The organism is Marinobacter zhejiangensis, assembly GCF_900114775.1.
GTDB classification, from domain to species: Bacteria; Pseudomonadota; Gammaproteobacteria; order Pseudomonadales; family Oleiphilaceae; genus Marinobacter; species Marinobacter zhejiangensis.
This window is the reverse complement of the sequence record NZ_FOUE01000001.1, coordinates 342,654-400,324: the sequence shown is the minus strand read 5'-3', so window position 1 is coordinate 400,324 and position 57,671 is coordinate 342,654. Positions and strand designations below refer to the sequence as shown.

General features: G+C 59.0%; 49 protein-coding genes (2 of these 49 cut by a window edge). 30 read left to right on the top strand and 19 right to left on the bottom strand.

Annotated elements, in window-relative coordinates; all coding sequences use genetic code 11:
- The 6 genes from BMZ67_RS01770 to BMZ67_RS01745 form a co-directional block, all read left to right on the top strand.
- On the top strand, positions 1-3,194 hold the 3' portion of the coding sequence (locus BMZ67_RS01770; protein ID WP_092020198.1) for a hypothetical protein. The gene continues 496 nt to the left of window position 1, outside the view; 3,194 of the gene's 3,690 nt are visible here — the last part of the coding sequence; its start codon lies off the left edge, out of view; the stop codon is at positions 3,192-3,194.
- Between the two features lie 10 nt (positions 3,195-3,204).
- Entirely contained in the window at positions 3,205-4,215 is a 1,011-nt protein-coding gene (locus tag BMZ67_RS01765) for a hypothetical protein (RefSeq protein ID WP_092020197.1), read from the top strand.
- Positions 4,216-4,229: 14 nt separating this feature from the next.
- Positions 4,230-5,297 (top strand): hypothetical protein, encoded by a 1,068-nt coding sequence (locus tag BMZ67_RS01760; RefSeq protein WP_092020196.1) that lies wholly within the window; start codon positions 4,230-4,232, stop codon positions 5,295-5,297.
- Positions 5,298-5,389: 92 nt separating this feature from the next.
- Positions 5,390-5,932: a hypothetical protein gene (locus BMZ67_RS01755; protein ID WP_139214315.1), complete on the top strand. Its 543-nt coding sequence runs from the start codon at positions 5,390-5,392 to the stop codon at positions 5,930-5,932.
- Positions 5,933-5,994: 62 nt separating this feature from the next.
- Positions 5,995-6,465 (top strand): hypothetical protein, encoded by a 471-nt coding sequence (locus BMZ67_RS01750; RefSeq protein WP_175481811.1) that lies wholly within the window; start codon positions 5,995-5,997, stop codon positions 6,463-6,465.
- Positions 6,466-6,545: 80 nt separating this feature from the next.
- On the top strand, positions 6,546-8,183 hold the full coding sequence (locus BMZ67_RS01745; protein ID WP_139214314.1) for a hypothetical protein: 1,638 nt from the start codon (positions 6,546-6,548) through the stop codon (positions 8,181-8,183).
- A gap of 63 nt (positions 8,184-8,246) precedes the next feature.
- Here BMZ67_RS01745 and BMZ67_RS01740 read toward each other — a convergent pair whose 3' ends face one another.
- The 3 genes from BMZ67_RS01740 to BMZ67_RS01730 all read right to left on the bottom strand — a co-directional run bounded on the left by BMZ67_RS01740 (position 8,247) and on the right by BMZ67_RS01730 (position 10,635).
- Positions 8,247-8,987: a hypothetical protein gene (locus BMZ67_RS01740; RefSeq protein WP_092020192.1), complete on the bottom strand. Its 741-nt coding sequence runs from the start codon at positions 8,985-8,987 to the stop codon at positions 8,247-8,249.
- A 3-nt stretch (positions 8,988-8,990) separates the two neighbouring features.
- Entirely contained in the window at positions 8,991-9,440 is a 450-nt protein-coding gene (locus BMZ67_RS18450) for a hypothetical protein (RefSeq protein WP_139214313.1), read from the bottom strand.
- Between the two features lie 472 nt (positions 9,441-9,912).
- Complete coding sequence (locus BMZ67_RS01730) at positions 9,913-10,635, bottom strand: DUF1190 domain-containing protein (RefSeq protein WP_092020190.1); 723 nt, start codon at positions 10,633-10,635, stop codon at positions 9,913-9,915.
- Between the two features lie 162 nt (positions 10,636-10,797).
- On the opposite strand from BMZ67_RS01730, the gene BMZ67_RS01725 reads away from it, so the two are divergent.
- Both BMZ67_RS01725 and BMZ67_RS01720 read left to right on the top strand, forming a co-directional pair.
- Positions 10,798-11,961 carry a glutathionylspermidine synthase family protein gene (locus BMZ67_RS01725; RefSeq protein ID WP_092020189.1) on the top strand — a complete coding sequence of 388 codons (1,164 nt, stop codon included), beginning with the start codon at positions 10,798-10,800 and terminating at the stop codon, positions 11,959-11,961.
- Between the two features lie 154 nt (positions 11,962-12,115).
- Entirely contained in the window at positions 12,116-14,788 is a 2,673-nt protein-coding gene (locus BMZ67_RS01720; protein ID WP_092020188.1) for a mechanosensitive ion channel domain-containing protein, read from the top strand.
- Positions 14,789-14,792: 4 nt separating this feature from the next.
- Here the strand turns inward: BMZ67_RS01720 and BMZ67_RS01715 are convergent, their stop codons facing one another.
- From BMZ67_RS01715 to BMZ67_RS01705, 3 genes are all read right to left on the bottom strand, one after another.
- The gene (locus BMZ67_RS01715) at positions 14,793-15,134 is read right to left on the bottom strand and encodes a hypothetical protein (protein ID WP_092020187.1); all 342 of its coding nucleotides are present in this window, start codon (positions 15,132-15,134) and stop codon (positions 14,793-14,795) included.
- A gap of 83 nt (positions 15,135-15,217) precedes the next feature.
- Positions 15,218-15,913 carry a PspA/IM30 family protein gene (locus tag BMZ67_RS01710; RefSeq protein ID WP_092020186.1) on the bottom strand — a complete coding sequence of 232 codons (696 nt, stop codon included), beginning with the start codon at positions 15,911-15,913 and terminating at the stop codon, positions 15,218-15,220.
- Positions 15,914-15,928: 15 nt separating this feature from the next.
- Positions 15,929-16,333 carry a YjfI family protein gene (locus BMZ67_RS01705; RefSeq protein ID WP_092020185.1) on the bottom strand — a complete coding sequence of 135 codons (405 nt, stop codon included), beginning with the start codon at positions 16,331-16,333 and terminating at the stop codon, positions 15,929-15,931.
- A 275-nt stretch (positions 16,334-16,608) separates the two neighbouring features.
- On the opposite strand from BMZ67_RS01705, the gene BMZ67_RS01700 reads away from it, so the two are divergent.
- The 5 genes from BMZ67_RS01700 to BMZ67_RS01680 all read left to right on the top strand — a co-directional run bounded on the left by BMZ67_RS01700 (position 16,609) and on the right by BMZ67_RS01680 (position 25,854).
- Complete coding sequence (locus BMZ67_RS01700) at positions 16,609-17,238, top strand: hypothetical protein (protein WP_092020184.1); 630 nt, start codon at positions 16,609-16,611, stop codon at positions 17,236-17,238.
- Between the two features lie 29 nt (positions 17,239-17,267).
- The gene (locus BMZ67_RS01695) at positions 17,268-19,205 is read left to right on the top strand and encodes a flotillin family protein (protein WP_092020183.1); all 1,938 of its coding nucleotides are present in this window, start codon (positions 17,268-17,270) and stop codon (positions 19,203-19,205) included.
- Between the two features lie 100 nt (positions 19,206-19,305).
- Positions 19,306-24,549 carry a DNA repair ATPase gene (locus BMZ67_RS01690; RefSeq protein ID WP_092020182.1) on the top strand — a complete coding sequence of 1,748 codons (5,244 nt, stop codon included), beginning with the start codon at positions 19,306-19,308 and terminating at the stop codon, positions 24,547-24,549.
- Positions 24,550-24,670: 121 nt separating this feature from the next.
- Positions 24,671-25,582, top strand: a complete 912-nt coding sequence (locus tag BMZ67_RS01685) for an esterase/lipase family protein (RefSeq protein ID WP_245749839.1) — start codon at positions 24,671-24,673, stop codon at positions 25,580-25,582.
- A complete protein-coding gene (locus tag BMZ67_RS01680; RefSeq protein WP_092020180.1) occupies positions 25,579-25,854 on the top strand; it encodes a hypothetical protein in 276 nt (91 codons plus the stop codon). Before BMZ67_RS01685 ends, BMZ67_RS01680 begins: the two co-directional genes overlap by 4 nt.
- A gap of 34 nt (positions 25,855-25,888) precedes the next feature.
- Here the strand turns inward: BMZ67_RS01680 and BMZ67_RS01675 are convergent, their stop codons facing one another.
- Positions 25,889-26,140 (bottom strand): YkoF family thiamine/hydroxymethylpyrimidine-binding protein, encoded by a 252-nt coding sequence (locus BMZ67_RS01675; protein ID WP_092020179.1) that lies wholly within the window; start codon positions 26,138-26,140, stop codon positions 25,889-25,891.
- Between the two features lie 199 nt (positions 26,141-26,339).
- Here BMZ67_RS01675 and BMZ67_RS01670 point away from each other — a divergent pair, with 199 nt between their 5' ends.
- Positions 26,340-28,715 (top strand): hypothetical protein, encoded by a 2,376-nt coding sequence (locus BMZ67_RS01670; protein ID WP_092020178.1) that lies wholly within the window; start codon positions 26,340-26,342, stop codon positions 28,713-28,715.
- Between the two features lie 49 nt (positions 28,716-28,764).
- Here the strand turns inward: BMZ67_RS01670 and cysK are convergent, their stop codons facing one another.
- From cysK to BMZ67_RS01650, 4 genes are all read right to left on the bottom strand, one after another.
- Positions 28,765-29,736 carry a cysteine synthase A gene (cysK, locus tag BMZ67_RS01665; protein ID WP_092020177.1) on the bottom strand — a complete coding sequence of 324 codons (972 nt, stop codon included), beginning with the start codon at positions 29,734-29,736 and terminating at the stop codon, positions 28,765-28,767.
- A gap of 112 nt (positions 29,737-29,848) precedes the next feature.
- Positions 29,849-30,280, bottom strand: a complete 432-nt coding sequence (gene trxC / locus BMZ67_RS01660; protein WP_092020176.1) for a thioredoxin TrxC — start codon at positions 30,278-30,280, stop codon at positions 29,849-29,851.
- 72 nt (positions 30,281-30,352) lie between these two features.
- A complete protein-coding gene (locus tag BMZ67_RS01655; RefSeq protein ID WP_092020175.1) occupies positions 30,353-30,808 on the bottom strand; it encodes a DUF4124 domain-containing protein in 456 nt (151 codons plus the stop codon).
- Positions 30,809-30,850: 42 nt separating this feature from the next.
- Entirely contained in the window at positions 30,851-31,291 is a 441-nt protein-coding gene (locus BMZ67_RS01650; RefSeq protein WP_092020174.1) for a methylglyoxal synthase, read from the bottom strand.
- An 81-nt stretch (positions 31,292-31,372) separates the two neighbouring features.
- Here BMZ67_RS01650 and BMZ67_RS01645 point away from each other — a divergent pair, with 81 nt between their 5' ends.
- Entirely contained in the window at positions 31,373-32,155 is a 783-nt protein-coding gene (locus BMZ67_RS01645) for an ATP-binding protein (protein WP_092020173.1), read from the top strand.
- Between the two features lie 14 nt (positions 32,156-32,169).
- Here BMZ67_RS01645 and BMZ67_RS01640 read toward each other — a convergent pair whose 3' ends face one another.
- The 3 genes from BMZ67_RS01640 to pdsR all read right to left on the bottom strand — a co-directional run bounded on the left by BMZ67_RS01640 (position 32,170) and on the right by pdsR (position 36,342).
- A complete protein-coding gene (locus BMZ67_RS01640) occupies positions 32,170-33,480 on the bottom strand; it encodes a DUF3422 family protein (protein ID WP_092020172.1) in 1,311 nt (436 codons plus the stop codon).
- A 174-nt stretch (positions 33,481-33,654) separates the two neighbouring features.
- Positions 33,655-35,637, bottom strand: a complete 1,983-nt coding sequence (locus tag BMZ67_RS01635; protein ID WP_092020171.1) for an ATP-binding protein — start codon at positions 35,635-35,637, stop codon at positions 33,655-33,657.
- Between the two features lie 3 nt (positions 35,638-35,640).
- Positions 35,641-36,342 (bottom strand): proteobacterial dedicated sortase system response regulator, encoded by a 702-nt coding sequence (gene pdsR, locus BMZ67_RS01630; RefSeq protein WP_092020170.1) that lies wholly within the window; start codon positions 36,340-36,342, stop codon positions 35,641-35,643.
- A gap of 199 nt (positions 36,343-36,541) precedes the next feature.
- Here pdsR and BMZ67_RS01625 point away from each other — a divergent pair, with 199 nt between their 5' ends.
- From BMZ67_RS01625 to BMZ67_RS01605, 5 genes are read left to right on the top strand one after another with little or no spacing between them, the layout of a single operon-like run.
- Entirely contained in the window at positions 36,542-38,725 is a 2,184-nt protein-coding gene (locus tag BMZ67_RS01625) for a marine proteobacterial sortase target protein (RefSeq protein ID WP_092020169.1), read from the top strand.
- A complete protein-coding gene (locus BMZ67_RS01620; RefSeq protein WP_092020168.1) occupies positions 38,722-39,303 on the top strand; it encodes a class GN sortase in 582 nt (193 codons plus the stop codon). The genes BMZ67_RS01625 and BMZ67_RS01620 overlap by 4 nt, the downstream gene beginning before the upstream one ends.
- Positions 39,304-39,353: 50 nt before the next feature.
- On the top strand, positions 39,354-40,061 hold the full coding sequence (locus tag BMZ67_RS01615; protein WP_092020167.1) for a lysophospholipid acyltransferase family protein: 708 nt from the start codon (positions 39,354-39,356) through the stop codon (positions 40,059-40,061).
- Between the two features lie 31 nt (positions 40,062-40,092).
- A complete protein-coding gene (locus BMZ67_RS01610) occupies positions 40,093-40,338 on the top strand; it encodes a GlsB/YeaQ/YmgE family stress response membrane protein (protein WP_245749838.1) in 246 nt (81 codons plus the stop codon).
- 2 nt (positions 40,339-40,340) lie between these two features.
- Positions 40,341-40,742 (top strand): MAPEG family protein, encoded by a 402-nt coding sequence (locus tag BMZ67_RS01605; RefSeq protein ID WP_092020166.1) that lies wholly within the window; start codon positions 40,341-40,343, stop codon positions 40,740-40,742.
- A 60-nt stretch (positions 40,743-40,802) separates the two neighbouring features.
- Here BMZ67_RS01605 and BMZ67_RS01600 read toward each other — a convergent pair whose 3' ends face one another.
- A complete protein-coding gene (locus BMZ67_RS01600; protein ID WP_245749837.1) occupies positions 40,803-41,480 on the bottom strand; it encodes an OmpA family protein in 678 nt (225 codons plus the stop codon).
- A 141-nt stretch (positions 41,481-41,621) separates the two neighbouring features.
- On the opposite strand from BMZ67_RS01600, the gene BMZ67_RS01595 reads away from it, so the two are divergent.
- Positions 41,622-43,076: a rhomboid family intramembrane serine protease gene (locus BMZ67_RS01595; RefSeq protein WP_092020165.1), complete on the top strand. Its 1,455-nt coding sequence runs from the start codon at positions 41,622-41,624 to the stop codon at positions 43,074-43,076.
- 26 nt (positions 43,077-43,102) lie between these two features.
- Here the strand turns inward: BMZ67_RS01595 and BMZ67_RS01590 are convergent, their stop codons facing one another.
- Complete coding sequence (locus tag BMZ67_RS01590) at positions 43,103-44,557, bottom strand: tetratricopeptide repeat protein (RefSeq protein WP_092020885.1); 1,455 nt, start codon at positions 44,555-44,557, stop codon at positions 43,103-43,105.
- Positions 44,558-44,896: 339 nt separating this feature from the next.
- Between BMZ67_RS01590 and BMZ67_RS01585 the strand changes: the two genes are divergently transcribed.
- From BMZ67_RS01585 to BMZ67_RS01560, 6 genes are all read left to right on the top strand, one after another.
- Entirely contained in the window at positions 44,897-46,591 is a 1,695-nt protein-coding gene (locus BMZ67_RS01585; RefSeq protein WP_092020164.1) for a diguanylate cyclase, read from the top strand.
- Entirely contained in the window at positions 46,588-47,745 is a 1,158-nt protein-coding gene (locus tag BMZ67_RS01580; protein ID WP_092020163.1) for a response regulator, read from the top strand. Before BMZ67_RS01585 ends, BMZ67_RS01580 begins: the two co-directional genes overlap by 4 nt.
- Positions 47,746-47,761: 16 nt before the next feature.
- Positions 47,762-50,389, top strand: a complete 2,628-nt coding sequence (locus tag BMZ67_RS01575) for a GAF domain-containing protein (protein ID WP_092020162.1) — start codon at positions 47,762-47,764, stop codon at positions 50,387-50,389.
- A gap of 25 nt (positions 50,390-50,414) precedes the next feature.
- Positions 50,415-50,780, top strand: coding sequence for a response regulator (locus BMZ67_RS01570; protein WP_092020884.1), 366 nt, complete (start codon positions 50,415-50,417; stop codon positions 50,778-50,780).
- 74 nt (positions 50,781-50,854) lie between these two features.
- Complete coding sequence (locus BMZ67_RS01565) at positions 50,855-51,181, top strand: DUF2288 domain-containing protein (RefSeq protein WP_092020161.1); 327 nt, start codon at positions 50,855-50,857, stop codon at positions 51,179-51,181.
- Between the two features lie 55 nt (positions 51,182-51,236).
- A complete protein-coding gene (locus BMZ67_RS01560) occupies positions 51,237-52,145 on the top strand; it encodes a LysO family transporter (protein ID WP_092020160.1) in 909 nt (302 codons plus the stop codon).
- A gap of 49 nt (positions 52,146-52,194) precedes the next feature.
- Here the strand turns inward: BMZ67_RS01560 and BMZ67_RS01555 are convergent, their stop codons facing one another.
- A complete protein-coding gene (locus BMZ67_RS01555) occupies positions 52,195-53,004 on the bottom strand; it encodes a TatD family hydrolase (protein WP_092020159.1) in 810 nt (269 codons plus the stop codon).
- 103 nt (positions 53,005-53,107) lie between these two features.
- Between BMZ67_RS01555 and BMZ67_RS01550 the strand changes: the two genes are divergently transcribed.
- The 3 genes from BMZ67_RS01550 to BMZ67_RS01540 all read left to right on the top strand — a co-directional run bounded on the left by BMZ67_RS01550 (position 53,108) and on the right by BMZ67_RS01540 (position 56,580).
- Entirely contained in the window at positions 53,108-53,929 is an 822-nt protein-coding gene (locus tag BMZ67_RS01550) for a polyphosphate kinase 2 family protein (protein WP_092020158.1), read from the top strand.
- A 152-nt stretch (positions 53,930-54,081) separates the two neighbouring features.
- On the top strand, positions 54,082-55,353 hold the full coding sequence (locus BMZ67_RS01545; RefSeq protein WP_092020157.1) for a D-amino acid dehydrogenase: 1,272 nt from the start codon (positions 54,082-54,084) through the stop codon (positions 55,351-55,353).
- Positions 55,354-55,368: 15 nt separating this feature from the next.
- Positions 55,369-56,580 carry a methyltransferase gene (locus tag BMZ67_RS01540; protein ID WP_092020156.1) on the top strand — a complete coding sequence of 404 codons (1,212 nt, stop codon included), beginning with the start codon at positions 55,369-55,371 and terminating at the stop codon, positions 56,578-56,580.
- Position 56,581: 1 nt separating this feature from the next.
- Here the strand turns inward: BMZ67_RS01540 and BMZ67_RS01535 are convergent, their stop codons facing one another.
- Together BMZ67_RS01535 and BMZ67_RS01530 are read right to left on the bottom strand one after the other, a co-directional pair.
- Positions 56,582-57,088, bottom strand: a complete 507-nt coding sequence (locus BMZ67_RS01535) for a DUF4124 domain-containing protein (RefSeq protein ID WP_092020155.1) — start codon at positions 57,086-57,088, stop codon at positions 56,582-56,584.
- A gap of 80 nt (positions 57,089-57,168) precedes the next feature.
- Positions 57,169-57,671: the 3' portion of an OmpA family protein gene (locus BMZ67_RS01530; RefSeq protein WP_092020154.1), read on the bottom strand. It continues 697 nt past the right edge of the window; 503 of the gene's 1,200 nt are visible here — the last part of the coding sequence; its start codon lies off the right edge, out of view; its stop codon occupies positions 57,169-57,171.

The following is a 57,671-nucleotide window of genomic DNA, read 5'->3' as shown; positions in this document are numbered from 1 at the left end:
ACAACGCCCATTCGGGCCTGAGCAGGCGCGAGGCAGCCGGGGTGGTGGTGGATACGCTTTGGGTGCCGGCGCGCTTTGAGGAAATTGCGGGCACAAAATGGACCATTGATGATGTCGAACTTGCTTGGTCAGAGCAACAGTGGAGTTGGGAATATATAGAGTCCCTCGAGTCCGGTAGGGACGTGATCAAACTACCGGATGAGTTCCGGGCTTTAACCGGAATTCCGGCTTATGGCAAGGATAGAGAGCTTGAGAATGAAGCACTTGAAAAACGCGGTGGTCGATGCGAAGACCTTTCCAGGCTAAAGAGCTATCGCTTTCCGGAGCGGTTTGGAGCTGATTCGCTGGGCAACAGCGATTGGATTCCAGCGGCTAAACTATCGCCATCACGTCAACGAAACCTGGCTCAGGAGTTCGATGCGTCCGATCCGTTCTTGGTGACACAAGCGCTGGATGGTAACGGTCTTCAGTCCGACGGTGACTGCATCCTGCACAGCTTGAAGACAGAGCTGGAACGCCTGGAAGGGCATGTGTGCAAAGCGAATGAAGTAGCGGATTTCGTGCAGGGTCTATTCACCTTGATCGACGATACCTTGGGTAAGGAGTGGACAGATCGCACCGGCGGGAGCAATCAGTCAAACATATTCTCGTCGGATAGGACGGATAATGCCGAGCAAGCCCGGCGGACGCTTTTGGATACCGTTTACAAACGTTTGCGGCCCGCGCCCGAAGACAGTGACCAGTTGGCCCCGATTCGGGAACGAGCTATTGCTGCTGTTCCCCTGCGTGATGACCTATATGAACTTGCCTGGCTGACCAATCAGTCCAGCATGCAGTTGCACCTTATGTCCGCGATCGTGGACTCGACTCAGGAACACCCACACTTCAAAAGTGCAATGCTACTGCATGCGTCACTGTTCGATAAGAAATCTTGGGAGCGTGGGCCGTTCGACGACTACTGCAGTGATGTGAATATGGAGTTGCTCGACCAAGCCCTTCGAAAGGGAGACCGGGAAGCCTGTCGCAGGGCGTACTATGAACTGCAGGAACGGAGAGTCCGGTTGTTACAATCAGGCGCCTTCTACTCCTTCAATGACCTGTTTTCACTTAACGACGTTGACTACCTGACGGCATTCGCGACGTTGAATCTCGTCATGACAAACCTGGATGCGTCGGCATTCACGTTCGACTCGCTTGCTGGAAAAGCCACCAGGGAATACGAGGCCTATAGAGATCAGATTGGAAGTAGGTTCATCACCGGGCTTGCCGAGAGCAAGGTCGGGCTCTGTAAGTATCTGAAGAATGATGATTGCCCAATCCCCTTGGACAGGGAGCTGACAGAGCCCCTTCCTGAGGTAGCCAATGATGGCTCCGGCAAGCTACGCCCTGCTCTTTTATATCATCTGTCCCATTCGTCGCTAGAAGCCTCGGAGATTCCTGAGGCCCTAAGGACACAGTACGAGGTGAGCAAGGAGGAAAAACAGTACATCGTCAGAAATATCGCGCGCCTGGGTGACTCCGAACTGATGCAGTGGACCCAGGCATCCTATACAACGCTTGGACAGTTGGTGGCTGACGTTATTAGCGAACTCTACGATACGTTTCAACGTGTCGTGCTTCAGTCGCTGACTTCCGGGGACTTGATGAAGTCTGCCCATCTACTGGAAATGCCTGCCAGCTTGATCAAAGTGGGTAACCCCTTCATGCACGACTTGGTATTCAGGCCCCGTGGTTTGGCTACAGCGATAGCAAGTTCAGACCTGGAAATACTAGGGATGCGGTTTGGTACCCAGAGTACAGGAATCGCCCGCTTTGCCGACGAAACCATTGATACGGCGTTACGGTCGACCGGTAGCGGAAGTGTCAGTCAGCTTTCTAGCATGCAAACGGACTTCAGCCTGATCCGGCGCTCCAATATGCGACTGGTGGCAAATGCTGCGCCTCTTTCTGGCCCCGTTCCAGAGATTCCGCCTGGGAAGTTCGAGGCGGAATTGTTCTTGGTGAAGTCGGGAAGTCCTGCTGCAAAACTGTCCCGCGGATTTAGAGCAAAGGCGTCAGGAGCCTTGATGCGCTATGCACCGCCAGGAATGTTGGCATTGTTTACTTGGAATACGGTGGGTGCAATTGAGGCCCTGAAAGATGCCGACAAAAATAACTTTGGGCAAGCAGTTAAGTCACTGACAAATCTCACATATGGTGTCAGCAATCTGATGTATTGGCTTGGCCATATTACCGAAGCCTATAATCTTCAGCAGAAAACGAAATTAGCTTGGCTTACCGATGTGATTCTGGACGTAGAAAAGATAGGTAACCCTGCGACCAAAAGCTTGGTGAGGGCTGTGCTCGCAGAACGGTGGATCTCCTTGGCGAAAATCGCAGGCCGGTTCGGTGCGCTTCTGGAAGTGGTGCTGGCCGTCTGGAACGGCATCGACCGGCTCAGGGCCAGCGATCATGATGCAGCGGCAGGGTACTTTGTGGCCGCGACCGGATTTCTAGTGTTCACGTTTTCCCAGGTGGTCACACCGTGGTTAGGCCTAGCTGCATCCATGGCACCGGTGGTGGCTTTCATTGCTGTACTCGTGGCTTTGGGTGGGCTGTTTTGGGCAGTATTTGCGACGGACGATGACCTTGAGACCTGGATCAAGAATGGTCCATTTGGTTCGCCGGAACCTGCGGCGGAATACCTGCACCTGCACGACAACCCAGGCGATGCGTTCCAGTTCCTGGTGGGTGCTCTGTTCCCGGTCAAGGGTTTGAACCGCGACCTGTCCCACTTTGAGGCGGCAGGTTTGCTTTCCGAGGAAGAAAAGGCCTGGATGAGCAGTAACAACCGGCAGGATGGTCATGTGCTGGCTGTGGACTCTGCCGCTTTCATCCTTATGGGAAACCCCCAAGAACAATTCAGGGCACATTTCTGGCACCATCCACACCGAACCCGCAACAGCAAAGCGAAAATAGATCCAGACTATGTCTATTACGATGCCAAGAATTTTTCCCTTCGTTTCCACTTTCCTAAGAGGCAGGCGGTCATGATGGGACGCAGATCCATTGGTTTCAGGAGCTACACAGGCTATGTCCAAATGGTGCTGAATAACGGTGGTCTTCTGCCCGTGACAGAATTAGATGAACCATTGAAAGAGAGGGCGCCGGAGCCAGAATTCCGGGGGAATGCGGTAAGGTGGTTGGAAATCTAAGGATAGGAAAATGACAAATTTATACAGTATCGACGCCTACCGCTCTAGCCATATACCCACCCTGCCGCCAGGGGGACACCCCAAGATGGACCGAGCCTTCCAGCGTTTGCCTTGGGGGCACTACCAGAGCCCGGTTGTACCTAACACCATGAAGGCCCAATTGGCTTATGCATGTTTGTTCAAGGAAGAGCAGGATGCCGAGGACGGCTTTCCGTGGGGAGAAGCCGTTTTCACTATCAGTCGGGGCTTCTTTATTCGGTTACAGAGCGCATTGTATATGCTGTACCTTATGGCTGCTCTAGGTCTTGCGATATCAGCTTTTGGAGTGTTGATTTTAGTTTTCGCGATACTATCTGATAACCCTTCCTTAAAGGATTTTATAAATCTAATTGACGCGTTGAAGTGGTTCTACGCTGTTCTCTTTGGTTGTTTCTTTGGTGGCAAGTATGGTCGCCTTTTCCTAGCCTCCCTCAATGAAAAACGCCTACGTTCCGACCCAACCGGCCTCTACCGTCGGGAAGGCCTGGTCCGAATCAAACTGAAACACGGCATGTTCGAAGCCCCATTCATTGAGTTCGATGCCTACCGCATACACACCCCATCTGGTCGTGGGGGGCGTTATTACAACCTATTGTTGCAGCACCGCTACAGCAACACCCAGTTGTGGATGAAGGGGCTGGTGACCGATGCCATGAATCCTAAGGATATCAATGCCTATTGGAGCATGATCCAACAGTACATGGATGTAAGCGGCCCTCTGCCGGACGTTCCCATTTTTGAACCTTTTCGACAGCGCGACCCGGTTACTGAGGCTGCGGATCGTGAAAGCGGTCGGGATCCGTTTTTCTGGCGCAACATGAGCAACGATCAATGGCGCGGCGAGTACGAAAGCGATTACCAGCAGCGGCTGCAGCATGCTGACTTCAACGAGCACAGCTACCATTCCTGTATCCTGGATGCCCACATTCAGGGTCGTGGTTTGCCGTTACCCGATGGGCCTCAAGGGGCCATGTTAGCGTGACTAAGTAGGCTTTCATGGTCATCCCTATCAATAATTCATTTACATTGGCTACCACCTCCGGCGGCTACTATGGCCCCACAGCCTATCGCCCGGACTCAATTCCAAGCCAGCAAGACCAACGCGGGGATGCCAACCGGTCAACACTTGGCCGGGCAGGCAGTATTCGATTGCCCTGGGGGAATGCCCAGGATGTGGTCCCGGCATCAATCCTGTCGAGGGTCCCCCCCAAGAGCTTGCGGCGCATTGAGAGAAATGGTGACCCTCTAGCGGGGGTCGGCTACCAGGGGCAATTGGATCATGAGTGTATTCGCCATGCTCGCATGGCGTTCCGTTTTAATGCTGTTAGTTTCATGGAGATTGCTGGAAAGGTGGGGTTTTGGCTGTTGTTACCATTTGTGATTCTAACTTACCTATTTGAGCTCACAATGGTCAGCAGTCAACAGTCTTGGCTAGAGATTTTTATAAGTTATTTTGACTTCGCGCTTCTCATTCTTGGAATACCCGTACTTTGTTGGTTTTTGGCAACCCTAACCTTCAGACTCTTCCCCAAGTGGCTCCTGAAAACCGGCAGGGGGCCTGAATGGGAGATCAATCGCCGCACCGGCCTGGTCACCGTCTGGACATACCCAAAAAAGGTTCCCTTTCGAAAACAAGGTAACCCCACCATCACGCAGGCGCCGTTTTACGAGTTTGATGCCTGGGTGAACGCCCGGGCAGATCGTCATGGGGTGTTGAATTCGCTGGTGATGTACCACCGTTACCAGAAACTGATGGTCCCCGTTGGCGACCTTCTGGGGAATCAGAGCCTGCCCCAGCCGTGCTATGCCCACTGGGACTTCCTACAGAACTACATGGACATCACCAAGCCCCTGCCAGACCTCCCCGTATTTGAGGAATACCGCCATCTGGATCCTCTGACCGCCGAGCACGATGGCAAGGTGGCGCGACCGGAACGCTACTGGCGAGACATGGACGACCAGACCTTCAAGGGCAAGGTTGAGGCAATGCGGCTGGCGGTGAACAGGATCGATACCGAAAGCCGTCCGAATCTGATGGCGGAGAAACTTCGGTACGCGGTGTGACTCTCGAAAGGGTACGCAGGATTAGCTCTTGCGTATGGAAACTAAGGGACAGGTCTGGTGTTTTAAGTTGGATGAGTGGCAAGGCGATTGGGATGGAAGTGAATAAAACCGATGTACTTTCCGACAGTGCTGGCGATATCAGGGAAAGAGTATACGGAAAAGATAAGGTGTTTGTGTCCGGCTTGGGAGTGATGTTTTTCGGAACGATGGTACTTATGTTCTTTTTCGTCACCGATAGTGGGTCCTATCTTTCTAGGTTGGCTTTTCTTTCTCCCATCGCGCTGGCTTTATTTGGGTGTTGGTTTCTGGTTTATAGAAACTCAAAAAATACGATTGAAATATCACGCGATTTTTTGCGAATTGATGACTGTGTTTTCCCGGAGATTCCATGGTCCGACATCATAGGGTTAAGGGTTACCGACACCTACAGTCCGCAGCTCGGGAGAATGATAAGTCTCGTTATATACTTGCGAAGCTGCGAAAAGTACGCTCTGAAGAATAAACGGTGGGGTATTTCCCGACGTAATTCGGATGGAGGTGTCGTTGCAACGAATCTTTATAGTTATGCGGCAGACCATGAGGAAATAGTTCGTGATCTGAATGAAGCCATTGAGCGTAGGAGGGCGGCGGTTTAGAGGGTTGTTTATTTTTAAGTTCATGGGTTGTAAGTATCAAATTATTTAGATTGTTATCCTTCATGGAATTGAAAGGAAAAGGACTCAAGGGAATGGAATCTCCTGAAAAACAAAAGCTCACCATCGCTGAATTGCCTTATCTCATTGAGGATTTTCAGCTCATTAAAAAACTGGAATCCCGCGAACAGCTCAGTAATTTTCTCTCGATGATTGGCATCGGCATTGCTGTGATCGGGGGCCTGATCCTGATCTTCGGACCGAACTCCGTCATGGTGAGCAGGAGCGGGCCGACATTCTTCGAAATGTTGCTTCTGGTCCCTGGGCCGATAATCTCCGTCGGTGTTCTTCTGTTGTTTATCAGTAGCCATGTGGCCCATCCGGTCTTGAGCGAAATAGAGGCGTTTATCACCCAAAACTTTGAGCTGATTGATAACGATGGCTTGCCGTCCAACCAGGGCATTATTCGAGGCAAAATCGAGCCTGAGGGGCATCTGAGGCTTGTATTTGTGCCCGCGTCAGAGCTTACAGGGTAACAACCGAAGCAAAGCCCATAGCACCCTAGACGGAGCTAAACGGGATTCAATAGGAAGTCAGGAATAGCAGGACGCAGGAAATGGAAACGGCGAAGGAATTGCCTACGAAAGAAATAGCCACCCCGGGGATGCTTAAGCAAGCCATAAAAAAAGCTGACCGGAGAACGCTGCTGACAACCTGGCCGGAACAGCCGTTCTATGGCCTTTTCGTCAAGGATGAGCAGGGTGTTGAAAAAGCGGTACTGGCGACGCTGGAAACGGCGATCGTGATGCCTATTGTCCGCAATGAGAGCGACGCTATGGAGCTGCTCTCACAGGTGAGCAGTGAAGCTGCGTCTTCAGCTCCATACGTGCGGCAGGCTCCTTTGCGGCAACTGGCCAGGGTTGCTGCCACCAACCAATGCATGATGGCCTGGTGGGAGGAGCCGGTCATATTTGAAGCTTCAACCCTGCACTTGCTGGGGTTTAACTCGCTGGCGCGGGGAGCCGATGGTAAAGACTACCTGTACCAGGTTGAACGGTATTCGCTGGAGGGGGCTGTTCCGGAAGGTGCCTCTGAGTGTGCTCTGCAGTACTGGGTGGTGACGCCCGAGGTGAGCGTCGGCGGGTCAGACCAAAGGCAGTCGCGCTTTGTGTATGACGACCGTTTTGACTGGCAAGCCAACCCCTGGCTGCCAGAGTTGCCGGAAGCGGCGGTTCCCCGATCTTCGTTGACGGAAAATGAAAGGGAAGTATATGACCGGTGGAGCCAGCCCCTGCTAGAGCCAGCACCCCTTCAATCGTCGCCGGAGACCAGCGCGGCACTGGGTGAAGGCACACCCTCACGCCCGATTTTACCGGAGGACTACCTGGCAGGCTTCCGGCACATTGCGGTGCTGGTTGAACAGGTTTTCTTTCCTGACCCGAACGCCCTGAAGCTTGAGGTTCGGGCCAAAACTGTCGAGCCGGACCCTGCCGAAGACCCGGATGATGAGAGGGAGTCGGTGGACTACCTGGAATACCGGATCCTCTTGACTGAAGGCGGGACATCGATCCGGCTTTATTCAGAGAGCCTGAGCTTGAAGGCGTTGGATCAGATGGCATACCACCTGCCCCGTAGTGCGGGAATTCACCCTCTTTCAGCGGATCTTCGAGCATTGTTGATTCGTTATGTCAGCTGGGACATCTTTCAGGCCAGTCGCCGTGTGGAAGAGTCGGTCTACCTGATTCAATCCCGGTTAAGAAACCTGTTTTCGACATTGCCGGATAATGCAGAGGAGCTTTTCTTCTGCAATCCGGAAGACGCCCGCTTTCCGTTTCTCGCCAGCTTCCGTTGTGGGGATCTGGACGTGCCTGTCATGGTGTTGGGGATGCAGGGTGATAACTATGTGTGCAATCCGCTGAAGGACCTGGAAGTGCCAGAAGCCCAGGTTCCAGCGCTCATGCCAGAGCGTTCCGATCTGGTGGCCGGAGGCTGCATGAATCTCTGGGACTTGTCAGGCTCACTTCTGATTCCAGGGGCGCTCGTCGAGTTTCCTGAGGTGTTATACAAGGGCGGACGTGTATCGCCGCTCAAACTCATCAGTAAAGCCCGCACCGCGTTTAGCCTGCTGGGGCAGATTTCACAGAAGGAGGATGCCCCAAAGCCCAAGGAGGAGCCGAGTTTTGCGAAGTTGTTTGCAGGGATCGTGGTGGGCACGGTTGTGTTGGCAATGGCAGCGATGCTGCTAAGTACCTGATTTGACAGCATGCCAAGGTGAGCGGCCATAATGGCCGTTCACCGGCTTGATAGAGCCTTGGCTCTATAGCGTCAGGGTTTTCTGCTCCCGGAAGAGGCGATGATCTCGTCGCTCGACTAACCAGCTCACCGCTTGGGCGACAAGCCAGGCGGCAAATAGGTAGACCTGGAGAAGCAGAAAAAGCCCGAACACACCCGAAGCCAGATAGAAGGCAAGGAGGGGAATGTTGACGAAGGCAAACAGCACCACCAGTGAGCCGTCCCGGGCTTTTTTCTGAACATAATCCACCAGGCCCAGAATCCGCCATTCGGGAATGTGGCTTAGATCATCAGGCGCAATTTCGGAAACGCTCCGGGCACTGGCTTCCAGGTGCCAGCCCGAGTCCAGCGGTTCCTTCAGCACCAGCGATGTAAGGCCCTCCTGTTCATGAAGCTCAAGTATTAGCGGCGTACTTTGGCTGGTGTTCAAATGGGTAATCGTGCGCTGGCCGATGTCCAGAGCGTAGAAGTGGTGACCGGCGCCCGATGACAGGGTAATGGCTGTCAGCGCCAGCCAAAGTACACCCCAGACAGCCATGACCAGTTCCAGATTGTTTTCACCCCAAGGGGTCCAGGTGAACGGCAGGATAGCGCCGTAGCAGACGGCGGCTATCACCGGAAACCAAATCACCAGAGTGGTGGTGCCGGCGCTGTTGCTGCCTACCAGAATGACCTGGTCATTAGAACCCGGGTTGCCCGGCACTCGTTTCAGTTTGTAGAGCTCTTTGGTTGAACCCTGCGTTGCTTGAGCTGCCGTGGCGGTCATGGGCTATAGATTCCTTTCCAAAGGTATAAAAACAATGTCCTGGTGCTCGTCGGAGCTGAGCACCTGTACGCCAGGGAGTTGCCCGTCAGGTGCTGGGTCAGACAGGGCAATGGCGTGTGGCCCATCACTGGATTCCAGGACATGGACCATAAACATCGGAGGGCCGGGGGGGCTGATGGTGCTCCAGGAGCGAGGTTGTGCGTCGATAGCCCGGATCAACCCCTGAGCGAAGGCTGGAACAGCGTCTGGCTCGTTCAGTTTTTCCAGTAACGCGCCCGTGCCGGCCAGTGAGCCTCGTTGGAGCAAGAGTTCGCCATTGCGTCGGAGGCCAACGACGCCGTCTGGCCAAGGTAGTTGTTTCCATTCCTCCAGTGTTTCTCGTGTTTCTGCCGTCAGCTCAGGAGCGGTATGCCAGAACGATCGCAACTCGTCAGCCTCCATTTCTGATAGCATCGCAACCGCTCGTTGATATGGCCCAACCAGGTCACCCGAATGCCATATATCCCTATAGATCTCGCGTTGGTAAGCGTAGGGGTTGGTTGGCGGTTTATCCGAAACATAGGTCGCAATGATTTGACCTGTTCCCCAGTTACCATCGACATAGGGCCAGGATGTGACCATCCGAATGGTGATGAAACCCCGTGCTGAGAGGGCGGGAGTGCTGCAGCGAACGAGGAATCGTGGTATCGGCGTTTGCCGCGAGGGAATTGGGGGCTCACATCGTTCGCTTTTAAACCCCACCTGGTCATAAGGCGTTGGGTCACTTTTGTTGGGCAGGTACCAGCTCAGGGACTCGGGCGTTTCGCTGTGGCGCAGCTGCAGGTCCTCTGCAAGCATTTCCCACGATGTGTCTGCGGTGGCAAACCCAGGAAGCAGGAGGCACAGGAGCAGGAGGCAACGTGTGATGTGGACATGAGTCACGGGATCAACTCCTTGCGGCTTGCATCGTGCGCCGGGCTGTTGCCCCGAACCCGCCTCGCCGGGTGTTGCCAGTGAATGTCTGGCCCGACCCGGAGGCGAGTTGGGTACGGGCCAGGGTTACCGGTGTGTTGAGGCTGCGCGGCCCCAGGTACTGGCCGCCTGGCGTGACATAGTGCCAGAGGAAAACGGAGTGCCCGTAGTAGGGGCGGTCGCTGTTCTCTTGCAATGTGTTTTCTGAGACGCCGTATACGGGTTGTAGCTGGTCATCATCAAGTGATGAGGGAGCGGGCGTTTCACCGGAATAGGTGTCACTGACGACGGACTGATCCACCAGGAATGAAGAAAACTCGGGGCGATAATGGCCATCACCCGTAGCCTCGCAACCGATGACCGATTGCTGGCTGCACCAGCCATTCTCGCAGGCCTGATCGTTGATGACGTGGGCGAAATCGGCTTCGCACTGGTCTCGCGATTCGTACTTCGGAGCGAGCGCCGGGTGTCGTGCCTGGGCTTCAGCACTGAGGGAATCGCAATACCCGGGCGTCGCCGTTAATGCGCTCTCGCAGGCGCGGGCGTCACGAAAAATGCGAACATCGGTGTGCAGCGGGTCAAGGCCCAATACAACAAACGGCGTTGCCCCCATAAGCACAAGAGTGGCCTTCTGGGAGCGTTTTTGGCGATGGGTTCTGCTTTTTAGGGCAGTGCTTAACCCTTCCTGGGCTGTCATGGAGTATCCTTCTCCTGATTGCACTTCGGGCGAAAATCTATAGCAACGAGTCAGGCAGGTCAAACGGCCGGGACCAGTTAACAGTTACGAAGTTCTCAGTTTTGATACACTCGCGCCCGTATTGCTACACGGACGAGTGATTAGTCGGGAGAAGGATGCTCCATGCAACGTCTACAGGTTCAGCCGCGCCCTGATTGGTGTTCCCAGGCAGAGGCTTTTGGATTTCGTTTTCATACCCTGAATGGCGAGCCCTACTGGGATGAATCTGCCTGCTATCAGTTCACGCTTCGTGAGATTGAAGAGGATATTGGAGCGCCGACCGAGCTTCTGCATGCCATGTGTCTGGAGTTGGTTGGCGAAGTGGTGACCAGCGAACGCCTGATGACGCGGTTAGCCATTCCCCAAAAAGCGTGGGACCTGATTGCCGAAAGCTGGAAGTTCTCTGAACCGTCCCTCTATGGCCGTATGGACTTTTCCTACGATGGACAAGGGCCCGCCAAGTTCTACGAATACAATGCTGACACCCCCACCTCGTTGTATGAAACCGGTTTTTTCCAGTGGCTGTGGTTGGAGCAGCAAATTGAACGGGGGCAATTGCCTTCGGGGGCAGACCAATTCAACCGTCTGCAGGAGGCCTTGGTTGAACGTCTTGGCACTATAGGACGGGCAGGTCAGGCCCTCCACTTGGCGTGCTGCCGGGATCACCCGGAAGATCTCGGAACCATTGAGTACTTGGCAGACTGCGCCAAGCAGGCGGGGCTGGCACCCGTTTCCATGTATATGGATGACATTGGCCTGGCTCCGACGGGATGCTTTACGGATCTTCGGGAACGGTCAATCGATCAGCTGTTCAAATTGTACCCATGGGAATGGATGTGGCAGGAAGACTTCTCTGACCACATCACCAAAAGTGCGGTCCAGTACATCGAACCTCCATGGAAGCTGATTCTTTCCAATAAAGGGATTCTGCCCCTGTTGTGGGAACGTTATCCCGATCACCCTAATCTGTTGCCGGCCTGGTTTGCGGACGATGCTGGCCTTGCGGAAAGGCCAGCACGCTGGGTGCGCAAGCCCTTCTTCTCCCGTGAAGGCGCGAATGTTTCAGTGGAAACCGCCGCTGGTGTCGAGATGACTGTCGAGGGCCCTTATGGCGACGGCGCGACCATCATACAGGGCTGGTATCCGCCACCGAGGTTCCAAGGGCACTATTGTCTGATCGGTAGTTGGGTGGTCGGTAACGAAGCGGCCGGAATGGGGATCCGTGAAGACAACACCGTCATCACCCGTGACACCTCTCGCTTTTTGCCGCACGTTATTGTGGATTGAGAGGTAAAGCCCGGCGGGGCTCGTTTGCCATGCTCTCTACGAGTCTTGTACCGGTCTTCACGGATTCTGAAAGCCGACACGACGCTTGATCGTCATCGCCAGATAAGGTCTGATAATCCATACTCTTTTGACGTTATTTCAGGCGCGTAGGCAGATGAGCAGAAGGCAGGGTCGTGGGCATGATCGAGGGTGCAGTTTCTCTGTGGGAGGGCGGTTCACCTGGTTGGTTTGGGCGTTCCTGCTGCTAAGTCTGCCTGCGTGGGCGCAGGTGCAGGTGAACGCTCTGGATGAAGAACCGCAGGAGCAAACTCCAGTGGTTCAGGCGCCAATCATAGAGGCGCCGACGGAGTCGGAGACGCCAGCACCGCTGCCGATTGAGGTGCCTTCGGAATCTGACTCTGGAATCCGGCAGGAAATTGAGTCGCTGCAGGGTGCCCTGAACGAACGCCGGGCAGCACTCCAGCAGACCAGGGAACGCCAGGCCTTTGCGCAATCCCTGTTAACCCGCCTGGACGATGAGTTTGCAAGCCTCGAGCAGCGGCTGGAGTCTGCTGGCCTGGGGCTGTCGGAGAATTACGCCAACCTGCTGCGCCGGCGGCTGGACCGTCTGGGTCAGCAGCACCTTGCCAAGAATTTGGTGCCCGCCATTAAGGAACAGCTGGAGGCCGCCCGGGTCGAGCAGTTCCAGCTTGAAGAGTTTGGCGCGGTACTTGATCCGGATGAACCGGTCAGCGACCACTTGATTGACCAGCGCATTCAGGTGTTGAACCGGTTGCGAACCCTGGTCAATGATCATATCGAAGCACTGACCGAGTATTTCCACACCATTACCACGCTGGAACAGCGCCTGGAAGCCTATCAGGAGCTGGTTCGCCGTCGCTTATTCTGGCTGCCGAGTATGGAGCCGGTGGGGCTGGATCTGTTTACCGGGTTGTTCCAGGCCGCCAAGGCCATCTTCGAGCCGGCAGGACTTGTTGAGCTAGTCAAAGGGGTTCCCCAGTCGGTCAAGGCCCGGCTGCCATGGTTCGTTCTTCTAGCCCTGCTGTTGCTGGGGCTGGCGTATACGCGCCGGCGTGTGAAAAAGCGCCTGTGGGAGGACAGTCGCCTCATCGGCAAAGTTGGTCAGGACCGGGTTGGCCTGACGGTGTCGGCCCTGTTGTGCTCCGTCACACTGGCGTTGCCGGGTGCGATCCTGCTGTTACTGGCTGCGCTGGCTGTCGCGGAAGGGGGGCAGCTGGGGCGGGGGCTGGCCAATGGCTTGGTGGACGCGGCGGTGTTGTTGTTTCTGCTGGGGGTGATGTCGCAGATCGCACGGCCAGGGGGCGTGGCTGAGCAGCATTTCAAGTGGCGGCCAGCGTTGCTGGCGGCCATCCGCCGGGGTATTCCCCAGTTATTGGTTGTCTTGCTGCCGGTATCCGCGCTGCTGCCGATTAGCCAGGGTGCGGCCTTTGCGGAGTATGAGGACAGTTTCGGGCGGGTTGCTTTTACCCTGGCGTCCTTGGCATTGGCTCTGTTTGTTCATCGCCTGGCGGCGGCGCACCGGACCGGAACTCCGGCCCGACGTGATTCCAAGGGTTTGAAATTTGTCCACATAATCGCCGTCGCAACGCCGTTGTTGCTGGCGCTGGGGTCGTTGGCGGGTTACCACTACACCGCCTTGCAGCTGGAAGGTGTGCTGTTTATCAGCGTGTGCTGGTTGGTGTTCCTGACGTTGTTGCGGTACGTGGGGTTGCGCGGGCTGGCGGTGCGTGAGCGGCGCCTGAAACTGGAGCGTCTGCGGGCACAACGGGCGAAGGAGCAGGAAAAGGAGGCATTGCTAGAGGCCTCCGGTACGTCGGGAGAAGGGCGTCCGATCAGTCTCGATTTGCCAGAAATGGACCTGCACGACATCAGTGCCCAGAGTCAGGCCTTGATGGCGATTGTGGCGCTGGCGGTGGCGATTGGCGGGCTCTGGATTCTGTGGGCTCCGATCGTTCCTGCCTTGCACCTGTTTGATGAAATCGCCTTGTGGAGCGTCAGCAGTGGTGACACCACCATGACCGTTACCCTGGCAGACCTGGGGCTATCTGCATTGGTGGCGTTCATTACGGTCTATGCCACCCGCAACTTGCCAGGCACATTGGAGGTTATGGTGCTCAGCCGGATGCAGTTGGCGCCGGGAACTGGTTATGCCATCACCACGGTGGTCACTTACCTGATCGTTATCGTGGGAGTCATTGCCTCGCTCAATATTCTTGGGGCGGAGTGGTCGAAGCTGCAATGGTTGGTCGCCGCGCTGGGTGTCGGTCTGGGCTTTGGCCTGCAGGAGATCGTTGCCAACTTCGTGTCGGGCATCATCCTGCTGTTCGAGCGGCCAATCCGGGTCGGAGATACGGTCACCATCGGCGGAATCACCGGTACGGTGTCCCGTATCCGCATTCGGGCCACCACGCTGGTGGACTGGGACCGCAAAGAGCAGATCATCCCCAACAAGACCTTTGTCACCCAGGATCTAACCAACTGGACGTTGACGGACTCGATTACCCGGGTAATCGTGCGGGTTGGGGTAGCGTACGGCTCCGATGTTGATCAGGTGCGGGAGCTGCTGATGGGGGTGGCGACGAGTAACGAACGGGTGGTTGCGGAGCCTGCACCCTCGGTATTTTGTGTGGGGTTGGGCGACAGCAGCATCAACTTTGAGGTCCGGGTATTCGTCCACAGCATGCTCGATATCATGCCGTTATCCCACGAAATCCATGCCACTATCACCCGGGAGCTGGCAAAGGCCGGGATCGAGATTCCGTTCCCGCAACGGGATATCCATATCCGTACCGACGCCGGGAAGTAAGCAATTACGAACCTGGAGTGTCCTGGTCTGCCAGGAATGCTGTGGCAAACTGCCCGAGTTCTTCGGCGACGCGCTGGCGGATGGCGGCACGGTCGCTGGCGGGCAGCTGGTAGCGGGCGGCCAGTTGTTCGAAGTCTTCCTCGTGCAGGGTGACGGTGAGCCGTGGACGGATGCGCTTCCTGCGGTAGGGCAGGTTCAGCACTTTGCGCACCATTGAGGACGTGTTCAGGTCTTGCATGGCAGCGGCAACACGAAAGGCGCGCTGGATGTCGCTGGACAGGTCAAACGCCAGCTGAACCGCTTGTAGCGCTTCAACTTCCTTGGACCATTCTTTCTTGTCGCTCATCTGGGATCTACTTATATAAAGGCCCGAAGGCACGGCGAGTGCCTTCGGGCTGAGGTCAGGTCATCACGGGTGCCTGGGGGGGATCAGGACGGCTGGTCGCCCCTCAGACGGGCGAGGACGTCGTTGACTGAATCCTGCTCGGCATCAATGCCCGCGGCTTTCAGTTTTTCATCCAGGTCCTGTCCGGTGAGTTCCTTCTCCAGCTGCGCACGGGCGCCCTGACGGTCTTCCTCACGGGCCTGACGCTCGCGGATGCGCTCCAGGGTTTCCCGGGCGGTGCTCAGCGACGACTGGTTGCTGTTGATGTTGGTGTCGATCTGGGCGGTGGTGCGCAGCACCCGCTCGTTGGTTTTGACCACCTGCAGTTCGCGGCGGTATTCGGCCAGCTGCTTTTCGGCTTTCTGAACCCGCTCTTTAAGCCCGCGGGTACGTTCCTCAAGCTGGACGCGGGCCTGGGTCAGTTCGACCTTGCGCCGTTCGTGGCCAACAATGCGTTCGGCCACTTCCCGGGCCAGCTCTTCCTGACCGGCGGCCAGCGCTTTACGGGCGTCCTGCTCACGGCTTTCCGCGCTATCGGACTCAGTCTTGATCTGGCGGTTCAGGGAGGCGACTTCGGCCATCAGCGCTGCCAGCTCATTTTTGGCCTGTTTCAGTTCGTGCTCGGAGTCACGAAGTTCCTGTTCAAGGATGCGGCTGCCCTGGCTGTCGACCACAGCTTCACCCAGCTCATTTACGCTGCCCCGCATGGCGGTCATTAGCTTTTTCAGTACGGCTTTCATGTCATCGTCCCCTGATTATTCCAGAAAGTCTTCAAACGTCTGTAACAAGTCGATCGCATTGTCTGCGAGGGTGACCAGTTCCTGCATCACCTCGGTCTGGCTGGAGGTGGGGCTGAGGGATCCGTAGACCACGTAGTGGTTTTCAACTTTGCCCAGGGCACTCAGTGGCATCGGTACGCTGATGCGGAGCATGCTCTCGTGAAGCTCGGGCAGAGCCGAGGTGCGGATTTCGCTCTCCTCGAAAAGATAAACCAGGCACAGAATTTGGGACTCGGTTACCGTAAGGTAGACGGGCGTTTCATCTGCCCCGGAGACCGCGATCTGAAGGACCGGATCGTCTCCGGCGACTGGCATGACATTAAATGTCCTGCCCGCGTGTGTAGCATCTCCCAGTGCAAGGATGAGGGATTGAGTGTCCACAATAAGCTCCTTTTCTAGTGGCTCGGCTGCACCGGTGCCTTGGTGGCCCAGACGTAAACAGGGTCGGCGCCGATTGCAGTGAGTTGACATGTTATGTCATGGGTTCCAGTCTATACCGTAAAACAAAGAGTTTGCAAACTGTCCGTTTGCTGGGGTATAAGACAAAGGCTCGTGACAGAATATGTCAGAAAAATGCAGTGGGTACGAAACTCCCTTCATCTGTCACGGGAGGTTTGATAAAACAGCGTAGTTCAAACCGTGGAAAAGGACTGTTCATGGAAGCATTTCTTGCGATTACCTTCTCATTTCCGACTGTCATCTTCACGGTGTTGCTGGCCGTCGCGGTTATTTATTGGCTGATTTCCCTGTTGGGGCTGGTTGATCTCGACGGTGATGCCGACATGGACATCGACTCGTCTGCTGATGTTGGCGGGTTAATGGTTACCCTGGGTTTGCAGGGCGTACCGTTACCATTGGTTCTGACACTGCTGTTCCTATCCAGCTGGTTACTGGCCTATTTTGCGGACTTGCTGTTCGGCGCCATGTTTGGTGGTGGCTGGGGCCATGTGATGTTTGGTCTGCTGGTGATTCCGGCAGCGTTGTTTGTGGGGCTGCTGGTGACCTCTGTCCTAGTGCGGCCGTTGCGTCCACTGTTCCGCCGAGCCTACAAGCGCCCGATGCAAAAACAGGTGATTGGCACGGCCTGCGTGGTGCTGGCCTTCAATGAAAGCTCCGGCAAAGGTCGGGCGGAAGCCCATCGTGACGGCGCTCACCTGATTCTCCAGATTCGCAGTGATGCACCACTGGCACGTCGTGACCGCGTGGTGCTGGTGGAGTATCTGTCCGATCAACAGGCTTACTGGGTGATCCCGGAAGCCGACTTTCTTTCCGGCTCTGCCGGTTAATTTGCTCAACAACGCAGGAGACACACTAAATGGATTTGTCGTGGATTATGCCGGGCGTGATTGCCGTTGGCGTGCTGGTGATTTCGGTACTGGCCCTACTGTCATTGTTCAAAGCGTTCTACCGTAAGGTGGATCAGGGCCAGGCCCTGATCGTCAACGACATGTCGGTAACGCCGAAAGTCTATTTTACGGGTGCCATGGTCATGCCGGTGATCCACCGTGCGGAGACCATGAAAATTTCCGTGATCACCCTGGAGTTGAACCGCGCGGGTAAAGACGGTCTGATCTGTAAAGACAACCTGCGTGCAGACATTACCGTTGCCTTTTACCTGCGGGTTAACGAAACCGCTGAAGACGTGCTGCGGGTGGCCAAGTCGGTAGGCGTGGGTCGTGCCTCGGATCGGGAGGCGGTCAACGAACTGTTCAATGCCAAATTCAGTGAAGCGCTGAAGACCGTCGGCAAGAAGCTGGATTTCATGCAGCTGTTCGAGGAGCGCCAGCGTTTTCGCGATGCCATCGTTGAGACCATTGGTGAGGACCTGAACGGTTACATCCTGGAAGACGTGGCGATTGATTACCTGGAACAGACGCCGAAGAGCTCCCTGGACCCCAATAACATCCTCGACTCGGAAGGTATCCGTCGGATCACCGAGATCACCGCTCTGCACAATGTAGAGACCAACCGCCTGGAGCGTGACCAGGAGCTGGAAATCCAGCGTAAGAACGTCTCCGCTCGGGAGGCCGCTCTGGAACTGGAACGTACCGAGGCCGATGCCGAGGCCCGTCAGCGTCGTGAGATCGAAACCCTGCAGGCCCGTGAGGCTTCTGAAACCGAGCAGGTTCGTCAGCAGGAGCGTGCCAAGGCGGAAGCGGCCCGCATCAAGACCGATGAGGAAGTGGAAATCGCCGAAGAGAACCGGCTGCGTCAGGTGGAAATGGCCACCAAGGCCCGCGAACGTGCCATCCAGATTGAGGATGTCCGCATTCAGCAGGCTCGCGAGCTGGAAGATGTGAACCGTCAGCGTGCGGTGGAAGTTGAGCGCATCGGTATGGAAAAAGCGCTGGAAGGGGAGCGCAAGGAAATTGCGGTGATCACCAGCGAGCGCATTGCGGTTGAACGCGGTGTTGCCGAAGAAGAAGAGAACATCAAAGACGTGCGTAACCGCTCCGAGGCTGACCGTCTCAAGGTTCAGACCGTGATCTCTGCCGAGGCAGAAGCGGAAGAGCGCAAGCTCAAGGAAGTGAAAGCGGCGGAAGCGGCGTATGAGCGCGCCAAGCTGGAGTCTGACGAGGTCGTGGTTCGGGCCCAGGCGCAACTGGATTCGGCTGAGAAGAAAGCCGCGGCCGATGAAAAACTGGCCCGTGGTCAGCAGGCCCTGGCGGCCTCGAGTGGCCTGGCCCAGGCCCAGGTGAAGGAAGCTCAGGCAACGGCCCAGCGTGCCGAAGGGCTGGTGGCCGCCGAGGTCAAGACCGCCAATGCCAAGGCCGACGAAGAAGCCGGCATGGCGGAAGTTCGGGTACTCGAGCAGCGGCTTGAAACCGAAGCCATGGGTGAAGAGAAACTCGGCCAGGCCAAGGCCCAGGCTCGCGAAGCCATGGCCAAGGCGGAAGCCAGCGGCCTGGTGGAAAAACTCAAGGCCTACGACAACATGTCCGAGGAAGCCCGTCACTTCGAGCAGTTCCGCATGAACCTGGAAGTGCACGAGAAGGAAACCATGGCCACCATCGATGCCCAGCGCATCGGTATGCTGGAGAACGGCAAGGTCATGGCCGCGGCGCTGAAGGATGCCAAGTTCGAGCTGATTGGTGGCGATGGCGACATCTTCGAGAAGTTCGCCAAGGGACTGGGTTACGGCAAGACTGTTCAGGGCGTGCTGGACAAGTCGCCTGCCCTGCAGGCCGCACTGGCGGGCATCACCGACCGTGCCTTCAAGGGCCAGTCGACGGGTTCCACCGAAAACGCCTGATGACCCATGCCGGGAACCGGTGGCGACTGCCCGTCGCCGGTTCCGGTATAGCTGAATGCCCCTCCCGTTATTTTCGTGATTTGTTGCCAGGATGAACCCCATGTCGAAGGACCGCAGTCAACTCGAAAGCATCGTCAAGGAAGGCACTGCCTTTGAAACCATCCAGCGTCGCCTGAAAGATCAGGGGCAGCAGCTCCGCGCGGATGTCGATACCCTGAACAGCGCCCGCTCCGAGGTCTTCGGCGGCGCCGGCATGGGCGTGTTGGGACGAGGTCGGGTACGAACCGAAAACAATGCCATCGCCCGTGACGTCGTGCGCATTGGTAACCAGCTGCTGTTTGGCTTCAACCTGCAGTTGGGCTTGCGTAAGGCTCTGGCCATTGAGGATGTCTTCAGCCTTTACCACCTCAAGGACTCTGAGGAGGGCTTCGAGGTCGGGGAGGCATCGGTCGCAGACAGTTTCCTGGCGGATGAGCGTTTCCGCACCGATTTCCGTGAACTCCAGCAGTACTACAGCCATGCCACCCTGGCTCAGCTGGTGGTGCTCAATGGCATGTTGCTGATGGCCTTCCGTATTGGCGAGAAGCTTAGTGATCAGCGGGTGTTTCGTTGGGAGCTGACGGCCGCTGGTACAGTCAGTCGCTACATCGACAATCGCGGTGAGCGTGATCTGGTGTTCCCAGACCGCTTCAGTTTTGAGTGGCGCTCCGCTGGACGGGACGCCCAGGTGCAGGGGCGGGCGCCGCACCTGAACATTGCCGATACTCTGTTTATCGACAACCTCCGTGGCGACATCACCTTCAAGATTGAGAACAACACCAACACCGGCGAGGGTATCTACTCCGACCCGGTGACGTCGGATTCCCAGTCCCTGGACGATGCCACCTTTGAGTACGCTGACCTCAAGGATGTGATCCTGGTTCGCATCCTGCCCTATGGCGAGGATCATTGGCGCTATTACCTCTACAACCGAAGCACCCGTCAGGTGGAGCGTATTGATGCCCTGGGCGGCTCGGTAGTGACGCTGCCGGAAAACCACGGCCTGATTTTCCCCTCTGGTTATTACCTCACCAGCGGAGAACTGAAAACCTTCGAGGTGCCGGATACGGACCTTCGCTTCAAGCGCATGATCCGTTCGCCCAACGGCGAGGACGTGCTATTTGTGTTCTATGGCGAAGCCGGTGGTGAGGTGGTGCTGTACCGCTACAACCTGATCCGCAAGCAGGCAGACACCCCCATGGTGGGGCATGGTTTCGCGCTGTTCGAGAATGGCCACCTGGCCATCTTCAACGCTGATCGGGAGCCGACGCTGGTTCATCCGCTGCAGGTGTGGAATACCCCGTTTATGTCGGAGAGCTTCCACGCCCGTGACAGTGTCAGGAACGACTCGCTGCTCGGCCGGATCGGCAACCCGGAATTGGTGCGGGGTATTGCCGAGCTCAACACCATTGTGGCGCTGGTCGAGCGGGCCGAAGTGTCCGAGCAGCATTTCACCACACTGATCCGCACCACCGACCGGGTACTGGACCAGTTCTACTGGATTGGTGAGGTCGGCGGTGAGGAAGTGCCCGACTGTGCCCTGACCGAGCGCCTGTCGGAGGTGCGTAAGACCGCCGAGCTGATGCTGGATGAGTATGAAAAGGTCCAGAGTATCCGTGCCCAGACGGCGACGGCGGTGCAGGATACCGCCCGGCAGCAGGCGACCCTGCTGCGGGACCTCAAGCCCGACAGCTGGAAAACGCCCGACGTTTTCGTGGCCCACCTGAAAAAGCTGCGGGATCACCGCGGCCGGGTACGGACCCTGAGGGATCGCCGCTACATCGATGAAGCCCAGATTGGTGAGCTGGAAGCGGAGCTGGACCAGGCTGAGGCCCGGCTCAGTGACCGTACGTTCAAATTCCTGGCCACCCCCGCGGCCCTGGACGGCTATCGTCAGACCCTGGCGCAACTGGCCACACGCTGCGAAGAGGCCGACAACCGCGAAGCGTTGGCCAAGTGCGTGGATGAGTATCGGGAACTGACGGCTGGCCTGGATATGATTCAGGGCATGCTGGCGTCGTTGTCTGGCGATAACGCCAGCCTGGAAACCCAGATCACCGAGAACATTTCCGGTATCTACGCCACCATCAACCAGCAGCGCTCGGAAGCGGAGATTCGCCTGAAGGCCCGCGGCAGCGAAGAAGCCAAGGCCCAGTTTGCCGCCCGTATGCGCCTGTTTGAGCAGAGCCTTGCCAACGGCGTGGGTGCGCTGACGGAGCCTGGCGCCTGCGACGGGCTGATGACCCGGATGCTGGATCAGCTGCAGGAACTGGAGAGCCAGTTCGGCGAGTACGACGAGTTCCTGACCGCTATCCTGGAGCAGCGCGAGACCGCCCACGAGAGCATAGAGGCGCGCCGCCAGCAGCTGCAGGACCAGCGCCAGCGCAGGATCAACACCCTGACCGACGCCGCCAACCGCATTCTCAAGAACGTTAATCGGCGCACCGAGCGCTTCGAAAGCCAGGAGGAGCTGCACGCCTTCTTTGCCTCCGATGCCATGGTGGCCAAGGTCCGCAGTATGGCCGAGGAGCTGCGGGAGCTGGGTGCTAACATGGAGGCGGACGACTGTGAAGGTCGCCTGCGTTCCCAGCGGGATGCCGCCTTGCGCAGTGTCCGTGACCGTGCCGATATTTACGAGGATGGTGGCCAGGTGATTCGCCTGGGGCCTCGTCACCGCTTTTCGGTCAATCACCAGGAAGTGGACCTGACGCTGGTACCCCGGGACGGCAAAGTCATGCTGCACCTGACCGGAACCCAGTTCTACGAAGCCATCGAGGAGCCCGAACTGGAGGCCCTGCGATCCTATTGGGAGCTCAGCCAGCCGTCCGAGTCGGACCAGGTGTATCGCGGTGAATATCTGGCTTACCTGGTGATGGATGAACTGGCCAAGGCTGGAAGCACCCCGGTTAACGTCGCGGACCGGGACGAGCTGATCGATTACATCCGTCGTTTCGCTTCCCCCCGCTATCGGGAAGGGTACGAAAAAGGCATTCACGACCACGATGCGGCGCTGATTGTCGGTACCCTGTGGCCGGCCACCCAGAGTGCCGGACTGCTGCGTTTCAGCCCCCAGGCCAGGGCTTTGGCCATGCTGTTCTGGGCCCGCCACGCCCAGGACGAGTCCAAGGCCCGGACCTTGCGTTCCCGTTGCCTGTCGGCCGGCATCCTCAGCCGGATGATGCATTCACGGGAATTGCTGAGCGCGCTGACGGCGGAGATTGAGCCGGCGCTTCAGGCCTTCGTCAGTGAACACCAGCTGCCGGGGGGCGACAGCACGGTGCGTAATGCGGCCGATTACCTGGTGCTGCAATTGGCGGAAGAGCACGGCGGTTTTGAAACCACCCAGTATGCCTCGGCGTTGGTGGAGGGCTTTGTCGCCGAGATGAAGCGTGAGGGCCACTATAGCCAGTACGAGGAAGCGTTGGTGGTGGTCAGTGACCAGCCTGGTGCCCGCTGGCGGATTACCGGCCATTGGCTGGAAGCCTGGGCCAGCAAGGCCGGACGGGAGCAGGATCGTCACTACCTGCCGGAGGCCATTGCCATCCTTAATGCCGGTGAACGCATCACCACTCATCCCCGCAATGTTGAATTGGCGTTTACCGTGGAGGGCCTGCTGGGCCAGCACCCACGTATCGAGGAGCGGGCGTTCCGGCTGCAGCTTGATGAATTCAATCAGCGCCTGCGCTATCACCAGGAGCAGGTCATCCCGGCCTGGGCCCGGCTCCAGGAAGTTCGCCAGCAGGTTCTGGCGACATGGCGAGATCGCCTGCGTCTGGAGGAGTTCCGGCCGAAGCCGCTGTCGTCCTTCGTTCGCAACAAGCTGATCAGCGAAAGCTACCTGCCACTGATTGGTGACAACCTGGCCAAGCAGATGGGCACGGTGGGTGAAAACCGCCGCACCGACCTGATGGGCCTGCTGATGATGATCTCGCCGCCGGGCTACGGTAAGACGACGCTGATGGAGTATGTCGCCAGCCGCCTGGGTCTAATCTTCATGAAGATCAACTGCCCGAGCCTGGGCCACGATGTCGCTTCGCTGGATCCGGAGAAGGCTCCCCATTCCACCGCCGAGGCCGAGCTGATCAAGCTCAACCTGGCGCTGGAAATGGGCAACAACGTGATGCTGTACCTCGATGATATCCAGCACACCCACCCGGAGTTCCTGCAGAAGTTCATCTCCCTGTGTGACGGCAGCCGCCGCATTGAAGGGGTTTGGCGAGGGCGCACCAAGACCTACGACATGCGTGGCAAACGTTTCTGCGTGGTGATGGCCGGTAACCCCTATACCGAGAGCGGTGATGTCTTCAAGGTGCCGGATATGCTGGCCAACCGTGCCGACATTTACAACCTGGGGGACGTGCTCAGCGGGATGGAGTCGGTGTTTGAGCTGTCCTATGTTGAGAACAGTCTCAGTTCCAATGCCGTCCTGGCCCCCCTCGCCACCCGGGGCATGGATGATTTCTACCGCTTTGCCGACATTGCCGCTGGCCGCGACGTGGCCAGCTCGGAGTTTGATCACGACTACAGTGGCGCCGAGCGGGAAGAGATCGTTGAACTGTTGCGGAAAATGTTCCGGGTCCGCGAGGTCGTACTCAAGGTCAACCAGGCCTACATTGCTTCCAGCGCGCAGGCCGAGGCCTATCGCACCGAGCCGCCTTTCAAACTTCAGGGCAGTTACCGCAACATGAACAAGCTGGCGGAGAAGCTGTCGCCGGTGATGACCGATGCCGAGCTTGATGCCCTGATCGATGACCACTACCTGGGTGAAGCCCAGCTGCTGACCCACGGTGCCGAGGAAAACCTGCTCAAGCTTAAGCAGATGCGGGGCACCCTCAGCGAGGACGAAGGCCAGCGCTGGCAGTCCATCTGTGACGAATTCCGCCGTCGCCAGCAGGCCGGTGGGGATGAAGAAACCGGCATCAAAGTCGTACGCCAGCTGGGCCTGATTGTTGAGGCATTGACTCGGCTCCAGGCGTTGATGCCGGAGGTATCAACAGGGCCGGACGAGCATTCTGAATCGTCGTCACACGCCGACTCCCTGGCGCTGATGGGTGAGCTGGCAACGTCGTTCCGCGATGGTTTCAAGGACATCCGCCTTGAGCCTTCGGTGACCGTCAATGTGGCCAGTCCTGCCGGTCTTGGCGAAGCCTTGCAGGCGTTTGCGGATATCTTTGAGCAGTCGCTGATGCCGCTGGTGGAAACCATGGAAGGCAAGCTGGGGCTCGATCTCAAGACCCATAACGAGATGAGCCGTGTGCTACGGGTGGTTGACGACCTGCGGGAACGGTTGGGTCAACCGACCTGACCGGGACATTCCCGAGGCATCATTGATTGTTCTGCCGCTCGGTAGTTGGCGTTAGGCCAATCGATCTAGCCCCGCTCCGGTTACACTGACTTCTGCCTCAATTGCTGTGCAGGAGTCTCCCTTGAGCTGGCAACAACATACCTCGGCCATTGTTAGCGGTTTTATCGGCGACTGGCTGGAAAATCAGGGCAACCCCTTGGCGGTGCCGATGACCTTCCTGAGTCAGGGGCTGTCGGTACCGGAGGCGCACCCTGCGGTGGCCGTCACCAAACCCCACTCGACCGTCATTGTGCTGGTCCATGGGCTAATGGAGCTGGAGTCGGTTTGGCAGTTCACCGGACAGCCGGATGCCAACTACGGCACTGAAGTGGCCGATGCCCTGGCAGATGGCGCGTCAACCCTGTGCCTTCGCTACAACACTGGACGCCCCATCTATTGCAATGGCCAGGCCTTGGCAGGCCGGATGGAGCGGTTGCTGGGCAACTGGCCGGTGCCGGTGGAGCGACTGATCCTGGTTGGTCACAGTATGGGTGGGCTGGTGATCCGCAGTGCCTGCCACTATGGTGTGTTGGAGAAGCACCAATGGGTATCGTCGTTGCAGGACTGTGTCTACATAGGTTCTCCCCACGACGGCTCCTGGCTGGCCAAGGGCGCGCAGGCTGGTGCGCGGATATTGAATGCGCTGCCAAGAGATTACCTGCGGGTTGCCGGTGAGGTGATTGACCTGCGCAGTGATGGCATCCGCAACCTGACTCGGGGGGACATTCTGGCTGGGGAAGGGGAGCTGGCGGGTTTGGTGCCGGACGTCCGTCATTATGTGGTGTGTGGCTTGCTGGCACGCCAGCGCAATCCGATCAACGCCCTGTTTGGCGATGCCCTGGTCCATGAAGCCAGCGCTCGGGGCGACGCCCAGGGTAGAGAAAGCGAGGGTGGTTGGGCTTTGACCGCCTCCGCAACGTTTGAAGGTGTGGATCATCTCCGGCTGGCCCATCATGGGGCCGTTGCCGAACAACTGGTGGAGTGGTTGGCATGACTGAAAAGACACAGACAGCGCAAGACTGGTGGCTGGGTGTGGGTCACCTGGTGACTCATGGGGTGGCTGAAGGTGCTATCAAGGTGCAACGGGTTCACCTGTCCATTGCCGATGAAACCTTTAATGTCCTGGCCCGGATACCGGTCACCCGGCCAGTGAGTGAGCCGGTCAGGGCGCTGCACCATGGCATTTCCCGCCTGTGCTACGGTACCGCTGCCCAGCTTGCAGGCGCTGCGGCCAAGGTGACTCAGCAGGCGTTGCCCAAGGACTGACATCGCTCTACCGTCCTCTGGCTGGTGCCGCCCTTCAGCTTCTGGGGCGGCGATCCCCTTCCAGAAAGTTCGCCACGAACACCGCCTTGCCATAACGCTCGAAAGACCACTTCAGGGTGTCCGAAAGCACCCGCATGACCTCATCAAACTCGCCGAACACCTGGGTACTCATCCGGTTCGGGTAGACCTCCAGACCAGACGCCTGCAAATGGGCAATCACCTCCTTGATCGGTGGCTTGTAGTCGTCGGTTAGCGGGTAGTAGCTGAGTTGTACAGACAGATACATGGTGTGCCTCCAGGAATATAGGACCGTCGTTTCCATGATGGCCCACAAGTGGGTGGGGTCAACCGGTTTGAAACCATAGCCACCTGATTTCCGAAACCAGTCACTCAACCAGTGAAAACGAGACTGTGTACGCTGAAGTAAAGGCTGGGCTCCCTATAATGGGCGCGCTTTTTAAAATACATGTCCATGGAGGGACATAATGATGAACCGCTATCATTTCGCTAGCGTGGTTTGGCTTATTGCTGTTCTCGTCGGCCTTACAGGCTGTGCCCAGAAGCCGCTGCAGGTTGAGCCCAGCCTGGGAGATCAACGTTTATATACGATTCAGCGGCACAGTGAGTTGGAGACAACGAACCTTTTCGGTCGCCCAACTCGTATTCCAGCCTTGCTGACCATGCAGCTGCAAGCGGAGGTTTCTGGCACCGGGCCTGAGGGGGTTACGCTAACCACCTCAAGCATGGCCAGCCGACTGGAAGTGCGGCAAAGGTTGGTCTTTGATTCGGAGCGCACCGATGGCGAGTTAGCCGCGGTTGAGGCTCTGGCGCGGGCGCTCATGACTGGTACGGTTGAGCAGGTGTCCCCTGGCGGGGAGGTCGTGGGCTTTTCCATGGTGGATGAGCCCGCCTGGCAGCAGTTAAGGGAATCGAGGCGGGAGCCGGAGTGGTTGCTGGAAGAGTTCCAGCGTGGAATGAGTCTGTTTGCGGTTTTTAAACCACAGCTGCCTGAGCAGGCATTGGACGTCGGGGCCACCTGGATCTCTGAGGAAACCCGTTTCGGCGGTGCTGTTTTTCCTGCCTTGGAGTACCGAGTTACTCAGGTGCTGGAAGAATCTGTCATCCTCGAATTCACCGGTGTGCCGGGTACTGCCGGTGACGGCAGCCAGGGCTATCTGGAGCTGGAAATTGGCACCGGTTGGCCACGCCGTGCACAAGCCCGTCTCACGATGCTGGTAGAGTCCAAGGGCGAGACAGTCCCAATGACCAGCAGGGTCGCACTGCAGCAGAGTGGGCTGCGTCCGGCCCTCAATCTGGCCGTGACCGACGACTTTCTCCATCGTCTAAAACTGGCAATGGCGCCCATGCCCATCGATATGACCAGTGATCGTGCACGGGGGGTCCTGCCGCCACCAGAGCAGTTTGCAATCGACGATCTGGTCGAGCAGTTCGATCGCTCCCTGTTATGGTTTGACGAACGGAATGACGCCGGCGCACGGGGCTTGAATGCGGACGTGCGATCATCGGCAGACAGGTATGTTGATTACACCGTAGATGCGGTCAGGGCTAAATCTGGCCCTGGTGCTTCTGAGGTCAGTACACTGCAGGTTAATCCGGATTTTGACTTTGCCCTTTTGGCTGGTAGCACTCGTCCATACCCTGTGGTTCGGGTTCCCTTTGTACTTTCTGCGATGACTCCGGAGCTGGCCGCCGATATCCAGGCATTCGAACTGGATGTGACGCTGGCCGTGCCAGGGAATCTGGTCACGGTTTCACTCAAGCCGGATACCCCAATCGTAAGGGTAGAGGAAACGGACCTCGACGTTGTCGTCGAGGAGTGGTCTGCCAACCGAGTTCTCTTGAAGCTGCGCCAGAGTGAGGGATTCCTGCCTTCTGACCCACTGGGTCGGGTCCTATTAATGCCTACGGGTGCCAATGGTGAGCCGTTAGACAGGTTCAATGTTCGTATCAGTCATGACTTGCTGGAGCGGTTCGCAGCGGAATATGTCCCCGGAGAACGCAGGAGTGTGGAAGGTTTTGCTGAGTTTGTGCAGGACCAGCTGATAGCGGTGCCGGTTCAGCAGCGCTATGGCGACCTGGTTGTTGAGCTTTGGGCCGATCAACCGATTGACGCATTGAAGGTATTTTCCTATCCGTATTTGCAGGTCTCGCACACCTTTATCGTTCCCAATGCGTCACGAGCCTTGGCGGGCGGGGCTGTTGTCGGTGAGCGTCATTGGATCGGGCAGTCGCGTCTCGATAGGAGCGCTCCCCCGATGAGTATGGATGAGGTTGTTGCCCGGTTGTTCGAGGACGGTCGGTTGACGGTTGAATTACCCCGGGAGTTTGATCCACGTTGCTCCATATCGGTCGATGGAGAATCTGACTACCAGGGGAATTCGCTGACGTTTAACAGCAGTTATGAGAGGGAAACCGATAAAATCGTCTACGCGCTGACGGCTGGAAACAGAGAGCGCTATTTCCATAATTTTGATGTTGATGTGGTCGCTCGGTGTGCAACTGAGATTGAAACGCTGAAGGGCCCCGTTGATACCTTGGATGGCCTTGAGCAGATTGACCAGCATACCGTTCAGGTTTCTTCGGACGTCTTGCAAGACCTCCAGCGCCTTCGTGGGTTGAAGAATTACGAAGGCATTCCCATCGCGGCATTCAATACGAATGGGGAGTATCTTCAGGCCGTTACAACGGCGGAGGAGCTGATGGGGGCTGATAGCCGTGAACCATTCAATGTCAGGTTCTGGGGACCAATCGCGAACGTGGAATACCCCCGCATCCTTACCGAAAACAGCAACAGCTATCAGGTGTCTTTCCCAGCAAAAGCCCCTGAGTCGATTCAGTAGGGGCTCGAAAACCAGCGCAGGTATGAGCGCCTGCGCTGGATCTTCATTTTTACTGCACGTTCTCCTGTTCACCGAACTTGTCGGCAAACAGTGCTGAGGACAGGTAGCGCTCGGCGGAGTCGGGCAGGATCACCACGATGTTCTTGCCTTTATGCTCGGGCTGCTGGCCAACCCGCACGGCGGCGGCAACGGCAGCACCACAGGAAATACCGGCGAGGATGCCTTCTTCCTGCATCAGGCGGTGCGCCATCTCAATGGCCTCATCGTTGCCGACGGTTTCAACCTGATCCACCAGACTGAGGTCCAGGTTCTTCGGAACAAAGCCTGCGCCAATGCCCTGGATCTTGTGGGGTGCTGGTTTCAGCTCGTCGCCGTTGCGAGCCTGGGTGATGATGGGGGAGTCCACCGGCTCAACCGCCACCGTGGTGATGGCCTTGCCCTCGGTTTGCTTGATGTAGCGGGAAACGCCGGTGAGGGTACCGCCGGTGCCCACGCCGGAGACGAATACATCAACCGCACCGTCGGTGTCATTCCAGATTTCCGGCCCCGTGGTTTTCTCATGGATCTCGGGGTTTGCCGGGTTTTCAAACTGCTGTGGCATGAAGTTGTTGGCCGGATCCTCGGCCACCAGTTCCTCGGCGCGGGCAATGGCGCCGGGCATGCCTTTGGCTGGCTCTGTCAGCACCAGCTCTGCCCCCAGGGCCTTCAACACCTTCCGGCGCTCCAGGCTCATCGACGCCGGCATGGTCAGTTTGAGCTTGTAACCCCGGGCCGCGGCAACGTAGGCCAGGGCAATGCCGGTGTTACCACTGGTGGGCTCGATGATGGTCATACCGGGCTTCAGTACACCGCGCTTTTCAGCATCCCAGATCATGGCAGCACCGATACGGCACTTCACCGAATAGGCGGGGTTGCGACCCTCGATCTTGGCCCAGATGGTGGCGCCGTCGTTCACCCGGTTGAGTTTGATCAACGGGGTGTTGCCAATGGACATTGAATTGTCTTCGTAGATCCGAGCCATGGTGGTCTCCTTGTTTATGGTCGCGGTGTCAGTGTCCCCTGGAGGTGCAGGGGCGAAATGACCTAACTTTAGCGCTTATTGGGTGAATGTCCCAGCGACGTTGGCGCGGGGATTACTGTTGCTGTAGCCAGGCGCCGAGTTGTGCTGCGGACATGGCGCCGCTCTGGCGCGCCACTTCGCGGCCATTGCGGAACAGGATCAGGGTCGGAATGCTGCGAATGGCGAAGCGGGCGGATGTCTGTTGAGCCTGTTCGGTGTTGACCTTGGCGAAGGCGACCTTGCCGGCCCAGGTGCGCGCGGCGGCCTGGAATTCCGGGGCCATGGCCTGGCAGGGACCGCACCAGCTGGCCCAGAAATCCACCAGAACCGGCAGGTCTGACTTGCCGGTGAAGTTCGCAAAACCGGCGTCGGTCAGGTCGGCGATATCGCCACTGGCCAGTGCCTGTTTACAGGCTCCGCAGTTGGGGCGGTCGCCGATCCGCTGCGGCGGCACACGGTTACTCCGCTGGCAATGGGGGCACACAATGTGGGTGGCTTCGGTCATGGCTGATCTCCTTCCGTCAGTTCCTTATTTCTGGGCACGGCCAGGGCCAATATCAAGGGCATGGTGGCGCGATCAGCGCCAGCGGATCAGGCAGCCACCCCGAAAATGGTAACGCCCGGTCTCTTCACCGCGACGTTCATACACCCACCACTGGCCATCCTGCCGTTCCGGATCGCCCAGGATGTAGCGCACCTGGGCTTCGCTCATGCCTTCCTGGATCCGTTTTTGCACCCGAAAGCGGCGCAGGTCGGAGGACTGGATGTAGCCAGCGGGGCAGCCGGTGTTCGCTGAAGAGCGATCTGCCCTGGCGGGTGGTTGGTAAAAGTCGACCTGGGTGCCCTGGTCGAGCCGGCCTCCGGTGCGTACCGGGTCTACCTCAATGGTACGGGCATTGTCCCCGCAGGGCGTATCGCTGAATACAGTGTGGCCCTGAGCCTGGCACTGGTAAATGGTCGCCAGCGCAGTGGGTGTTATGGCCATCATCATGGCAAAGGCCACCGTCGCGGTGGCCCGGGTTTTATGGTGCATCCTGCATCTCCTGCCCAATCCGTGGGCTTGTGTGAAGGGGGATTAGCTGACTTTCCGGCCGGTATAGTCGGAAAAGTCCGGTTTGCCGGGCGTATGCTCGGTATCGGTCATGTAGCGGGACGACAGGATAAACTCGGCACTGGCCCGGTTACAGGCCACCGGGATGTTCCACAGGGCGGCAATACGCAGCAGGGCCTTGATGTCGGGGTCGTGGGGTTGGGGTTCCAGCGGGTCCCAGAAGAACACCAGCAGGTCGATCTCGCCTTCGGCAATCTTGGCGCCGATTTGCTGGTCGCCGCCGAGGGGGCCACTGAGCAGGCAGTGAATGTCGTCCCGCCCCAGGCGCTCGGACAGCAGGCGGCCGGTGGTGCCGGTGGCGTATAATCGCAAGGGGGCAAACTGGTCACTGTTTTTGTAGGCCCAGTCAACCAGGTCCTTTTTCTTGTTATCGTGGGCGACAAGGGCAACAGATTGGACAGCCATGTTGGGTAACGACTCCTGATCGAAGGTTAAAACGCCAGTGTTTCACAACCGCTTCCGCGGTGAAACCGCTAAGGACAGAGAATGACAGCAGACAGCAGCATTGATTGGGCTTCCACAACGGCGGCGGTGTGGCGTCGTCACCGCCAGGGGCTGCGCGCCATCCGCCGGCTGGACCCGGTGCAGTGGCACGAGCTGACCGGGATTGAGCGCCAGCAGGCGGCGCTGGCCCGCAACACCGAGCGCTTCATCAACGGAGAGCCGTCCAACAACGCCCTGCTTTGGGGCGCCCGTGGTACCGGAAAATCGTCTTTGATCAAGGCGCTGCTGAACCGTTATCACGGCGATGGCCTGCGCATCATCGAAGTGGACAAGGATGACCTGGTGAACCTGCCAGAGATCGTCGATGACCTCTGGGATCTCCCGTACCGCTTTGTCATCTTCTCCGACGACCTCTCTTTCGAGACCGGTGAGTCTGCCTATAAGGCGCTGAAGAGTGTCCTGGAAGGCTCATTGGAACTGCCGCCGGAGAACGTTCGTGTTTACGCCACCTCCAACCGTCGCCACCTGATGCCGGAGTACATGGCTGACAATCTCAACAGTCGGGTCCGTGATGGCGAGCTGCACCCGGCCGAGGCGATTGAGGAGCAGGTGTCGCTGGCCGACCGGTTTGGCCTCCAGCTGTCGTTCTACCCGTTTTCTCAGGATGTCTACCTGGCGGCTGTGGATGCCCTGTTTCCAGACGTCGCTGATCGCACCGAGCTGCACCGTCAGGCCATCCGCTTTGCGACCGGGCGCGGCGTGCGCAGTGGCCGCACCGCCCAGCAGTTCTATCGACAGTATTCCGGGCCTGACACCGGCGAATAAAGAGCTGGACCGGGCTATTCCCGCCGCGCCATTTTGATGAAGCGGTGATGGATGGCACGGATGCCAAGGAATACCGTCAGCAGGATAACCGGGATGGCAATGCCCAGGATCAGGGTCTTGTTGAAATGGATGCCGGCGTCGTGGGCGGCGTCCATGGCCAGTTTGAGCAGGCTGACCAGGTAGTAGCTGATGGCCACCACGGAGAAACCTTCCACGGTGTGCTGCATCATCAGCTGGATCTTGGAGCGGCGGTCCATGGAACTGAGCAGCTCCTGGTTCTGGCTCTGGATGGCCAGTTCGACCCGTGTCCGCATCATGTCGGAGGCACGGTCAACACGCCGCGACAGGTCTTCCAGGCGGTCACCGACGGATTCGCAGGTTTTGACCGCCGGGGTCAGCCGCCGGGTCATGAATTCGGTGATGGTCAGGTGTCCGGACAGCTCGTCTTCCCGCAACTCTTCCAGCCGGGTCAGTACCAGGCGGTGATAAGCCCGGGTGGCCGAGAAACGGAAGGTGGAGCGGGCCCGGTAGGCCTCGATGCGGGCGGCGATCTGGGTCAGCTCCGCCAGAATTTCTTTTTCGTCGACGTTCTGGTTTTCTGACAGCGCCTGGGTAATCACCGCGAGCTGCTGATCCATCTCGTTCAGGTTCGGCGTAATCTCCCGCGCCAGCGGCAATGCCAGCAGGGACATCAACCGGTAGGTCTCAATTTCGATAAGACGCTGACTCAAACGTCCTAGCTGGCTGTTGGACAGGCTGCTGTTCAGCACCATGAATCGGCCAAAATCGTCGCTATGGAGTTTGAAGCTGCCCCACACCCGGGCTTTGCCTTCCTGAGGGCTACTGCCCACCAGGCGTTGACCTTCAAACCAGGGGCGAACCATACCCAGGTCGGTGTTGGGGCCGTTCCTGACCGGTTGCAGATCAAGGTGGAACGCCGCCACCACCGTCCCCGCAAGTCGATCCAACCAGCCCTTGGGCAACAGCGAAATCGCCGGGTTGCTGAACGGTTCATGGGGTTCCCTGGGCGCCAGGTCGATGAACGTGTAGGCGGTGAACTCCATGTGCATTTCCCGCCGTACCCTCAGGTTGCCAAACGTGGCCTCAAAACAGCTGGCATCCTGCGCCGGTGCCGTTTCCTCCAGCAGTTCGTGAAGTTCCTGCAGATGGTGGAACTGGGCTTCGCGCTCCTCAGGGGTGGTGAGCAGGGCGATGTGGGTCACCTGGGCCGGGCAGGGCAGAATCTGGAATGGCCGGGAGTGCAGCTCGTTGTAGAGTTCGGCCCTGAGTGGGTGTAGGGCTATGTTGGGTAGCTGTCGGTTCACTGGGAGTTCCTATCAGGAGTAAGACGCGCTCACTCTACAGACCTTAAGGCATCGCCACGTCTGGCTGAAGACGACCAGTGTCGTACGACTTTATGACACCGGTTCTTTCGGGGGGAGCACGTTAGGCGATCGGAAGCGACCTGGCAAGTGCCAACCGGTCGCTACCTGCTCCAATCAGTGGCGTGGCAGTCGTATGGTGAAGGCAACGCCATTGTGTTCATTGCTGGCACGGGCTTCGCCCCGGTGGTGCTCTGCAATCAACCGGACGATTAGGAGGCCCTGCCCGAGGTGTCCTTCCGCCTGACCGGTGCGCAGGGACACGAAGGGGTTGAAGATTTCGCTGGCGAGGTGGTCCGGCAGGGACGACCCTTCGTTAAAGACTGACAGCTCGTAATGGTCGCCCTGATCGCTGACCCGGACTTCAATCAGGCCATCATCCGGGGTGAAATCGCGGGCGTTATCCACCAGTTTGTCGAGCATCTGTACCAGCAGTTCCGGGGAACCGTGCAAGTGACAGCCGGATGCCGGTCCCTGATAGCGGATGCGGTGACCCGGGTCCAGGCTCTGGTAGGCGGCGGAGGCTTGTGCGGCAACTTCAGCGAGGTCGAAGTCTTCGTGCTCGGCGTGATCGAAGCTCTGCTCCAGCCGTGCCGCTTCACTCATGCCCTGAAGGATCTGGCTGAGCCGGTCAGTCGCCTGGCCTACGCGTTCCAGATAGGCCTTCTGGTCGGCATCGGTGTCGGTGTGGGACAGGTTTTCCAGCGATGACCTGACGATCGCCACTGGGGTTTTCAGCTCATGGGAGAGCCGGCGGGAAAAACTTTCCAGGTATTCGGTATAGCCCTGGAGCTTATCGATCATCTGGCGGAACTGGCGGGACAGTTCGCCCAGCTCGTCCTGGGCACGGGCTTCCGGCATGGCAGCAACGATGCGGCCATCGGCATCCACACTGGCGTTAACGGCCCGCTGAAGCCGGGTGATGCGCAGGGACAGCCAGCTGGAATAACCCAGCAGCACCAGCATCAGTACGATCACCAACAGTGTGCTGCGGGCAATCACCGTGCCCAGGGTGCTGCCGGACAAGGTCAGCAGTTGATCCAGGGACTGGGTCAGGATCAGCAGGCGGCCATCCGGCAGCGGCTGGGTAGTCATCAGGGCCGGTCCGTACTCGGTGCGGACCAGGCCGCTGGCAGGTAGCTGGGTCCGTAGCTGGCGGTTATCCTGCATTAGGTAAGCCACCGGCTTGGGCTGGTAAAGCCTGACCAGGGTCCGCAGGCCATTCAGACTGATACGTTCGGCAATGTCCAGCGGGCTGAGGCTGTTGAAGTCCGGTGTGGTATCCGGTGCCGGGGACTGGTTGCGGGCGATCACCCAGCCACTGGGATCCAGTGCCACCGATTGCTGACCGGGGTCGAGATAGTTCGACAGGGCGCTTTCCAGCGGCAAGGAGCGGGTGACCAGCCTTGGCAGGGGGCTGGTGCCGGTGCCGCCGGCGCTGTGGATAACTCCGTGGCTGTCCGGGCGCTCTACGGTGAAACCAAAGCCGCCATTGGCGTCGGGGCGGGGCAGCTGGAGTTCAACCTGGTAACCACTGCCGTGAGCCTGCCACACCCCCCGCACGTGGTAATCGGGCTGTGGCCGCAGGTCGTCGAACCAGCCAAACACCGGGCCAGGGGCCGGGGTACGGATGATTCGCTCATGGCGCTCGCCCTGTTGCTCCCAGGTTAGCCGGAGGTGCTCAAATGGACGCTCCGGTTGGCCAAGGTCGAAATACACCGGGTTGGGGTTGTTGACCCGTAGCAGCAGGAACAGGTGGTCGCCTTTGACGCCCAGCTGCCAGCTGATGGGGTCGCGCCGGACAGTGGGCTGCTCGTCGGCAAAATCTTCCTCATAGCCGGGCCAGTCGTCGCCATAGCCGTCGAGATTGGCGGTTTTATCCAGCCGGTTGGCGTAGAGGGTCGGCGTGTCTGGCCCCGGGGGCATATCGTCGTAGAGCACCGCAGCGGCTGTACCGGCAATACGTTGGGACTGACTGTGCATCTGCTGTAACGCCTGGTGGCGCAGGGCATCGTCCAGCTCCAGTACAAATTGCAGGCCCAGCCAGGGAATCAGCAGGGTCAGTAGGCTGGCGATCAGTAACTGGCGTTTCAGCGACAAGGCTCAGACCTCATGGGCGTTCCAGCGGTAGCCCATGCCATAGGCGGTCTGGATGCCGTCAAAGTCATTGTCGGCGTCCAGGAACTTGCGGCGGATGCGTTTGACGTGCGAGGTCACGGTGTTGGGGTCCAGGTAGGTGTTGGCCGCCGCCATGAGCTGGTCACGGTTGCGTACGTGGCCGGGGTGTTTGACCAGTGAGTGCAGCATCCAGAACTCGGTCACCGTCAGCTCAATGGGCAGACCTTGCCACTCCGCCGTCATGCGGTCCACGTTAAGGCTGAGGCGGCCCCGTTGCAGCAGTTCGTCCGGTTGCTTCAGGGCCTGGGTCCAGGCCTGGGTGCGGCGTAGCAGGGCGGTGATGCGGGCCAGCAGATGGTCCAGGCTCATGTCCTTGGTGACGTAATCGTCGGCCCCCAGGCGCAGACCGTACACCGTGTCCACATCGCTGTCGCGGGCGGTCAGGAAGATAATCGGCAGGGTGGCGGACAATTGACGGAGATCCTGGCACAGCGCGAAGCCGCCATCGGGCTCATCGCCCAGTCCCACATCAATGATCGCCAGATCCGGCAGCTGGGTGCGCAGGGCCTGGAACGCATTGCCCCGGTCCGCATAGGCCGACACGCTGAAACCCCGGCGTTCCAGGGCATCACGGTAGTTTTCACGGATGGCGTGTTCGTCTTCGACAAGGGCGATGTGCTGTTTCATGGCGGGTGTTGGGTCCGGTGACGGTTACTCACTGATTGCCCGTAAGTTTTAACCAACTGGCGGGGGCACACAAGAGGTCATGGCGGATTGCCATAATTCATCAGATTTCGATCCGCTTTGATACCGAATCGGCCACAGGATTGCCGGATCCGGACGTTGAAATGGTAGCCATACCACCCACAACGCAAGGATTCGGACCATGCTGCTCTCCCTCGAGTCGTCCAGACGTACCGGCAACTGTGCTGGAAACCACCGCGACCAGAGCCCCCGCCAACGCACCACTCGCCCGGTGTGCCAACGCCCCTTCCGTCGGCCGCTGCACCGGGGCACGGAAGCCCTGGGTCTCTGGCTGGCAATGGCTCTGCTTCTGTTTGTCCAGCCGCTGTATTCCGAGGCCAGCCCGATGGAGGCGGAAGGCACCGGAGCCTTTCATTTTGTCGGCGAGGATGGTCAATGGCAGGCGCCTGCGACCTTGTTGACCACCGAGTACCAGGTAACGGTCAGTGGCCTGATCGCCGATACCCGCCTGGTCCAGCACTTCGCCAACACCAGCCAGCAATGGCGGGAAGGGGTGTATGTGTTTCCGCTGCCGGACAATGCCAGTGTTTACGGGATGACCATGAAGGCCGGTGAGCGGGTGATCGTCGGTGAAATCCATACCCGTCAGGAGGCTGACCGCCAGTATGAAACCGCCCGCCGCGAAGGGCGTCAGGCTGCGAAGGTGGAGCAGCAGCGTCCCAACCTGTTCACCACCCGACTGGCGAACATCCCGCCCGGGGAAACGGTGTCGGTGGAGCTGCAGTACCAGCAGTCCGTGCGTTATCAGTCGGGAGAGTTTGAGCTTCAACTGCCCACCACACTGACGCCCCGTTACATGCCGGGCGAGCCGCTGGTGGAACGGGAAACGGCCTGGCAGGGCGGCTGGGCAACGCCCACGACGGAGGTGCCGGATGCCGACAAGATCAGCCCGTTCACCGTGCGTGAAGGCGATGTGCCCAGTGGCAGTCACCGGGCACAGGTTCAGCTGACCCTGAATGCCGGTTTGCCGATTGCCACCGTCACCAGCCCAAGCCATGCCGTCAACGCCGTATGGAACGGTGCCGAAGTGTCGGTAACCCCCCAGGAAGGTGACATCCTGATGGATCGGGATCTGATTGTCCGCTGGGCGCCGGTGCGTGGCCAGGAACCCTCGGCAGCCCTGTTTCACCAGAATTGGCAGGGTGAGGATTACCTGTTGGCGATGCTGGTGCCGGGGATGAGCGGACGTCAGTCGCTGCCGCGGGAACTGATCTTTGTCATTGATACCTCCGGTTCGATGGCCGGGGCCTCCATTCGCCAGGCCAAGGCGTCGCTGCTGAAAGGGTTGGATACCCTCAATGCCGGCGATCGCTTTAACGTTATCCAGTTCAACAGTCAGATCGAGACGCTGTTCAGGTTCGCCCGTCCGGCGGATGCCGAAAACCTGGCCAGTGCCCGTCGTTATGTTCAGAGCCTGGAAGCCAACGGAGGTACGGAAATGGCTCCGGCGCTGGATAGGGCTCTGCGCCAGAACCACCGGGAGGCGGAGGGGGAAGAGGCCGGTCGCTACGTCCGCCAGGTGGTGTTCATGACCGACGGCGCCGTCGGTAACGAGCAGGGCCTGTTCCGCCAGATCAGCCAGCAGCTGGGAGACAGCCGTCTGTTCACGGTGGGCATTGGCTCGGCGCCAAACATGCATTTCATGCGGGAAGCGGCCCGGTTCGGTCGAGGCACCTACACTGCCATCAATGACCTGGGGGCTGTGTCGGCACCGCTGGATGAATTGTTCCGGAAAATGGAGTCGCCGGTCATGACGGCAATCCAGACCCGCTGGCCCGATGGGTTCAATGCCAGCGAAGCGCTGCCGCAACGACCGGGTGACCTGTTTCTGGGTGAGCCGATGGTTCAGGTGGTCCGGGGGCGTCTGAACGGCGGCGAACTGGTGGCCAGCGGTCGCCTGCCGGATGGCAGTGAATGGCAGCAGCGGATGGCCCTGGACCATGCGGCTGAAGCCGAAGGATTGCACCGATTCTGGGCGCGCGCACGCATCGACAGTCTGATGGATCAGTCGCTGTCCGGTCAGGTGTCGGAGGATGTGCGTGGCGAAATCACCGGTCTTGGCCTCGCTCATCAGCTGGTAACCCGCTACACCAGTTTTGTGGCAGTGGACAAGACTCCGGTTCGTCCCCTGGATGAAGACCTGGAAACCGAGTCGGTGCCGACCCTGCTGCCGCAGGGCAGTGCGGCGAGCATGTTGAGGTATCCGCAGACCGCCACCTGGTGGCCGCTGTTGACCGCGACCGGTTTGCTTGGACTGATGTTTGCCAGTGCAGTGTTGATGTTGCAGCGGAGGGTGTGGGCATGAAAGTGATGATTGCCATAGCCTTTAGCATCTCGGGCATGATGTTAGCGGTGGGCCTGTGGATACCGGCCAAGGCTCTGCTTGCTCAGGAACTGCTTGAAATGGCGTGGGCGGAAAGTCAGGCGCGGCGGGTGGATACCCGCCCCTGGCCCTGGGCCGACACCTGGCCGGTGGCCCGGTTGGCATTGCCTGAAAACGGTCTGTCCTGGATTGTTCTCAATGGAGTCCATGGCGAAAGCCTGGCCTTTGGCCCGGGACAGGCGACCCCGGCATCGGATGATGTCGGGCCGGTGATGATTGCGGGTCATCGGGATACCCATTTTCGTGCTCTGGAAGCGGTTGAAACCGGCACTCACATTCAGTTGCAACAGCGGGACGGAGACTGGCGGGAATACCAGGTGGTGGATATCCGGGTGGTGGACAGCCGTCGGGAATTCATCGACCTGGCCAATACCCCGCCAGACCGGTTGTTGCTGGTCACCTGTTACCCCTTTGACAGCCTCAACAGTAACGGCCCCCTGCGCTATGTGGTGGAGGCCCGGCGCCAGAAAACGTCGGAACACGCTGTAACGGACACCTGAATGGATTTGGCGTACACTTGTGCGCCTTATCGGTTTTTCAGGTAGTTATGATGGGATTTGTACGTAAATTTCTGGCCTGGCTGACGGTGCCGGTGGTCTGTCTGGTTGGCCTGGTCATTTGCCTGGCGCGCCCCTTCAACCCGAACAATAACCGTGTGCTTGGCCGCTGGCTGGCATACACCGGTCGCTGCATTCTTGGCCTGAAACGGCCGATCGAAGGTCGTGAACTCATTCCCCAGAATCGCCCGACGGTTCTCATCGCCAACCACCAGCACAACGATGACCTCTTTGTCCTGGGTGACCTGCTACCGCCGCGAACCGTGACCGTTGGCAAATCGATCCTGGCCTGGGCCCCATTCTTCGGCCAAGTGTTCTGGCTTGGCGGCAATGTGCTGATTAACCGGTCCAAATCCCATCAGGCGGTCGCCGCCATGCAGGCCACCACCGAAGCCATATCCCGCGAGCACAAAAGCGTCTGGATTTTCCCCGAAGGTACCCGCAGTCACGGCAAGGGACTGGGGCGTTTCAAGAAAGGTGCCTTCCATGCGGCAGTCAGCTCCGGTGCCCCGATTACCATGATCTGCGCCGGTCACTATTCCGGCAAGACTTCCGCAGTCAGTGGCCGCTATGAGGCGGTCAGGGTGCGGGTGCTGCCGGTGCTGGAAACCGCAGGCCTGACAGTGGATGATATCCCTGATCTGATGGAGCGCTGCCGCGCCCAGATGGAAGCGGCCATTGCGGAACTGTCACCAAACTGAGCGGCAACAACAGACACGTAAGGAGAAAGGTATGATGGGACTGATTCTGTTTCTGATCATTGGTGGTGTGGCCGGCTGGCTGGCCGGTTTGATCATGAAGGGGCGGGGCTTTGGCGCCCTTGCCAACATCGGTATCGGCATTGTCGGGTCGGTGATCGGCGGTTTCGTATTTCGGCTTCTGGGCCTGGCGTCCCAGAGCATGATCGGGGAGCTGGTGACGGCCACTGCCGGGGCGGTGCTGTTGCTCTTTATTGTTGGTAAGTTGAAGAAGGCCTGAGCATGATCCTGCCTGTCACCGCTGTTTTTGCCAGCGTTTGTACGCTGCTGCTGATTATCCTGTCGTTCCGGGTAGCGACGTTCCGTATCAAGTATCGAAAGGGACTCGGGGTCAACGACGACCGGGACTTTGAAGTGGCGGTAAGAACCCAGGCGAATCTGGTGGAGTATGCACCGATCACCCTGGTGTTGATGGCCATCGGAGAGCTTAACGGGGTAACCCTGGAATGGATTTATGGCCTGGGCATGACCTTTGTTATTGGTCGCCTGCTGCATGCCTGGGGCATGGTCAATGGACGGGGTGGGGCCCACAAGGCCCGTTTTGTCGGGATTTTGCTAACCTGGCTGGCAATGCTGGCGTTGGCCATCGCCGTCTTGCTCAACGTCTTCCGGTTCAACGCCTGAACCCCAGAACTCCGGGATCCCGGCCCTGAACAGGGGCCGGAAATCTCGGGGCGTGGCCTGTTACTGAGCTTTGGCCATCTGTTCGCTGCGGTATTCCAGTTCCAGCCGGCGATTGGCGGCGTGATCTTCTGGCAGGGCCAGTGGGCGGCTGCTTCCCCAACCGGTCACCTGGATTTGTGATTCCCTCACACCTTCCTCTTTGAGAATCCTGGCCGCGGCCGAGGCCCGCAGGCGGGACAGGAATGTGTTGTACTCTTCCGCGCCAAAATTATCGGTATGGCCGTGAATCTGAACCGTCATTTCCGGGTGTGCCCTCAGGTACACCGCATGTTGACGCAGGATAGACTGGTCGTCTGCGTTCAGTTGTTGCTTGTCAAAGCCGTAATGGAAACGCAGCCGGTGGGGGCGGCGAGGGGCTTCTGCCAGTTCTTCGATCGCTACCAGGGGCTGGGCATCCAGGTAGGCCGCTTTGGCCAGCAATTCCGGGTTGTCCAGTACGAGAACGGTCATGTCGGCTTCCTCACTCAGGTGGTTCACTGGTTCTTGTTGTTGCTCATCACTATTGGCGGTGCCGGATGAAGCAGCAATTGGCGATTGGTCGATATTCGTGTTGATCTTAGGTGGCATTTCCGCCGTGGCACTGCAACCGACCAGACCGCTGACCAGCAGTACGCCCAGGGCTGAACGCCACTGGGGCCGGGCAGATTGAACTCGATTAATGTGAAATTCCTGTGACATTGCGGATGACTCCCGATGACTTGCTGATATGTGTGGCCGCTCACAGCGGCGTCGTCAGGAGCTATTTCAGCGCGAAAAGCAGGCAATGCTGTGGTAAAAAGCAGAGATATTCCGACCGATTATGATGAAATGTGACCACCCATGCTGATTGTTCCCGCCGAAAACACGATTAACTGGAAACGTCCCCCCTGGGTCACCCTGAGCCTGATGCTGGCCTGCTTCCTGGTCTTTGTGTTCTACCAGAGTGATGACGACCGGGTTGCCGAAGAGGTGTTGGAAACGTACCTGGAGTCCGGCCTGCTGGAACTGGAGGCGCCGGTCTACGAGAACTATCTCCAGCGCCAGATCGGCATCGAGAACGCCAGCGAAATGACCGAGCGGCTGGAACTGTTTCAGCTCGCCATGAAGCGCCAGGACGAACTTAGCCAGGCTGGCATGATGGCGTTTGATATTGAGTTTTACCTGTACATGCAGGACAACCAGGAGATCCTGTGGCCGACATCGGAGCGTAAACAGTGGCGTGGGGAACGCGAGCCGATCCATGACCTGATGCTCGAATTGAGTAGCTTTCGTGCCGGTCTGGTGCCGGCCGAGATGGCCCCATCCACGCTGATTACTTACCAGTTCCTTCACGGTGGCTGGGGACACCTGATCGGTAACATGGTGTTCCTGTTCCTGCTGGGCTTCACCGTGGAGAAGGCCCTGGGAGTGGGGCGGTACCTGATCGCCTACCTGCTGTGTGGTGTTGTATCGGGATTGGTATTCAGCGCATTTTCCACGGGCAGCTCAATACCCCTGGTGGGGGCGTCGGGCTCCATCGCCGGATTGATGGGGATGTATGTGGCGATCTACGGCCGTCAGACCATCCGTTTCTTTGGCTTTTTCTGGGTGTACTTCAATTACTTCCGCGCCCCCGCTCTGGCAATGCTGCCGGTCTGGCTGGGCAAGGAAATCTACGATCACTTCTTCGCCGGTGCCACCGGCGTGGCCTACATGGCGCACGCGGGTGGTTTGGTGGCGGGTGCCGGGGTCATCCTGCTGTTGGGGCGGAGCTGGTTCCAGGTCAAGGCTTCCTTCTATGAGCCGGAACCGGAGCAACAGGACCAACGATTCACCACGTCCTACGCCCAGGCCATGGCCAGCCTGGGGCGTATGGATTTCGACCTCGCCAGGCGGCAGTTCGAGGCATTGCGGGAACGTTATCCGGACCGTCTGGTGCTGTTGGAGCACCTTTATCACATCGCCAAGTTGCGACCGGACCTGGTGGCGTACCGGGATCGCACCCGGGAGCTGATGGCGGAAGCCCTGGGGCAGAAGCTCACCGAACGAATGACGGAAGTCTGGCAGGAATACCTCGGCAAGGGCGAAGCCCATCACCCCCTGGCGGCGGAAGACCACAACCGGGTGCTGTTCGCCAGCTTGCGTTCGGACCACCTCAAACAGGCCGAAAAGGCCTTTGAGCGCCTACGGGCAACCGGCGACCCGGTGCTGGTGGCGGAGGCCTGCCAGCTGCTGGCGGACGAGTTCGACAAGCGCCAGATGTCCCCCAAGGCCCGCTACTACAAACAGATCCTTAGCGGCGCGGCACCGGTCTAGTGAGGCCCTAGCGGTTTTCAGTACCGCTAGTCGCTGACGGTAAAGGTCGCCCTTGGGCCTTTCAGTGGCTCGCGATTCGCCACCTGCTGCATAAAGCCATCCACCTGGCTGTGCAGTGGGTGGTTCTGGCAGCGCTTCTTGACGAAGCCGAGGAAGGCCGCCGCTTTTTCCCATTGATCCATCCCGTTCGCCAGGATCTGGGCCGCCAGAATATAGGCGGGCGCCAGTGTGTGGCTGTCCGGGAAGCGCTTGTGGAAGTCTTGCAGCAGCTTCAGGGCCTGTCGGTACTCGCCTTGATGGTAAAGGCAGCGGGCACAACGCTCGGCCAGTTCCGGATCGTCGAGCTGGAGGTTGGGGTTGAGCGGCTCCAGTCGCGCCAGCAGGTCGGCAATACCGGCCCCGTTGTTATGATCCACCAGCCAGCCCAGCAGGGGCACATGGCGCCGATACAGTTCGGCATTGTCGTTGCGGGCGACCAGCAGTTTATAGAGCTGCTCCAGGCGGTGGCTGTTGTCCGGATCTCGCTTGAGGGCGCTGATCAGTGCCGACTGGACCCGGTCGTAGTTGCCGTCCTTGAGATCCATGTCGATGTCCGCGTCCAGGCGCGGAGCTCGGTCACGCTGGGTTGTGTCCTGCTGGCTGCTATCGTCTTGCAGGTCGCTGGCAAAGCCCAGTTCTTCCTGGTACTGGAACAGCAGGTAGCCCAGCATGTGGAACAGGATCAGGGTAAAGGTACTGTTGAGGAAACCGGACACCGGCCCGGCCAACCAGGGTGAGAAGTGTGACAGTGCAAAGTCCTGTGCCGCGCCAGAAGCCAGGGTCAGTAGTACCAGGTAGCCATAGAGCAGGAAGTATGGCCAGCCAATACGGGCAATCAGTCCGGTGAGGTGCAGCGGGTTGACGGCGGCCAGTGCCGATCGCTCCATGGCCAGCACCATCACACTCGCCGGCAGCACCAGGATCACGAATGCCATGGCGATCATCGCCAGCATTGGGCCGCCCAGCATGCCGGCGGACGCGATCAGCGCGCCCATGCCGACAAACACAAGAAGCTGTAGAAACACGATGCCGAATCCATCGCCGGTAAACGCCGTGGCGACCGGCGGCGGTGTCATATGGCCTTCTGCGGTGCGATTGATGACCTCATAGGTGTACTTCAGCAGTGCCATGACCAGCAGCAGGCTCACCACCAGGCCGAAAATATTGGCCGATAATGCCAAGGGAACCAGCGTACAGATCGCAATAACGATCAGCGGGTCGGCGTGGAACGGGTAACGGAAAAACGCGCCAAGCCGGTTCCAGAAGGGTTCAACCTCCGTGGCTGCGCCGAGATAGCGCAGGTTGCGGTTGCATTTTGGGCAAACGCCGCGGCCCCTGTGGGTGTCGGCGTCAGGCATACACCGGCTGCAGTAATGAACCTGGCACTCACTGCAGTGCCATTTGGCGGGGTCGCCTGGGTGGTAGTGGCAGTCGTGTTTCACGGTGCGAGGGGCTGCTCTGTCAGTGGTTGATGAAAACGAGATTGCTGCCATCATCGCAAAAGCCAACGTTTCGCTCCACCGCCAGCGCCGCAAAATTTCTGCAAAGGTGCCGCAAATTTTCGCCTCGAACCGGACGCTGCGACCAGCGAGGGGGCCTGCGATTCTGGGGGCGCAGCCACAGGCCGGGGAGTAGGACAAAGTGACAGTCGTCTCAATCTCAAATGAACGCTATAGTGGGGACCATGACGAATAAACGATTCCTGTCCGGACCCAGGGCCACATAACGCGGGTATTTCCGGCACATCAAAAGAATGAACAGGGAAAACTAAGGGGATCTGAATGCCAAACGGCGGATACCAGGACGTTGTAGCGAAACTGGAGACGCTTAAATCCCAATTCGTTGCTCGTGTAGCTGCTGAATTGGGCCTCTATATCGACCTCATCCGTACTGCCGGGCCGAATGAAGCTGGATTGGCGGCAGTGCGTGAAGGCTATGGCTGGTTGCACCGGCTGGCCGGGTCTGCCGGCACCTTCGGGTTTTCTGCCTTTGGCTTGCAAGCCAGAGAGCTGGAGGAATGCCTGCAAGTGGTGGTCGAAGGGGACAGCGAAGGCCAGCTGGCAAGGTTAGAGCGAGCGCTTGATGCCGACTTTTTCACCCGTCTCGACAGCCTGAAATCGCTGTTGGCGTCTGATGCGGGTGACAGTGCCCTACCGGTCCTGCAGAACGCAGTAACGGAGGTTGCGCCGGAACTGTTGCTGCGGGTAGACCTGATTGAGTCGGACCCGGAGGTGGGTCGGGAACTGGCGGAAAACCTCTCTCGCTATGGTTACGAGGTTGTCGTGTATGACAGCGTTGAGGCGTTTCTGGCGGCGGACCTGGACAGTGGTGTTACCACCGTTATTGCCAACGTCGAGCTGCAGGAAGAGCTGCAGCCAGCGTTCGATCGCCATAAACAGTTGCACCGCAAATTGGTGATTTTTCTGGCGCGAAATGACTCCTTTGATGTGCGTTACCAAGCCGCCGCGACCGGGGCTGGTGGCTTTTTCCCATTGCCGGTGGATGTGCCCGCGCTTGCGGATCGCATTGAACAACTCAGCCAGGAGTGGGAAGAGAGCGCGGGTGGCCGGGTAATGATCGTTGAGGATGACGAGGAACTTGCCGAGCATTACCGGCTGGTACTGGACAACGGTGGCCTGAAGGTAAAAGTTATCACTGAGCCATCCGAGGTGATGTCCGAGTTGGCGGAGTTCCGCCCGGACATTCTGCTGATGGACATCAATATGGCGCCGTATTCCGGGGTTAGCCTGGCACGCATGGTGCGTTTCCAGCCGGAGTGGTTGGGCCTGCCCATCGTCTACCTGTCGTCGGAACACGACCGCGACATGCAGATTTCAGCGGTTGCCCAGGGCGCCGATGATTTTATTGAAAAGCCGATCTCCGACACGCGCCTGGTGTCGGTGGTCAAGGCCCGCTGCACCCGGGCCCGGCAACTGGCCAAGCTGGCGTCACGGGACAGCCTGACCGGGCTGATGAAGCACTCACTGATCAAGCAAGAGTTGGCCAAAGAATTCTCACGCTGCCAGCGTTACGGGCAGGTGGCTGCGGTGGCGATGCTGGACCTGGACCATTTCAAGTCCGTCAATGACACTTACGGTCACGCCACCGGTGACACGGTGATTCGCTCCCTGGCGAACCTGTTGCGCCATCGCTTGCGGAAAAGCGACATTATTGGCCGTTACGGTGGCGAAGAGTTTGTGGTGGTGTTGCCGGATTGCGGTGAAGCCCAGGCCTTGCGGATTCTTCAGGACGTGTGTGACCAGTTCTCGGGGATTGTCTTCTCCAGTCAGGACGTTGAATTCCAGGTTACGTTGAGCGCCGGCATTGCCATGCTGGGTGCCTTTGGAAACGCCGAGGCGGCACTGAACGGGGCCGATGAGGCCATGTACCACCGCAAGAAGCATGGGCGTAACGGCGTTACCCTGTACTCGGAGGTGGCCGGCAACGACGGCGCTCCCGAGGCTGCCTCGCCATGAGAGTGCTGATCCTCGAAGACGATGTGCTGATGGCGGAGCTGCTGGAAACCATTCTGGCAGGGCTATACGCCCGTCTCGACGCCAACATTGTCTCGACCAAGGCGCAGGCACTGGCTGCGCTGGATCAGAATACCTACCAGCTGCTCATTTGCGACTGGAACCTACCGGATGGCTCCGGGTTGGAGGTTGTCCGGGCGATCCGCAAGCAGGACAACAAGCTTCCGGTGCTGATGATTTCCGGGCGTACCGATCGGGAGTCGGTACTGGCGGCGGCCCACTATGGCATCCGCGGATTTATTTCCAAGCCGTTCAAAGTGGAAACGGTACGTGACCGGCTGAAGTCCATCTTCCCACCTGAGTCAGACCTCGAAGCGGCGAACCGGGATCTGGAGCAGATGCTGGCGGATGCCTGTGAGGGGCACTTCCAGCTGCCAACAACGCTGGAAGCGTCAGAGTTGCTGGCGTTACTGGAACGGCCCGAAGCGCTTGATGTCGCCCAATTGACGGAGCGCTGGCGGGATGAAACCGGGCTGACTGCCCGTTTGCTGGATGTGGCCAACCGCAGCAGTTTCCGCCGTACTGGCGAGCCGGTGACGACATTGGCGGGGGCGATCAAGGTTATCGGCACCGAAATGTCGCTGAACCTGGCTCTTGGTCTGGCCCTTGATACCACCCATGCGCTATCGGACAGCCAGCTGCGGGAGCAGGCGGAAGCCCACCAGCGTCAGGGGGAAGCGGTTGGCCGTGAGGCCAGTGCCATGTTCCGTACCCTGGGTCTGGGCAATGGCGTCAACGCCTACACCGCCGGCCTGCTGAGCCGTGTCGGGGAGCTGGTGGTGCTGAGTGTGCTGCAGCAGTTCCTGGATGGCGGTGGCACCCTTGACCGGGACACCATAACCCAGACTCTGGCGGCCTGGTCGCAGCCCTGTGGCAATCGCCAGAAGGTTCAGTGGCGGTTGCCGCTGGATTTGAGGGAGTTGATCGGCGCCATTCATCGTTTGCCCCGTGGCACAAGCCATCGGGAGCGGGTGGTCATGCGGGTTGCGGCGCTGCAGGTTGAGGGCGCCGGAGCGTCCGGTGAATGCCTGAGATTGATGCGCTTTGCGGGTCTGGAGTCCAGAGCAGAGAGCTCTGTTGGAGACAACGGCGAGTAGGTAGGGGAACGCATCCGTGAAAGAGCCTGAGTTGCCAAAGAATGAAGCAGATCGCCTGCGATCGCTGACCGCGACGGGCCTACTGGACACCCCACCTGAGGAACGTTTTGATCGCCTGACCCGGATTGCCCAACGAGTGTTTGGGGTCAAGATCGCTCTGGTGTCCTTGGTGGATCGCAACCGGCAATGGTTCAAGTCCCGGCAGGGGCTGACGGTACAGGAAACCTCCCGGGACGTGTCGTTTTGTGCCCATGCCATCCTGCAGCAAAACCTGTTCGTTGTGGACGATACACTCGACGACGACCGTTTCTTTGATAACCCCCTGGTCACTGATGACCCATGCATCCGATTTTACGCCGGCGCTCCGCTGGTGTCCCCCGATGGGTTTTCGCTGGGTACCTTGTGCATCATTGATGACCTACCCCGGACCTTGTCGCCGGAGCAAAAAATGTTACTTCGGGACTTGGCGGAATGTGTGGAAGAGGAAATACGCCACGGCCAGAGAGAGCGTTATTACCGCAGCCTGGAGCGGCTTTCACTCCTGCACAACGAAAGCCGGGGCAATCCCACCGAATACCTGCGTGATGGCCTGCGCCTTGGCTGCGAGTACCTGAAACTGCCCTATGGCATCATCAGCCACATCCAGGGTGAGGACTACCGGGTGGTGGTCCAGGTATCCCCGCCCGGGACGCTCGAAGATGAGCAAACCTTTGACCTCAGGGACACTTACTGCGCGCTAACCTTGGAGGCGGAGCAGGTTCTTGCCATCGATCACATGGCGGAATCCGCCTACGCCAGTCATCCGTGCTACCGCAAGTTCGGGCTGGAAAGCTACATCGGCATACCGCTGAATGTAGGCGGGCGCCGCTACGGCACCCTGAACTTTTCGTCACCGGATACGCGGCGACCATCAGGGTTCTCCGACTTCGACCACGAGTTCCTTCTCTTGCTGGCCAGCTGGGTATCGTCCTTGCTGGAACGGTGGGAAGTGGAGTCAGTGCTGCAGCGTTATCGCCAGGTCGAACAGGCCGTGGCGCGGGCTCAGGAGTCGTTCATCAATCGGCCACAACATCCCCAGGCGTTCTCCGAACTGTTGGGAGAGGTGCTGCGTTTTACCGAAAGTGCCTATGGTTTTATCGGTGAAATCCTGCACGACGATGACGGTCGCCCCTACATGAAAACCAACACCATCACCAACATCGCCTGGGACGATGCCTCGCATCAGTTCTACGAGGACAATGTTTCCGAAGGGTTGGAATTCCGCAATCTCGACACCCTGTTTGGCGCCGTCATTACCAGTGGCCAGCCAGTGTTGAACAACCGGCTGGAAGGTGACCCCAAAGGTTCTGGAGTCCCTAACGGCCACCCCCCGATTCAGTCGTTCCTGGGCCTGCCCATCCATCACGGCAGCGAGCTCGTGGGCATGATGGGCTTGGCCAATCGCCCCAGTGGCTATCACGATACTCTGGTGAACGACCTGGGCCCGCTCCTGCGAACGGTGGGCCAGCTCATGGAAGCGACCAGAAACCAGCGTCAGCAGCGAGCGGCGGAGGAGGACCTGAAGCGCAGTGAAGCCCGTCTGCGGGGGTTGTTTGAGCTGTCGCCGGTGGGGATTGCGCTGAACGAACTGGACAGTGGTCGCTTCCTGGAAGTGAACGACGCTTACCTGGCCTCTTCCGGTTTTAGCCGTGACGAGTTACTGGCCCTGGATGCCAGGGATGTCACTCCACAGGAGTTTACGGCGGAAGACAAAGTTCAGCGGGAGATTCTGGTAAGCAAAGGCCAGTACGGGCCGTATGAGAAAGAACTGATTCGCAAGGATGGCTCCCGCTATTCGGTGATTATTCACGGCCTGCTGGTGGGTGATGCGTCCGGGCGCCGGCTGATCTGGTCGATCATCGAAGACATTACCGAGCGCAAGCGTCTGGCGCTGATGCAGCGGGAGTTCGTCTCCACCGTCAGCCATGAGTTGCGGACTCCGCTGACCGCTATTTCCGCGGCTCTGATTATGGTCAGTAAAGGGGTAACCGGGGAGCTGTCGCCGCAGACCGACAGTATGGTTCGCCTGGCCCTTCGCAATGCTGGCCGACTCACCGAACTGATCAATGACATTCTGGATATGGAAAAGCTGGTTGCCGGCAAGATGACCATCAGCCTTGAAGAGTGTGCCTTGCTGCCGCTGCTGCGTCAGGTGATTGAAGACAATCATACCTACGCCGAGCGCTTTGGGGTGCACTGTGAGCTGGATGATCAGGCGCCCGAGTGCTGGGTGGCAGTTGACCCAAAACGCCTGACCCAGGTGGTCACCAACCTGCTGTCCAATGCCGTCAAGTTCTCACCCAGCGACGGAGTGGTTCGGGTGACCCTTTCAAGGGATGAGGGCTATGTTCGGGTATCGGTAGTCGACCGGGGCGGTGGTGTTCCGGCGGATTTTCATTCGCGGCTGTTCCGGCCGTTCGCCCAGGCCGACAGTTCGGACTCCCGTCGGGTGGGGGGAACCGGCCTGGGGTTGGCGATCAGCAAGAAATTAATGGATAAAATGAATGGACGCATAGGCTATCGTGACACCGAAGGTGGTGGTGCGACGTTTTACATCGATTTGCCCGAAGTTTCTGAAAACCGGGCGATGACGGGAGGGGTGTGAGTTGGCTTCAGAGCTGAAACGAATCATGTATGTGGAAGATGAACCGGATATTCGCGCAGTGGCGGAACTTGCCCTGGCCGCGGTGGGTGGCTTCGAAGTGGCCCTCTGTGAGTCCGGTGAGGAAGCGCTGGAGCGGGCGGCGACGTTCAAGCCGGAGCTGATTCTGCTCGACGTCATGATGCCGCGTCTGGACGGACCGGAAACCCTGCTGGCATTGCGGGAGCAGCCAGGGCTGGCCGACATCCCGGTGGCGTTTATGACGGCCAAGGTTCAGCCGTCGGAGATCGAAGCCTACAAGGCCCTGGGGGCTATTGAGGTGATCGCCAAGCCGTTTGACCCCATGACGTTGTCGGATCAGGTGCGGGAAATCTGGAATCGCAGCCGAAACTGATGCCGCCCCTTGCCAAAGTCGTGGATTTGGCCAACACTCTCGCACCCTGAACCAATATAGAACTGAGGCGCGCCATGTCATCGAAACTTTCACGGGACGAACTGAAAGCCAAGCTGAACCTCGAAACGTCGCAGATTGGTTGGCACGACCTGCAAACCTATTATGCCCGGGGGCATGTGGTGCGTGTTGCGCCTGAGCTGGATCTGCTGGATGTGGCGACGGAACTGGTGGCCGATAACAAGGCCCAGTTTGATGAGTGGATGACATCAGGGCAGGTGGGCGATGTTGCGCCGGCAACCGCTCAGGCCTGGTACGATCGTAACACCGAGCTGTGGGCTGTGGTGATCGCCCCCTGGGTCCTTGTCCAGGATCGGGATGGCAGCGCAACAAACGCCTCTTGAAGCCTGAGCGGTTCCTGCGCTCAGCTCATCTCTCTATTTAACGCCTGGATTCATTATGTTGACGGATGCCTTGCTGATCCTGGCGCCGCTGTTCCTTGGTTTTGCCATTCCATTGCAGCAGCGGGGCTTGATGACGGCCATTCACTACACCGTAGAAGCGCTGGTGTACTTTATCCTGGCCCTGCTGGGACTGGGTCTTGGTCAGATGGAAGGGCTCTGGAGTCAGTTGGGGGTCATGGCCGGCCAGGTTGCGATCCTGGTGGTGGGGCTGCTCCTGGCCAATATGCTGGGCCTGTGGTTGTGGCACCGTTGGCAGCCGATGCCCGGAGATCGGGGCGAATCCGCGGGCGTGACCAGTTACCGGCGGCTGTTCCTGGCGGCGTTGAAACCGCTGGCGGCGGTGGTGATTGGGCTACTGATCGGCCACTTCCTGTTGCCGGTACTGCCCTGGGTGGAAGATCTGGCTACCTGGGCGCTGATGTTTCTGCTATTGCTGATCGGCACACAGCTTCGTAATGCCGGCCTGTCGCTGCGTCGTCTGCTGATGAATCGCCAGGGCCTGGGTATCGCCCTCAGCCTCATACTCAGTTCCCTGTTGGCGGGGGTGCTGGTTATGCCCCTGCTTGGCCTGCCATGGCACGACACCCTGGCACTGGTATCCGGCTTTGGCTGGTATTCGCTGTCCGGCATTGTGGTGGGGGATGCCTTGGGGCCGGCGTGGGGCGGTGTTGCCTTTCTCAATGATGTGCTGCGGGAAATCATCGCCCTGGCCATCATCCCATTGTTGATTCCACGTCGTCCGGCGATGGCCATTGGCTATGGCGGCGCGACCGCCATGGACTTCACCCTGCCCATTATTCGCAGCAGTGGTGGCCTGGACTGTGTGCCGGTGGCGATTGCGTCGGGCTTCCTGCTGTCGTTTGTGTCGCCGGTGCTGATGGGGCTCTTGCTGTCGCTGGGATGAGACGCCCGGGACGGGCAATGGGTGCCGCCCGGGTCAGGATAGGGCAGGTTTACTGCAGGCGGTAGAACGTGCGGCGACTGTTCTGGTAGGTCTGTCGAACCACGTCGGCCACCTCCAGTGCTTTCACCTCCGCGACTTTTTCAGCCACAAACGGGATGTAAAACGGTGCGTTCTCCTTGCCCCGGTAGGGAACCGGCGTGAGAAACGGCGCATCGGTTTCCAGCAGGATCTGCTCAACCGGGGTCATGCGGATGATGTCACGCACGTTCTCGGCCTTGTTGAACGTGGCGATGCCGTTGAACCCAAGACACCAGCCCTGGTCCAGGGCGTAGCGGGCAAGCCCGGGGCCGGATGTAAAACTGTGGATAACCCCACGCCGTGGCAGTGACTGTTCAAACTCCTGCAAAATGGCAATGGTATCGTCGTCGGCGTCACGGCTATGGATCACCACGGGCAGGTCGGCATCGCATGCCAGTTGCAGCTGGCGCCTGAAGACGTCTCGTTGCACCGCCCGGTCAGCATTGTCGTAGTAGTAATCGAGACCGATTTCGCCCACCGCAACGATTTTGGCGTGACTGCAGTGTTGGCGGATTTCCGCTTCGACATCGTCGGTGTACAGTTCCGCGTCGTGGGGATGAATGCCCTGGGTGCCGTAGATCCACGAAGCAGACTGGGCCAGCTCCCGCACCGGGGCCAGATTGTCCGGTGAAACCGCAATGGTGATCACCCGCTCGACATTGACTCGTTGGGTTTCCGCCAGAATCTCCGCCAGTGGCCGTTCTTTGAGGTAGTCCAGGTGGCAGTGGGTTTCGATGAGCGGGTGCTCAAAGACCGGAATGTCGCGTTTTTTCTTGCTCATGAAAGGCTCGGGTGCTGCTAATCTGAAAAGAACCAGAAGTTTACCACCTTAACCCGCCCGGGCCCCAGCCAACGCACGGGATGGTTTTTGCAGGAGTGAGAACATGGCCGAAGTCCCGTTCAGTCAGCAGTGGCAGTTTGACCCGCTCAGGACCCAGTTATCGGACTATTCCCCTGATCTGGGCGATGGTGCGGAACTGCCGCCGTTGGAGCAAAGCCTGGAACTGATCGGCGAACACCAGCGACGACTCTGGGCAAACCGGGAGCAAGCGCTGCTGCTGGTGGTTCACGGCACCGACGCCAGCGGTAAGGACAGCCTGATTCGTACCCTGGCCACCTATGTTGATCCCGCGGGCTTTCATGCCTGGTCGTTCAGTCGCCCCAATGACACTGAGGCCCGCCACGATTTCCTTTGGCGCACCGTGCCTTTCCTGCCGGAACTCGGGCAGATGGTGGCATTCAACCGCAGCTACCACGAGGCGGTGATGGCCGAACGGCTATGGCCGGTGAGAGAGCCGGAGCATTACGACTGGCCGGCCCGCTACGAAGCGATCCGAAGTTTCGAACGTCACCTGGTTCAGGAAGGAACCACCATCGTAAAAGTGTGGTTGCGTGTGTCTGAAGAGGAACACCGGGAGCGGCTGCTGGCGCGGCTGGACAAGCCCCGCAAACGCTGGAAATTTGCCACCTCCGATATTGACGCCTGGCGCCGCCGTGACGAGTACCATCAGGCCGCCAGCGAGGCGATGCTGGCGACCCATTCTGGCTACGCTCCCTGGTACGTGGTACCGGGCAACCGGAAGCCGGACGCCCGAGCCATCGTTGCCGGCATTCTCGCCGAGCGGCTGCAACTGCTGGCGCCGGAGTACCCCAGCCATGACCCCGAGGTGATCGAGCATTACCGGGAGCTGCTGAGTGAGTCGTAGCCGTAGTGATTGAGGGCGGTCGGGCGTAATCGAGGGTATTCGACCTCTGCCTATAAGTAGGGCTGCTGATGGTGGGCGGAGTGTTGCTGGCCTAGGATCAGGCAAGGATAACTGACAGTGGTTCCTCAGGTTTTCACTCAGGAGAATAGGTTATGCACATAGTGGTGATCGGCGCCGGAGTTGTTGGGGTGACGTCGGCCCATGCCCTGGCCCGACGCGGCCATCGGGTAACGGTGGTGGAGCGGTTAGCAGGGGCCGGTCTTGAGACCAGCTTTGGCAATGCCGGGCAGCGATCCTACGGTGTGGTCTATCCGTGGGCTTCGGCCGCGATGGTCAAGCAGGCGCTGCCGTGGCTGCTCCAGGCCGACGGACCATTGAAAATGCATCTGCCCCCGTCGCCAGCCACCGTGCGTTTCCTGCTGGCTTCCCTGCGCTTTGCCTTTGCTCCAGGGGTGTTCGGGCTGAACAAACGCGCCATGTTGCAGATGGGGGTATTCAGCCGTCAGCGTTTTTCCGAGCTGGAGCGTGATCTGGACCTGGCGTTTGATGGTGGCACCGGTGGTGTGCTGCAGTTGGCCAGCTCGCCGGCGATGATGGCGGAATACCGGGACCTCTCGCCGTTACTGACCGAATTTGGAGTTGCCCACCGTTTGCTGGGGCCCATTGAAGTACGGGAGGCGGAGCCAGGTATGACCGGCGATGGTCCATTGCACGGGGGTATCCAGTACCAGACCGATGGCACCGGCGACTGTCACCTGTTCTCGCAGGCCCTCGCCGCCGCGTGTGAAGAGCAGGGCGTGACGTTCCTGTACCAGCATCAGGTACAACGGCTGCTGTTTGATGCTCATCGAATTCAGGGGGTTGAATTGCGGCAGCCCGATGGTGCCCTGGAAGTGCTGGAAGCGGATGCCTTTGTGGTGTCGGCGGGGTGCTGGTCGCCCGCGCTCGTGGCCGAGCTGGGTGTGAAGCTGCCGATCTACCCGGTCAAGGGCTACTCCCTGACCGCGCCTCTGGTGGACGAAACCCGGGCGCCGGTCTCTACGGTCCATGACGACAATCTCAAAGTGGTATCTACCCGCTTGGGCTCGCGCCTGCGTGCGACCGGGTTTGTCGAGTTAAGTGACTTCCGGCGTGACATTCCTGAGGCGCGCCTGGCGACCATTCGTAAATCGGTGGCGTCCCGCTTCCCCGGATGCGCTGATCTGGAACAGGCGACCAGCTGGACCGGCTTCCGGCCCATGACGCCGGACGGCCCGGCGATCCTTGGCCGCGGTCCGCGGGACAACCTCTATTTCAACACTGGGCACGGTACCTTTGGCTGGACACTGTCCGCGGGCAGCGCCGAACTGTTGGCGCAGGTGGTGGACGGCGAGCCAACGGCGATTCCGCTGGACGCGTTTCGCCCGGATCGTTTCCGGGTTTGAGCCAGGTACCCCCCGATGCCTGACAACAGTGAACTGCTCCAGCGCTGGCAGCGGCTGAACCAGTGGCTGCTGGATCACCAGGGCTTCTGGCAGCCGGTGCCTTTTACCACACCGTCTCCTGACTGGATGGAGGCGTACCCGGAGTTGTCACGCTGGCTGGACCACCTGGATGATCAGGACTGTCAGCGCTATCACGAGGACGTGGACGCGCTGGCGCGGGCGCTGGCCCCGATGTGGCCGGCGATGACCGAACGTGTGTCGTTGCTGGACTGGCCGCACCTGGAAGCCGGAGACGTCAGTCTGCCGGAGCGGCTGGCGGTGGACATGCCCGGCCGCAAACGACAGCAGGCCGGGGCGTTTGCCTCGGCGCTGATTCCGCTGGCGGCGCCAGTACTGGACTGGTGCTGTGGCAAAGGTCATCTGGCGCGCACCTTGTCCAGGCATACCGACTCAATGGTGCAGGGGTTGGAGTGGGATGAGACTCTGGTTGCGGAAGGTAACCGTCTGGCCACCAAGGCCGATATGGCGGTTCACCTGCGCCAGCAGGATGTGATGGAAGCGACGCTGGCGTTTCCGCAAGGGGAGCACGGCGTTGCCCTCCATGCCTGTGGTGAGCTGCATCGACACCTGCTTCGTCAGGGCGTGGCCGGAGGCGCGGCCCGGCTCAGTATTTCTCCCTGCTGTTACCACCTGGGGCTGGACGGCGATTACCCGCCTATGTCCCACCGGGTGGGCGCGGTTGCCGATGTGTGCCGACTGTCCAACCTCAACCTGCGCCTGGTGGTGCAGGAAACCGTGACGGCGCCGGCACGGGTGCGGACGTTGCGGGTGCAGACCGAGGCCTGGCGGCTGGGCTTTGATGCGTTGCAGCGTAGCCTGCGGGGCTGTGACGATTACCTGCCGGTGCCATCTCACCCCACTCGCCTGAACCAGCAGGGGTTTGCAGCGTTCTGTGTCTGGGCGGCGGAACAAAAGGGCCTGTCGCTGCCATCGGGCTGGCAGCCGGAGCACTGGCTGGCCGAAGGTCGGCGGCGCCAACGTCAGGTTCGGCGCCATGAATTGGTCCGCCACCTGTTCCGACGGCCCCTGGAGTTGTGGTTGGTGCTGGATTACGGGCTGTACCTTGAGGAGCAGGGCTATCAGGTTCGGCTCGGCACCTTCTGTCGCCGTGAACTGACACCGCGTAACCTGTTGATTGACGCTCGTCGCCGGGAAACGCAGGTCTAGTCTAGGGCTTGCGGTAGACCACCGATTCGACACAGCCATCGCGGAAGTAGACGTAAGTCAGCTCATAGAGTTTGTCGTAGTAATCGGTGTGGTAAACCCAGGTTTCCTGGGGTACCGGATAGGTCTCTGGGGGTGGCCCGAAAGCTTGCCGGACCTGGTCCCGGGTCATGCCAACCACCACCTGCTCACGAATCAGGTAGGTGCGCAGGTCGGTGGAGTTGATAAACCGGCAGGGGCTGTCTGGGGTATCGGAGGCCTGAGGTTCCTGGGCCGCGAGTGATGGGTCGTCAGCTGCAACCGGTGGGGTCGGTTCTGGGGCGGGCAGGTTATCGTTGAAGCGGCCCCCGATGCGATTGTCACGGATGGTGACGGTTTCCGCATGGTCGCCACAGGGCTGATCGGAAAAACGGACGCCACGGTCATCTTCGCAACGGTAAACCTGGGCATGGCTGGCACTGGCCAGCAGCAGACTGAGCAACAGAAGGCCTGGTTTTACCGACGTTCTCACGACCTTGTCACTCCTTCTTCCGGTACAACAAATAAAGGCGCCATCAGGCGCCTTTATTTGAGTATATACCGCTTTGGTGATTAGCGACGCACCTGGATGCGCGCTTCTACCCGGCGGTTCTCGGCGCGGCCAGCGGCGGTGCCATTGTCGGCGACCGGCTCGGCTTCACCGTAACCCACAGCAGTTACCCGCTCGGCTTCTACGCCCAGGTTTTCGGTCAGGCGACGAGCCACAGATTCGGCACGACGCTGGGACAGGGCCTGGTTGTAGTCGGCGTTACCTGCACTATCGGTGTGACCAGCGATCTCAACGATGGTTTCCGGGTTCTCGTTCATGAAGGTTGCAACGCGCTGGATCTGGGCATCGTAGCTGCCACCGATTTCGGCGCTGTTGGTCGGGAACTGAACCTCAATCTCGAAGGTTTCGATGGTTTCGGCGATGCCTTCACAACCTTTGGCGTCCACTTCAGCGCCAGCGGCAGTATTCGGACATTCGTCCTTGCTATCGACAACACCGTCGTTGTCGCCGTCAGTCTCACAACCTTTGGCATCGACGTTGGCACCGGCTGGGGTGGCTGGGCACT

Excerpts from the sequence above, each read along its gene's own strand:
- trxC (WP_092020176.1), bottom strand. The coding sequence starts at position 30,280 with ATGACCGAAGCCACCCACATTGTGTGCCCCCATTGCCAGCGGAGTAAC.
- BMZ67_RS18450 (WP_139214313.1), bottom strand. The coding sequence starts at position 9,440 with ATGCTATCAGAAATGGAGGCTGACGAGTTGCGATCGTTCTGGCATACC.
- BMZ67_RS01565 (WP_092020161.1), top strand. The coding sequence starts at position 50,855 with ATGTCATCGAAACTTTCACGGGACGAACTGAAAGCCAAGCTGAACCTC.
- BMZ67_RS01655 (WP_092020175.1), bottom strand. The coding sequence starts at position 30,808 with ATGCACCATAAAACCCGGGCCACCGCGACGGTGGCCTTTGCCATGATG.
- BMZ67_RS01680 (WP_092020180.1), top strand. The coding sequence starts at position 25,579 with ATGACTGAAAAGACACAGACAGCGCAAGACTGGTGGCTGGGTGTGGGT.
- BMZ67_RS01605 (WP_092020166.1), top strand. The coding sequence starts at position 40,341 with ATGATCCTGCCTGTCACCGCTGTTTTTGCCAGCGTTTGTACGCTGCTG.
- BMZ67_RS01740 (WP_092020192.1), bottom strand. The coding sequence starts at position 8,987 with ATGACCGCCACGGCAGCTCAAGCAACGCAGGGTTCAACCAAAGAGCTC.
- BMZ67_RS01755 (WP_139214315.1), top strand. The coding sequence starts at position 5,390 with ATGGAAGTGAATAAAACCGATGTACTTTCCGACAGTGCTGGCGATATC.
- BMZ67_RS01765 (WP_092020197.1), top strand. The coding sequence starts at position 3,205 with ATGACAAATTTATACAGTATCGACGCCTACCGCTCTAGCCATATACCC.
- BMZ67_RS01675 (WP_092020179.1), bottom strand. The coding sequence starts at position 26,140 with ATGTATCTGTCTGTACAACTCAGCTACTACCCGCTAACCGACGACTAC.
- BMZ67_RS01725 (WP_092020189.1), top strand. The coding sequence starts at position 10,798 with ATGCAACGTCTACAGGTTCAGCCGCGCCCTGATTGGTGTTCCCAGGCA.
- BMZ67_RS01745 (WP_139214314.1), top strand. The coding sequence starts at position 6,546 with ATGGAAACGGCGAAGGAATTGCCTACGAAAGAAATAGCCACCCCGGGG.
- BMZ67_RS01540 (WP_092020156.1), top strand. The coding sequence starts at position 55,369 with ATGCCTGACAACAGTGAACTGCTCCAGCGCTGGCAGCGGCTGAACCAG.
- BMZ67_RS01650 (WP_092020174.1), bottom strand. The coding sequence starts at position 31,291 with ATGGCTGTCCAATCTGTTGCCCTTGTCGCCCACGATAACAAGAAAAAG.
- BMZ67_RS01610 (WP_245749838.1), top strand. The coding sequence starts at position 40,093 with ATGATGGGACTGATTCTGTTTCTGATCATTGGTGGTGTGGCCGGCTGG.
- BMZ67_RS01720 (WP_092020188.1), top strand. The coding sequence starts at position 12,116 with ATGAGCAGAAGGCAGGGTCGTGGGCATGATCGAGGGTGCAGTTTCTCT.
- BMZ67_RS01580 (WP_092020163.1), top strand. The coding sequence starts at position 46,588 with ATGAGAGTGCTGATCCTCGAAGACGATGTGCTGATGGCGGAGCTGCTG.
- pdsR (WP_092020170.1), bottom strand. The coding sequence starts at position 36,342 with ATGAAACAGCACATCGCCCTTGTCGAAGACGAACACGCCATCCGTGAA.
- BMZ67_RS01560 (WP_092020160.1), top strand. The coding sequence starts at position 51,237 with ATGTTGACGGATGCCTTGCTGATCCTGGCGCCGCTGTTCCTTGGTTTT.
- BMZ67_RS01670 (WP_092020178.1), top strand. The coding sequence starts at position 26,340 with ATGATGAACCGCTATCATTTCGCTAGCGTGGTTTGGCTTATTGCTGTT.
- BMZ67_RS01690 (WP_092020182.1), top strand. The coding sequence starts at position 19,306 with ATGTCGAAGGACCGCAGTCAACTCGAAAGCATCGTCAAGGAAGGCACT.
- BMZ67_RS01595 (WP_092020165.1), top strand. The coding sequence starts at position 41,622 with ATGCTGATTGTTCCCGCCGAAAACACGATTAACTGGAAACGTCCCCCC.
- BMZ67_RS01760 (WP_092020196.1), top strand. The coding sequence starts at position 4,230 with ATGGTCATCCCTATCAATAATTCATTTACATTGGCTACCACCTCCGGC.
- BMZ67_RS01620 (WP_092020168.1), top strand. The coding sequence starts at position 38,722 with ATGAAAGTGATGATTGCCATAGCCTTTAGCATCTCGGGCATGATGTTA.
- BMZ67_RS01545 (WP_092020157.1), top strand. The coding sequence starts at position 54,082 with ATGCACATAGTGGTGATCGGCGCCGGAGTTGTTGGGGTGACGTCGGCC.
- cysK (WP_092020177.1), bottom strand. The coding sequence starts at position 29,736 with ATGGCTCGGATCTACGAAGACAATTCAATGTCCATTGGCAACACCCCG.
- BMZ67_RS01750 (WP_175481811.1), top strand. The coding sequence starts at position 5,995 with ATGGAATTGAAAGGAAAAGGACTCAAGGGAATGGAATCTCCTGAAAAA.
- BMZ67_RS01550 (WP_092020158.1), top strand. The coding sequence starts at position 53,108 with ATGGCCGAAGTCCCGTTCAGTCAGCAGTGGCAGTTTGACCCGCTCAGG.
- BMZ67_RS01555 (WP_092020159.1), bottom strand. The coding sequence starts at position 53,004 with ATGAGCAAGAAAAAACGCGACATTCCGGTCTTTGAGCACCCGCTCATC.
- BMZ67_RS01570 (WP_092020884.1), top strand. The coding sequence starts at position 50,415 with ATGTATGTGGAAGATGAACCGGATATTCGCGCAGTGGCGGAACTTGCC.
- BMZ67_RS01625 (WP_092020169.1), top strand. The coding sequence starts at position 36,542 with ATGCTGCTCTCCCTCGAGTCGTCCAGACGTACCGGCAACTGTGCTGGA.
- BMZ67_RS01645 (WP_092020173.1), top strand. The coding sequence starts at position 31,373 with ATGACAGCAGACAGCAGCATTGATTGGGCTTCCACAACGGCGGCGGTG.
- BMZ67_RS01710 (WP_092020186.1), bottom strand. The coding sequence starts at position 15,913 with ATGAAAGCCGTACTGAAAAAGCTAATGACCGCCATGCGGGGCAGCGTA.
- BMZ67_RS01585 (WP_092020164.1), top strand. The coding sequence starts at position 44,897 with ATGCCAAACGGCGGATACCAGGACGTTGTAGCGAAACTGGAGACGCTT.
- BMZ67_RS01600 (WP_245749837.1), bottom strand. The coding sequence starts at position 41,480 with ATGTCACAGGAATTTCACATTAATCGAGTTCAATCTGCCCGGCCCCAG.
- BMZ67_RS01615 (WP_092020167.1), top strand. The coding sequence starts at position 39,354 with ATGGGATTTGTACGTAAATTTCTGGCCTGGCTGACGGTGCCGGTGGTC.
- BMZ67_RS01715 (WP_092020187.1), bottom strand. The coding sequence starts at position 15,134 with ATGAGCGACAAGAAAGAATGGTCCAAGGAAGTTGAAGCGCTACAAGCG.
- BMZ67_RS01695 (WP_092020183.1), top strand. The coding sequence starts at position 17,268 with ATGGATTTGTCGTGGATTATGCCGGGCGTGATTGCCGTTGGCGTGCTG.
- BMZ67_RS01730 (WP_092020190.1), bottom strand. The coding sequence starts at position 10,635 with ATGACAGCCCAGGAAGGGTTAAGCACTGCCCTAAAAAGCAGAACCCAT.
- BMZ67_RS01700 (WP_092020184.1), top strand. The coding sequence starts at position 16,609 with ATGGAAGCATTTCTTGCGATTACCTTCTCATTTCCGACTGTCATCTTC.